This window comes from Streptomyces sp. NPDC004266 (assembly GCF_042874095.1).
Classification (GTDB): domain Bacteria; phylum Actinomycetota; class Actinomycetes; order Streptomycetales; family Streptomycetaceae; genus Streptomyces.
Window position 1 is genome coordinate 112,272 of record NZ_JBIAMM010000013.1, and the last position, 54,741, is coordinate 167,012.

The 54,741-nt window shown below is 74.2% G+C and carries 55 protein-coding genes and 1 pseudogene (2 of these 56 running past the window's edge); 32 read left to right on the forward strand and 24 right to left on the reverse strand.

Features of this window, described 5'->3' with window-relative positions; all coding sequences use genetic code 11:
* The 8 genes from ectA to ehuA form a co-directional block, all read left to right on the forward strand.
* Positions 1-261, forward strand: the 3' portion of a protein-coding gene (gene ectA, locus ACFYUZ_RS28250) for a diaminobutyrate acetyltransferase (protein ID WP_389313844.1). It extends 270 nt beyond the left edge of the window; only the last 261 of its 531 coding nucleotides appear in the window; the start codon falls outside the window, past its left edge; it ends in the stop codon at positions 259-261.
* A gap of 84 nt (positions 262-345) precedes the next feature.
* Positions 346-1,617, forward strand: coding sequence for a diaminobutyrate--2-oxoglutarate transaminase (ectB, locus tag ACFYUZ_RS28255; protein ID WP_389313846.1), 1,272 nt, complete (start codon positions 346-348; stop codon positions 1,615-1,617).
* A 36-nt stretch (positions 1,618-1,653) separates the two neighbouring features.
* Positions 1,654-2,070 (forward strand): ectoine synthase, encoded by a 417-nt coding sequence (locus ACFYUZ_RS28260; RefSeq protein WP_225800849.1) that lies wholly within the window; start codon positions 1,654-1,656, stop codon positions 2,068-2,070.
* A 52-nt stretch (positions 2,071-2,122) separates the two neighbouring features.
* Positions 2,123-3,019 carry an ectoine hydroxylase gene (gene thpD, locus ACFYUZ_RS28265; RefSeq protein WP_389313848.1) on the forward strand — a complete coding sequence of 299 codons (897 nt, stop codon included), beginning with the start codon at positions 2,123-2,125 and terminating at the stop codon, positions 3,017-3,019.
* Positions 3,016-3,933, forward strand: a complete 918-nt coding sequence (gene ehuB / locus ACFYUZ_RS28270; RefSeq protein ID WP_389313850.1) for an ectoine/hydroxyectoine ABC transporter substrate-binding protein EhuB — start codon at positions 3,016-3,018, stop codon at positions 3,931-3,933. Before thpD ends, ehuB begins: the two co-directional genes overlap by 4 nt.
* A gap of 12 nt (positions 3,934-3,945) precedes the next feature.
* Complete coding sequence (ehuC, locus tag ACFYUZ_RS28275) at positions 3,946-4,620, forward strand: ectoine/hydroxyectoine ABC transporter permease subunit EhuC (RefSeq protein ID WP_389313852.1); 675 nt, start codon at positions 3,946-3,948, stop codon at positions 4,618-4,620.
* The gene (ehuD, locus tag ACFYUZ_RS28280; RefSeq protein WP_030689062.1) at positions 4,620-5,255 is read left to right on the forward strand and encodes an ectoine/hydroxyectoine ABC transporter permease subunit EhuD; all 636 of its coding nucleotides are present in this window, start codon (positions 4,620-4,622) and stop codon (positions 5,253-5,255) included. Before ehuC ends, ehuD begins: the two co-directional genes overlap by 1 nt.
* Positions 5,245-6,096 (forward strand): ectoine/hydroxyectoine ABC transporter ATP-binding protein EhuA, encoded by an 852-nt coding sequence (gene ehuA, locus ACFYUZ_RS28285; protein WP_389313854.1) that lies wholly within the window; start codon positions 5,245-5,247, stop codon positions 6,094-6,096. The genes ehuD and ehuA overlap by 11 nt, the downstream gene beginning before the upstream one ends.
* 58 nt (positions 6,097-6,154) lie before the next feature.
* Here the strand turns inward: ehuA and ACFYUZ_RS28290 are convergent, their stop codons facing one another.
* The gene (locus ACFYUZ_RS28290; RefSeq protein ID WP_389313856.1) at positions 6,155-7,027 is read right to left on the reverse strand and encodes an RNA polymerase sigma factor SigF; all 873 of its coding nucleotides are present in this window, start codon (positions 7,025-7,027) and stop codon (positions 6,155-6,157) included.
* A gap of 182 nt (positions 7,028-7,209) precedes the next feature.
* Here ACFYUZ_RS28290 and ACFYUZ_RS28295 point away from each other — a divergent pair, with 182 nt between their 5' ends.
* On the forward strand, positions 7,210-7,638 hold the full coding sequence (locus ACFYUZ_RS28295) for an ATP-binding protein (protein ID WP_389313858.1): 429 nt from the start codon (positions 7,210-7,212) through the stop codon (positions 7,636-7,638).
* Between the two features lie 67 nt (positions 7,639-7,705).
* Here the strand turns inward: ACFYUZ_RS28295 and ACFYUZ_RS28300 are convergent, their stop codons facing one another.
* A complete protein-coding gene (locus ACFYUZ_RS28300) occupies positions 7,706-9,199 on the reverse strand; it encodes a SulP family inorganic anion transporter (RefSeq protein ID WP_389313860.1) in 1,494 nt (497 codons plus the stop codon).
* A gap of 261 nt (positions 9,200-9,460) precedes the next feature.
* A complete protein-coding gene (locus ACFYUZ_RS28305) occupies positions 9,461-10,024 on the reverse strand; it encodes an HPP family protein (RefSeq protein WP_389313862.1) in 564 nt (187 codons plus the stop codon).
* A 188-nt stretch (positions 10,025-10,212) separates the two neighbouring features.
* Between ACFYUZ_RS28305 and ACFYUZ_RS28310 the strand changes: the two genes are divergently transcribed.
* The 3 genes from ACFYUZ_RS28310 (at position 10,213) to ACFYUZ_RS28320 (ending at position 12,477) form a co-directional block, all read left to right on the forward strand.
* Positions 10,213-11,070 carry an N-formylglutamate amidohydrolase gene (locus ACFYUZ_RS28310; RefSeq protein ID WP_389313864.1) on the forward strand — a complete coding sequence of 286 codons (858 nt, stop codon included), beginning with the start codon at positions 10,213-10,215 and terminating at the stop codon, positions 11,068-11,070.
* A gap of 10 nt (positions 11,071-11,080) precedes the next feature.
* On the forward strand, positions 11,081-11,344 hold the full coding sequence (locus ACFYUZ_RS28315) for a DUF6296 family protein (RefSeq protein ID WP_389313865.1): 264 nt from the start codon (positions 11,081-11,083) through the stop codon (positions 11,342-11,344).
* Between the two features lie 401 nt (positions 11,345-11,745).
* Positions 11,746-12,477 (forward strand): flavodoxin family protein, encoded by a 732-nt coding sequence (locus ACFYUZ_RS28320; RefSeq protein WP_389313867.1) that lies wholly within the window; start codon positions 11,746-11,748, stop codon positions 12,475-12,477.
* A 429-nt stretch (positions 12,478-12,906) separates the two neighbouring features.
* On the opposite strand, the gene ACFYUZ_RS28325 is transcribed toward ACFYUZ_RS28320, so the two are convergent.
* Positions 12,907-13,377: a hypothetical protein gene (locus ACFYUZ_RS28325; protein WP_389313869.1), complete on the reverse strand. Its 471-nt coding sequence runs from the start codon at positions 13,375-13,377 to the stop codon at positions 12,907-12,909.
* The gene (locus ACFYUZ_RS28330) at positions 13,374-13,505 is read right to left on the reverse strand and encodes a hypothetical protein (RefSeq protein WP_389313871.1); all 132 of its coding nucleotides are present in this window, start codon (positions 13,503-13,505) and stop codon (positions 13,374-13,376) included. Before ACFYUZ_RS28330 ends, ACFYUZ_RS28325 begins: the two co-directional genes overlap by 4 nt.
* Positions 13,506-14,323: 818 nt before the next feature.
* Between ACFYUZ_RS28330 and ACFYUZ_RS28335 the strand changes: the two genes are divergently transcribed.
* The 5 genes from ACFYUZ_RS28335 to ACFYUZ_RS28355 all read left to right on the forward strand — a co-directional run bounded on the left by ACFYUZ_RS28335 (position 14,324) and on the right by ACFYUZ_RS28355 (position 19,367).
* Positions 14,324-14,950, forward strand: a complete 627-nt coding sequence (locus tag ACFYUZ_RS28335) for a hypothetical protein (protein ID WP_389313873.1) — start codon at positions 14,324-14,326, stop codon at positions 14,948-14,950.
* Between the two features lie 245 nt (positions 14,951-15,195).
* Positions 15,196-16,416 (forward strand): metallophosphoesterase, encoded by a 1,221-nt coding sequence (locus ACFYUZ_RS28340; protein ID WP_389313874.1) that lies wholly within the window; start codon positions 15,196-15,198, stop codon positions 16,414-16,416.
* A gap of 232 nt (positions 16,417-16,648) precedes the next feature.
* Positions 16,649-17,206, forward strand: a complete 558-nt coding sequence (locus ACFYUZ_RS28345) for a hypothetical protein (protein ID WP_389313876.1) — start codon at positions 16,649-16,651, stop codon at positions 17,204-17,206.
* A gap of 62 nt (positions 17,207-17,268) precedes the next feature.
* A complete protein-coding gene (locus ACFYUZ_RS28350; RefSeq protein ID WP_389313878.1) occupies positions 17,269-18,540 on the forward strand; it encodes a VWA domain-containing protein in 1,272 nt (423 codons plus the stop codon).
* Positions 18,540-19,367: a hypothetical protein gene (locus ACFYUZ_RS28355; protein ID WP_389313880.1), complete on the forward strand. Its 828-nt coding sequence runs from the start codon at positions 18,540-18,542 to the stop codon at positions 19,365-19,367. The genes ACFYUZ_RS28350 and ACFYUZ_RS28355 overlap by 1 nt, the downstream gene beginning before the upstream one ends.
* A 76-nt stretch (positions 19,368-19,443) precedes the next feature.
* Here the strand turns inward: ACFYUZ_RS28355 and ACFYUZ_RS28360 are convergent, their stop codons facing one another.
* Positions 19,444-20,670, reverse strand: coding sequence for an MFS transporter (locus ACFYUZ_RS28360; RefSeq protein WP_389313882.1), 1,227 nt, complete (start codon positions 20,668-20,670; stop codon positions 19,444-19,446).
* A gap of 62 nt (positions 20,671-20,732) precedes the next feature.
* Here ACFYUZ_RS28360 and ACFYUZ_RS28365 point away from each other — a divergent pair, with 62 nt between their 5' ends.
* Both ACFYUZ_RS28365 and ACFYUZ_RS28370 read left to right on the forward strand, forming a co-directional pair.
* Positions 20,733-21,113 (forward strand): MerR family transcriptional regulator, encoded by a 381-nt coding sequence (locus ACFYUZ_RS28365; protein WP_389313884.1) that lies wholly within the window; start codon positions 20,733-20,735, stop codon positions 21,111-21,113.
* Between the two features lie 162 nt (positions 21,114-21,275).
* The gene (locus ACFYUZ_RS28370; protein ID WP_389313886.1) at positions 21,276-21,437 is read left to right on the forward strand and encodes a hypothetical protein; all 162 of its coding nucleotides are present in this window, start codon (positions 21,276-21,278) and stop codon (positions 21,435-21,437) included.
* Positions 21,438-21,459: 22 nt separating this feature from the next.
* Here the strand turns inward: ACFYUZ_RS28370 and ACFYUZ_RS28375 are convergent, their stop codons facing one another.
* The 3 genes from ACFYUZ_RS28375 to ACFYUZ_RS28385 are packed head-to-tail and all read right to left on the reverse strand — an operon-like array spanning position 21,460 to position 24,824.
* On the reverse strand, positions 21,460-21,891 hold the full coding sequence (locus ACFYUZ_RS28375; protein ID WP_389314117.1) for a MarR family winged helix-turn-helix transcriptional regulator: 432 nt from the start codon (positions 21,889-21,891) through the stop codon (positions 21,460-21,462).
* Between the two features lie 57 nt (positions 21,892-21,948).
* Positions 21,949-22,428, reverse strand: coding sequence for a (2Fe-2S)-binding protein (locus ACFYUZ_RS28380; protein WP_093877632.1), 480 nt, complete (start codon positions 22,426-22,428; stop codon positions 21,949-21,951).
* Positions 22,429-22,442: 14 nt separating this feature from the next.
* Positions 22,443-24,824, reverse strand: coding sequence for a molybdopterin cofactor-binding domain-containing protein (locus tag ACFYUZ_RS28385; RefSeq protein ID WP_389313888.1), 2,382 nt, complete (start codon positions 24,822-24,824; stop codon positions 22,443-22,445).
* 218 nt (positions 24,825-25,042) lie between these two features.
* Between ACFYUZ_RS28385 and ACFYUZ_RS28390 the strand changes: the two genes are divergently transcribed.
* The 3 genes from ACFYUZ_RS28390 to ACFYUZ_RS28400 all read left to right on the forward strand — a co-directional run bounded on the left by ACFYUZ_RS28390 (position 25,043) and on the right by ACFYUZ_RS28400 (position 27,333).
* Complete coding sequence (locus tag ACFYUZ_RS28390) at positions 25,043-25,525, forward strand: class I SAM-dependent methyltransferase (protein ID WP_389314120.1); 483 nt, start codon at positions 25,043-25,045, stop codon at positions 25,523-25,525.
* 516 nt (positions 25,526-26,041) lie between these two features.
* Positions 26,042-26,830 carry a type 1 glutamine amidotransferase gene (locus ACFYUZ_RS28395; protein ID WP_389313890.1) on the forward strand — a complete coding sequence of 263 codons (789 nt, stop codon included), beginning with the start codon at positions 26,042-26,044 and terminating at the stop codon, positions 26,828-26,830.
* A gap of 65 nt (positions 26,831-26,895) precedes the next feature.
* Positions 26,896-27,333 (forward strand): OsmC family protein, encoded by a 438-nt coding sequence (locus ACFYUZ_RS28400; protein ID WP_086827777.1) that lies wholly within the window; start codon positions 26,896-26,898, stop codon positions 27,331-27,333.
* Between the two features lie 16 nt (positions 27,334-27,349).
* Here ACFYUZ_RS28400 and ACFYUZ_RS28405 read toward each other — a convergent pair whose 3' ends face one another.
* Both ACFYUZ_RS28405 and ACFYUZ_RS28410 read right to left on the reverse strand, forming a co-directional pair.
* Positions 27,350-28,042, reverse strand: coding sequence for an RraA family protein (locus tag ACFYUZ_RS28405; protein ID WP_389313892.1), 693 nt, complete (start codon positions 28,040-28,042; stop codon positions 27,350-27,352).
* 47 nt (positions 28,043-28,089) lie between these two features.
* Positions 28,090-28,251, reverse strand: a pseudogene (locus tag ACFYUZ_RS28410) (transcriptional regulator); the annotation flags it as partial.
* Between the two features lie 206 nt (positions 28,252-28,457).
* Here ACFYUZ_RS28410 and ACFYUZ_RS28415 point away from each other — a divergent pair.
* Positions 28,458-28,739 (forward strand): hypothetical protein, encoded by a 282-nt coding sequence (locus ACFYUZ_RS28415; protein ID WP_389313894.1) that lies wholly within the window; start codon positions 28,458-28,460, stop codon positions 28,737-28,739.
* A gap of 109 nt (positions 28,740-28,848) precedes the next feature.
* Here ACFYUZ_RS28415 and ACFYUZ_RS28420 read toward each other — a convergent pair whose 3' ends face one another.
* Positions 28,849-30,291, reverse strand: a complete 1,443-nt coding sequence (locus tag ACFYUZ_RS28420) for a carboxylesterase/lipase family protein (protein WP_389313896.1) — start codon at positions 30,289-30,291, stop codon at positions 28,849-28,851.
* Positions 30,292-30,481: 190 nt separating this feature from the next.
* On the opposite strand from ACFYUZ_RS28420, the gene ACFYUZ_RS28425 reads away from it, so the two are divergent.
* The gene (locus ACFYUZ_RS28425) at positions 30,482-30,847 is read left to right on the forward strand and encodes a hypothetical protein (RefSeq protein ID WP_389313898.1); all 366 of its coding nucleotides are present in this window, start codon (positions 30,482-30,484) and stop codon (positions 30,845-30,847) included.
* Between the two features lie 443 nt (positions 30,848-31,290).
* On the opposite strand, the gene ACFYUZ_RS28430 is transcribed toward ACFYUZ_RS28425, so the two are convergent.
* Entirely contained in the window at positions 31,291-31,662 is a 372-nt protein-coding gene (locus ACFYUZ_RS28430; RefSeq protein WP_389313899.1) for a cupin domain-containing protein, read from the reverse strand.
* 303 nt (positions 31,663-31,965) lie between these two features.
* On the opposite strand from ACFYUZ_RS28430, the gene ACFYUZ_RS28435 reads away from it, so the two are divergent.
* From ACFYUZ_RS28435 to ACFYUZ_RS28445, 3 genes are all read left to right on the forward strand, one after another.
* Positions 31,966-32,403: an SPW repeat protein gene (locus ACFYUZ_RS28435; protein WP_389313901.1), complete on the forward strand. Its 438-nt coding sequence runs from the start codon at positions 31,966-31,968 to the stop codon at positions 32,401-32,403.
* A gap of 214 nt (positions 32,404-32,617) precedes the next feature.
* Positions 32,618-32,974: a DUF805 domain-containing protein gene (locus ACFYUZ_RS28440; RefSeq protein WP_389313903.1), complete on the forward strand. Its 357-nt coding sequence runs from the start codon at positions 32,618-32,620 to the stop codon at positions 32,972-32,974.
* A 184-nt stretch (positions 32,975-33,158) separates the two neighbouring features.
* Positions 33,159-34,439, forward strand: a complete 1,281-nt coding sequence (locus tag ACFYUZ_RS28445) for an ATP-binding protein (RefSeq protein ID WP_389313905.1) — start codon at positions 33,159-33,161, stop codon at positions 34,437-34,439.
* Here the strand turns inward: ACFYUZ_RS28445 and ACFYUZ_RS28450 are convergent.
* Positions 34,417-35,346 carry a carbohydrate kinase gene (locus ACFYUZ_RS28450; protein ID WP_389313907.1) on the reverse strand — a complete coding sequence of 310 codons (930 nt, stop codon included), beginning with the start codon at positions 35,344-35,346 and terminating at the stop codon, positions 34,417-34,419. The genes ACFYUZ_RS28445 and ACFYUZ_RS28450 overlap by 23 nt on opposite strands.
* Positions 35,347-35,684: 338 nt before the next feature.
* Positions 35,685-36,200, reverse strand: a complete 516-nt coding sequence (locus ACFYUZ_RS28455; protein WP_389313909.1) for a GNAT family N-acetyltransferase — start codon at positions 36,198-36,200, stop codon at positions 35,685-35,687.
* Between the two features lie 229 nt (positions 36,201-36,429).
* Here ACFYUZ_RS28455 and ACFYUZ_RS28460 point away from each other — a divergent pair, with 229 nt between their 5' ends.
* Positions 36,430-37,659 (forward strand): chitosanase, encoded by a 1,230-nt coding sequence (locus tag ACFYUZ_RS28460; protein ID WP_389313912.1) that lies wholly within the window; start codon positions 36,430-36,432, stop codon positions 37,657-37,659.
* A gap of 136 nt (positions 37,660-37,795) precedes the next feature.
* On the opposite strand, the gene ACFYUZ_RS28465 is transcribed toward ACFYUZ_RS28460, so the two are convergent.
* The gene (locus tag ACFYUZ_RS28465) at positions 37,796-39,004 is read right to left on the reverse strand and encodes a pyridoxal-phosphate dependent enzyme (RefSeq protein ID WP_389313914.1); all 1,209 of its coding nucleotides are present in this window, start codon (positions 39,002-39,004) and stop codon (positions 37,796-37,798) included.
* Positions 39,005-39,153: 149 nt separating this feature from the next.
* Positions 39,154-40,404, reverse strand: a complete 1,251-nt coding sequence (locus ACFYUZ_RS28470; protein WP_389314122.1) for a hypothetical protein — start codon at positions 40,402-40,404, stop codon at positions 39,154-39,156.
* Positions 40,405-40,829: 425 nt separating this feature from the next.
* On the opposite strand from ACFYUZ_RS28470, the gene ACFYUZ_RS28475 reads away from it, so the two are divergent.
* On the forward strand, positions 40,830-42,314 hold the full coding sequence (locus ACFYUZ_RS28475; RefSeq protein ID WP_389313916.1) for a PP2C family protein-serine/threonine phosphatase: 1,485 nt from the start codon (positions 40,830-40,832) through the stop codon (positions 42,312-42,314).
* Positions 42,315-42,497: 183 nt separating this feature from the next.
* On the opposite strand, the gene ACFYUZ_RS28480 is transcribed toward ACFYUZ_RS28475, so the two are convergent.
* Complete coding sequence (locus tag ACFYUZ_RS28480) at positions 42,498-43,988, reverse strand: hypothetical protein (protein WP_389313918.1); 1,491 nt, start codon at positions 43,986-43,988, stop codon at positions 42,498-42,500.
* Between the two features lie 233 nt (positions 43,989-44,221).
* Between ACFYUZ_RS28480 and ACFYUZ_RS28485 the strand changes: the two genes are divergently transcribed.
* From ACFYUZ_RS28485 to ACFYUZ_RS28495, 3 genes are all read left to right on the forward strand, one after another.
* The gene (locus tag ACFYUZ_RS28485; protein ID WP_389313920.1) at positions 44,222-45,349 is read left to right on the forward strand and encodes an aminoglycoside phosphotransferase family protein; all 1,128 of its coding nucleotides are present in this window, start codon (positions 44,222-44,224) and stop codon (positions 45,347-45,349) included.
* Positions 45,350-45,725: 376 nt separating this feature from the next.
* Positions 45,726-47,645: an N-acetylmuramoyl-L-alanine amidase gene (locus ACFYUZ_RS28490; protein WP_389313922.1), complete on the forward strand. Its 1,920-nt coding sequence runs from the start codon at positions 45,726-45,728 to the stop codon at positions 47,643-47,645.
* Positions 47,646-47,805: 160 nt separating this feature from the next.
* Positions 47,806-50,004: a germacradienol/geosmin synthase gene (locus ACFYUZ_RS28495; protein ID WP_389313924.1), complete on the forward strand. Its 2,199-nt coding sequence runs from the start codon at positions 47,806-47,808 to the stop codon at positions 50,002-50,004.
* A 102-nt stretch (positions 50,005-50,106) separates the two neighbouring features.
* Here ACFYUZ_RS28495 and ACFYUZ_RS28500 read toward each other — a convergent pair whose 3' ends face one another.
* From ACFYUZ_RS28500 to ACFYUZ_RS28525, 6 genes are all read right to left on the reverse strand, one after another.
* Entirely contained in the window at positions 50,107-50,472 is a 366-nt protein-coding gene (locus ACFYUZ_RS28500) for an RNA-binding S4 domain-containing protein (RefSeq protein WP_030688986.1), read from the reverse strand.
* A 14-nt stretch (positions 50,473-50,486) separates the two neighbouring features.
* Positions 50,487-50,987 carry a hypothetical protein gene (locus ACFYUZ_RS28505; RefSeq protein ID WP_030688984.1) on the reverse strand — a complete coding sequence of 167 codons (501 nt, stop codon included), beginning with the start codon at positions 50,985-50,987 and terminating at the stop codon, positions 50,487-50,489.
* Between the two features lie 320 nt (positions 50,988-51,307).
* A complete protein-coding gene (locus tag ACFYUZ_RS28510; RefSeq protein WP_389313926.1) occupies positions 51,308-51,727 on the reverse strand; it encodes an ACT domain-containing protein in 420 nt (139 codons plus the stop codon).
* Positions 51,728-51,757: 30 nt separating this feature from the next.
* The gene (locus ACFYUZ_RS28515) at positions 51,758-52,927 is read right to left on the reverse strand and encodes a thiolase domain-containing protein (RefSeq protein WP_389313928.1); all 1,170 of its coding nucleotides are present in this window, start codon (positions 52,925-52,927) and stop codon (positions 51,758-51,760) included.
* The gene (locus ACFYUZ_RS28520) at positions 52,917-53,972 is read right to left on the reverse strand and encodes a thiolase domain-containing protein (RefSeq protein WP_389313930.1); all 1,056 of its coding nucleotides are present in this window, start codon (positions 53,970-53,972) and stop codon (positions 52,917-52,919) included. Before ACFYUZ_RS28520 ends, ACFYUZ_RS28515 begins: the two co-directional genes overlap by 11 nt.
* On the reverse strand, positions 53,969-54,741 hold the 3' portion of the coding sequence (locus tag ACFYUZ_RS28525; RefSeq protein WP_389313931.1) for a Zn-ribbon domain-containing OB-fold protein. The gene runs 190 nt beyond the window's last position; the window shows 773 of its 963 coding nt (coding positions 191-963); its start codon lies off the right edge, out of view; the stop codon is at positions 53,969-53,971. Before ACFYUZ_RS28525 ends, ACFYUZ_RS28520 begins: the two co-directional genes overlap by 4 nt.

Below are 54,741 nucleotides of genomic sequence, written 5' to 3' on the forward strand. Positions count from 1 at the left end.
TCGCACCGCGGAAGCGGGGTAGCCGGGACCCTGCTCGACGCTCTGTCCGCCCGAGTGGCGGCCGAGCACGGACTAGACCGGCTGGAGGCGACCGTCACCCCGGGAAACCTGGCGTCCGACCGGCTCTTCCGGTCCTACGCCCGCCGGCACGGGGCGGACCTGACCCGAGAGGTCCTCTTCCCGTCCGCCTCCTTCCCCGTGGCGGGGCACGAGGCCGAGGTGCTGTACCGCATCGGCCCCCTGGCACCCCCGGCGTCCTGAGCGCCCCGGCTCCCCGAGCCGCCCCGGCCTCCCGAGCCGGGCTCCGCACACTTCCCCCGCACCACACCCTGGAGAAGAGACTCCGTGACCCTGACCGACATCGCCGCCCCCTCCGTCTTCGAGACCGTCGAATCGGAGGTCCGCAGCTACTGCCGTGCCTGGCCCGTCGTCTTCGAACGCGCCAGCGGGAGCCGGCTGTACGACGAGGACGGCCGGCCGTACCTCGACTTCTTCGCCGGGGCGGGCTCGCTCAACTACGGCCACAACAACCCGGTGCTCAAGCGCGCCCTCCTCGACTACCTCGCCGACGACGGCATCACCCACGGCCTCGACATGTCGACGACCGCCAAACGCGCCTTCCTGGAGACCTTCCGCGCGACGGTCCTCGAACCCCGCGCCCTGCCCTACAAGGTGATGTTCCCCGGCCCCACCGGCACCAACGCCGTGGAGGCCGCCCTCAAACTCGCCCGCAAGGCCACGGGACGCCAGACGGTCGTCTCCTTCACCAACGCCTTCCACGGCATGTCGCTCGGCTCGCTGGCCGTCACCGGCAACGCCGCCAAGCGCGCCGGAGCGGGCGTCCCGCTGCACCACGCCGCCCGGATGCCCTTCGACGACTACCTCGACGGACAGGTCACCGACTTCCTCTGGTTCGAGCGGCTCCTGGACGACTCCGGCTCCGGCCTCGACCACCCGGCGGCCGTGATCGTCGAGACCGTCCAGGGCGAGGGCGGCATCAACGTCGCACGGGCCGAGTGGCTGCGCGCGCTGGCGGAGCTCTGCCGCCGGCACGAGATGCTCCTCATCGTCGACGACATCCAGATGGGCTGCGGGCGCACCGGCGACTTCTTCTCCTTCGAGGAGGCGGGCATCACGCCCGACATCGTCACCCTGTCCAAGTCCATCAGCGGCTACGGCCTGCCCATGTCCCTCTGCCTCTTCCGGCCGGAGCTCGACCTGTGGGAGCCCGGCGAGCACAACGGCACCTTCCGCGGCAACAACCCCGCCTTCGTCACCGCCACGGCCGCCCTCGACGCCTACTGGCGCGACGGCACCCTGCGCGAGCGGACCCTGAGCCGGGCCGACCGGATCGAGCGCGCCCTGCTCGACCTGTGCGGCGACGACGGCCGCGCCGGCCTGGCGGTGCGCGGACGCGGCCTCGTGTGGGGCCTGGAGTTCGCGGACGGGGAGCGCGCCGCGGCCGTGTGCCGGCGGGCCTTCGAGATCGGTCTGCTCCTGGAGACGTCGGGGCCGCGCGGCGAGGTGGTCAAGCTGCTGCCGCCGCTGACCGCGACGGACGACGAACTCGACGAGGGCCTCGGCATGCTGGCCCGCTCCGTACGCCACCGCGCCTGAGACCGCACCGACAGATCCACCCGAAAGGCACCACCCATGATCGTCCGCACCTTCGACGAGCTGGAGAACACCGAGCGGCACGTCCGGGCCGCGTCCGGGACCTGGGAGAGCAAGCGCATCGTGCTGGCCCGCGAACGGGTCGGCTTCTCCCTCCACGAGACCGTGCTGTACGCCGGCACCGAGACCTCCATGTGGTACGCCCACCACGTCGAGGCGGTCGTCTGCACCGCCGGCGAGGCCGAGCTCACCGACCACGAGTCCGGCCGCACCTACACGATCCTGCCCGGAACGATGTACCTGCTCGACGGGCACGAGCGCCACACCCTCAAGGTCAAGCGGGACTTCCGCTGCCTGTGCGTCTTCAACCCGCCCGTCACCGGGCGCGAGGACCACGACGAGAACGGCGTCTATCCGCTCCTCACCGAACCGGAGCCCGACCACGGCCAGGCCTGAGGCCGGCCCGTACCCCCGACGACCCCGTACGCGAAAGGAAGCACCCCGCCCCATGACCTCCGCACCCACCCGCCCCGTCGACCTCTACCCCACCCGCGGCTCCCGGGAGGAGCTCATCGGCCGCAAGGACCCCGTCGTGTGGTCCGAGCCCGGCACGCCCGGCCCCTTCTGGGCCCGTGAGCTGGAGGAGTACGACCGCGACGGCTTCGTCACGGTGGAGGAGCTCATCACCCCGGCCGAGGTCGACGAGCTCCGCGCCGAGCTGGACCGGCTCGTCGCCGACCCCGTCGTCCGGGCGGACGAGCGGGCCGTCGTCGAGCCCCGCTCCCAGGAGATCCGCTCCGTCTTCGAGGTGCACCGGATCAGCGAGGTCTTCGGCAGGCTGGCCGAGGACCCCCGGATCGTGGGGCGGGCCCGCCAGATCCTCGGCTCCGACGTGTACGTCCACCAGTCGCGGGTCAACGTCAAGCCCGGCTTCGGCGCCAGCGGCTTCTACTGGCACTCCGACTTCGAGACCTGGCACGCCGAGGACGGGCTGCCCCGGATGCGGACCGTCTCGGTCTCGATCGCGCTCACCCCGAACCACACCACCAACGGCAGCCTGATGATCATGCCGGGCTCGCACCGCACCTTCCTCGGCTGCGCGGGCGAGACGCCCAAGGACAACTACAAGCAGTCGCTGCGGATGCAGGACGCCGGGACGCCGTCCCACGAGGCGCTCACCACCTTCGCCGACGCCTGCGGCATCCGGCACTTCACGGGCCCGGCGGGATCGGCCACCTGGTTCGACTGCAACGCCCTGCACGGCTCGGGCGACAACATCACGCCGTACCCCCGGAGCAATGTGTTCCTCGTCTTCAACAGCGTCGAGAACGCGCCCGAGGCCCCCTTCGCCGCCCCGGTCCGGCGCCCCTCCTTCATCGCGGCCCGCCCGGAGGAGCTGGCGTGAGCGGCTCCGCGCCGCTCGACCGCCGCCGCTTCCTCACCAGAGCGTCGCTCCTCGGCGGCCTCGCCCTGACGGCCGGGCCGCTCACCGCGTGCACCCGCACCCAGGCGGGGACGGGAGCGCCCGCGGACGACGGGAAGCTCCTCGCGAAGCTGCGGGGACAGGGCTTCGTCCGGGTCGGGTTCGCCGGTGAGGCGCCGTACGGCTTCCAGGACGGCGACGAACTCGCCGGCGAGGCCCCGACGCTGCACCGCGAGATATTCGGGGCGCTCGGCGTACGCGAACTGCGGCCCACGCTCACGGAGTTCGGCGCGCTGATCCCCGGGCTGCTCGCCGGCCGGTTCGACGTGGTGAGCGCCGGCATGTCGATCACGCCGGAGCGCTGCGCCAAGGTGATCTTCTCCGAGCCGGAGTTCGTCTCCCCCACCGCGCTCATGGTCCGCAAGGGCAATCCGAAGGGGGTGAGCGACCTGAGGTCCTGCGCGGCGAAGGGCGCCACCGTCGGGGTGCTGACGGCGGCCGTGGAGGCGTCCTACGCGAAGGCGGCGGGCGTTCCGGACGGCTCGGTGAAGACGCTCGCCAAGCAGCAGGACGGGCTCGACGCGCTCCTGGCCGGCCGGATCGACGCCTTCGCGCTGACCGCCGTCTCCCTGCGCTGGCTCGCCCGGACGAACGCGGGCGCGCCGGTGGAGGTGGGCGAGGCGTTCGCCCCGGTGGTCGGCGGCGCCCGACAGCTCGGCGCGGGCGGGGCCGTCTTCCGGCCGGGGGCGACCGGGCTGCGGGACGCCTTCGACCGGGAGCTCCTGAAGATCACCGGATCCCCCGAGCGGTTCGTCGGACTCGTCGGGCGGTACGGCTTCACGGCCCGCGAGGTGCCGCCCCGCTCGCTGCGGACCGCCGGCCTGTGTGCCGGATGAGGGGCACCCGCCGTGACTGACTTCCTCCCCGAGCTCCGGCGAGCGCTGCCCCGGCTCGCCGAGGGGCTCCTGGTGACGGCGGAGGCCACGGTGCTCGGCGCCGCGCTCGCCCTGCTCCTCGCGTACGTCCTGGGCCTGCTGTCCCGGTCGGCGAGGCTGCCGGTGCGGGGCGCGGCGCGGCTCGTGGTGGAGTTCTTCCGGGGGACCTCGCTGTACGTGCAGCTGTTCTGGCTGTTCTTCGCGCTCCCCATGGTCGGCTTCCGGCTCGAACCGCTCGCCTGCGCCGTGCTCGCGCTCGGCCTCAACTACGGGGCGTACGGCGCCGAGGTGGTGCGGGGCGCGGTGGCGGCGGTCCCCCTCGCCCAGACCGAGGCGGGGATCGCCCTCGGCATGGGGGCGGGGCTGCGGCTGCGACGGGTCGTCCTGCCGCAGGCGCACGCCCTGATGGTGGCGCCGTTCAAGAACCTGCTCGTGCAGCTCCTCAAGGCGACGCCGCTGCTCTCCCTGGTGACGGTCCCCGATCTCACCTTCCAGATCGACCAGTTGCGCTCGGCGACGGGCGCGACGGCTGCCTCGTACCTGCTGCTCCTCGGGCTCTACTTCGCCATGGCCGTCGGCCTGGGCCTCCTCATGAACGCCCTGGAGCGGGCGGCGAAGGCCCGGCTCGGGCAGGAAGGCGGTGCCTGATGTGGGACGGGGAGGCGGCCCGGGCCGCGCTGCCCGCCGTACTGGAGGGGTTCGGCGTCACGGTCCTGGCGACCGTGCCGGCGTTCGCCGTCGCCATGGTCCTCGGGCTCGTGCTCGCCCTCGTCCAGCGGGCGGGCCCCCGGTGGCTCGCGCTCCCGGTGCGCGCGGCGGCCGCGTTCGTCCGCTCGACGCCGCTCCTGGTCCAGCTGTTCGCGGCCTGGGTCCTGGTGCCCGCCCTCGACGCGCCGGTGCTCGGCGTCCTGGTGCTGGGCGTGCACTACGCCACGTACCTCTCCGAGGTGTACCGGACGGGCATCGACGCCGTGCCGAAGGGCCAGTGGGAGGCGTGCACGGCCCTGTCGCTGCCGCGCCGGCGGGTGTGGCGGGCGGTGGTGCTGCCGCAGGCCGTCCGCAACGTGCTGCCGCCGCTGGGCAACTACGCGGTGTCCATGTTCAAGGAGACGCCCCTGCTCTCGGTGATCACCGTGCACGAGATGGTCCACGAGGCGAACACCTTCGGCAGTACGCACTTCGCCTATCTGGAGAGCTTCACCCTGGCCGCCGCGGTGTTCCTGCTCGCGAGCTGGCCGACGTCCGTGCTGGTACGACGACTGGAGACACGCCTTGCGCACTGAGAACCGGAAGGATCCGTCGCCCGCCGGGCACCGGAAGGAGCCGACGGCCCCCGAGCGGCGGAGGGATCCGGCGGCCCCCGCGGTCCGCTTCGACCGGGTCACCAAGCGGTACGGCGACCACACCGTGCTCGACGGCCTCGATCTGGAGGTCGGACGCGGGGAGCGCGTGACGCTGATCGGGCCGAGCGGCTCGGGGAAGACCACGATCCTCCGGCTGCTCATGACGCTGGAGCGGGTCACCGACGGCGTCATCCACGTGGACGGCCGGCCCTACTCCCACATGCCGGGAGGAGGGGGCGGGGGGCTGGTGCCGGCGGACGAGCGCCATCTGGCGGTGCTGCGGCGCAGGATCGGCATGGTCTTCCAGCAGTTCAACCTCTTCCCGCACATGAGCGTCCTGGAGAACGTCGTCGAGGCGCCCGTCCACGTGCTCGGCGAGAGCCGGGAGGAGGCGGACCGCAGGGCGCGGGACCTGCTGGACCTGGTGGGGCTCGGCGACAAGGCCGGGGCGCGGCCGACCCGGCTCTCCGGCGGCCAGCAGCAGCGCGTGGCCATCGCCCGCGCCCTCGCGATGCGTCCGGAGATCCTGCTCCTCGACGAGGTGACGTCCGCGCTCGATCCGGAGCTGGTCGCGGAGGTGCTCGACGTGCTGCGGGACATCGCCCGCGGCACCGACATCACGCTGCTGTGCGTGACGCACGAGATGGGCTTCGCCCGGGACGTCTCCGACCGGATCCTGATGTTCGATCGCGGCCGGATCGTGGAGTCGGGCCCGGCCGGGGAGCTCCTGGAGTCGCCCACGCACGCGCGCACGCGCGCGTTCCTCGGCTCGGTCCGGTGAGTCCGCCGGCCGGGTCCGGCCGGGGGCGCGCTCCGGTCCGCCGGGCGTGCCCTCCCGGTCAGCCGCAGGCCGGCGCCCCTGCCATGCCTTGCCGCAGCCGGCCCAGGCTCCGGGACAGGAGGCGCGAGACGTGCATCTGGGAGACGCCGAGGCGCTCGCCTATCTGCGTCTGGGTCAGCTCCTCGACGAAGCGCAGGTGCAGCAGCAGCCGGTCGCGCTCCCCGAGGGCCTCCACCAGCGGGGCGAGGGCGTGGAAGTCCTCGACGAGTCCGAGCGCCCGGTCCTCCTCGCCGAGGAGGTCGGCCAGGGCCGCGTCGTCGTTCTCGTCGTCGCCGCTGCCGATCGCCGCGTCCAGGGACGCCGACCGGTAGCCGTTGGCGGCCAGCTGGGCCTCGACCACCTCCTCCTCGGACAGCTCCATGAGGGGCGCCAGTTCCGCGACCCGGGGTGCGCGGCCGAGCCGCGAGCTCAGCTCGTCGGTCGCCTTCGCCAGCTCCACCCGCGCCTCCTGGAGCCGGCGCGGGACGTGGACCGCCCAGGTGGTGTCGCGGAAGAACCTCTTGATCTCGCCCACGATGTAGGGCAGGGCGAAGGTGGTGAACTCCACCTCGCGGGACAGGTCGAAGCGGTCGATCGCCTTGATCAGACCGATCATGCCGACCTGGACGATGTCCTCCCGCTCCTCGATCCGTGCGCGGAAGCGGCCCGCCGCGTAGCGCACGAGCGTCATGTTCATCTCGATCAGGGTGTTCCGGACGTACTGGTGCCCGGCCGTCCCCTCCTCCCGTTCCGCGAGTTCGCGGAAGAACACCCGCGACAGGGCGCGCGCGTCCCGGGGCGCCACCTCGCGGGGCACCTGGAGAACGGGAAGGTCCCCCCTCGTACCGCTCGTGTCGTACGTCGTCGTCGCCTCGGCCACCTCGGTCCGCACGGGGACGCCCTCCTCCTGCTCGCTGTCCGTTCGGCGGTCCCGGTTCGCGTACCCCCTCCTTCCGGACCCACTCCCCCCATCCATGCGATCCACCCCGGACCGGACAACCGAGCATCAGTCCGACATGTCCGGGCAGGCGTGTCCCATCACCCTTCGACACACCGGGAAGAGAGGGAGCCTCGATGAACAGCCGGAGTGGAACCCTGCCCCGTACGACCGCCGGGGTCTCTCCGGCCGCCGCCGGGAGGGCCGGACCGTCACCCCTCCTCACCCCGGCCCAGGCCCGGCGGCTGGTCCGCCGCACGCTCGCGGCCATCGGCCCGCTGCGGGACTCCCAGGTCGACGACCTGCTGCTCGTCACCTCGGAACTGGTCACGAACGCCCACCGCCACGGAGGCGGACTGACCTCGTTCGGGATCGCCGTCGGCGACGACCGGGTGACCGTCTCCGTGGCCGACGCCAGCGGTGAGCCGCCGCGCCACGAGCCCCGTGAGGGGCTGCGGCCCGGCGGCTTCGGCTGGCCGATCGTGCTGCGGCTGTGCCGCGAGGTGTCGGTGGACACGCGACCGGACGGCAAGACCGTCCACGCCGCGGTGACGGTCGACCGCTGAGTCCCGGGACCCGTCCTCCGGACCGTGCCGGGCTCGCGGGGCCCGGCCCGGAGGACGGACCCGCCGCTCAGGCGTCCGCGGGGCGGGCGGGGTGCCGCTCCGGCGGTCCGTGGAGACGGACGGAGGCGGGGCCGCCGGTGGTGCGGTGGCGGTCGGCCCAGGATTCGAGCGCGGCCCGGCAGGCGTGGTCGAGGTGGTGGATCCCGGAGAGGTCCAGGACGACCGGGCGGTCGCGCGGCAGCGCTTCGAGGGTGTCGAGGATCGTGGGCAGCCTCAGGAAGGTCACGGTGCCCGAGAAGCCGACGCGCACCGGTCCCTCGCCCTCGTCGGTGTGGTCGACGCGGAGGTGGGAGGCGTCCCAGGCCGCTTTGGCGACGGAGACGACGAGTCCGACGAGGACGCCTTCGAGCATGTTCACGGTGACGATCGCCAGGGCCGTCACGACGAGGACGAGCGCCTCTCCGCGGTGGCCGCGCCACAGGCCGAGGAGGCCCCTGAAGGGGATCAGCTTCCAGCCGGCGTGGACGAGGATCCCGGCGAGCGCCGCGAGCGGCACGTACTCCAGGGTGCCGGGCAGCAGGGCGGCGAAGACCAGCAGCCACAGGCCGTGGAGGACGCGGGAGGCCTTGGTCCTGGCGCCCGCCTGGACGTTGGCCGAACTGCGGACGATCACGGCGGTCAGGGGCAGCGCTCCGAGCAGCCCGCAGAGCGTGTTGCCGAAGCCCTGGGCGAGCAGCTCCTTGTCGTAGTCGGTGGGCGGTCCGTCGTGCAGCCGGTCCACGGCCGCCGCGCTGAAGAGGGATTCCGCCGAGGCGATCAGCGCGAAGGCGAGGACGGTGCCGAGCAGGGCGAGGTCGGTCAGGGCCGCGAGGCCGTCCGCTCCCGGCAGCCGCACCGCGTCCAGGACGCCGCTCACCCGTACCGTCGCGACCGGCAGGTCGAACAGGGCGGTCGCGAGCGCCGCGAGGAGGACGGCGACGAGCGCGCCGGGGACGGCCCGCACCCGGCGGGGCAGGTGCCGCCAGGCCACGATGACGAGGACGGTGGCCGCGGCGACGGCGAGCGGGACGAGGGCGGCGCCGGCGGTCACCGCGCGCCCCAGGGCGGCCGGCAGCCCGGCGAGCCGGGCCGGGCCGGAGGCGGGGGCGCTGAGTCCGGCCGCGGCGTAGAGCTGGCCGGCCACGATGACGAGGCCGATCCCGGCCAGCATGCCCTCGACGACGGAGAGGGAGATGGCCCGGAACCAGCGGCCCCAGCGCAGCAGGCCCATGAGGACCTGGAGCAGACCGGCGAGGAGCACGATGACGCCGAGCGCGGCCGGGCCGAGCGTCCGGACCGCGTCGAGGACGAGGACGGTGAGTCCGGCGGCGGGGCCGGAGACCTGGATGCTGCTGCCCCGCATGAGGCCGGTGACGGTGCCGCCGACGATGCCGGTGACGAGACCGAGCTCGGCGGGGACGCCCGAGGCGACGGCCACGCCGATGCAGAGCGGCAGCGCGACGAGGAAGACGACGAGGGAGGCGGCGAAGTCCTGCCGGAGGTACGGAAAGGAGGAGGCCATACAGGGGGTCATACGCCCTGCCGGGGCCCGTCCCGGGCGGCCCGGCGCCCGGCGGCGGTTTCCGACCGGAACAGGCCGGAACGTGACGCGATCGCCGCCGGGGAAGGCGCCCGGAGGTGCGGATCGCCGGGGCGCACCGGACCGCAGGCGCCCGCACACGCGGTCAGGCGGAGGGCGTACGGGCGCCATGCCGGGGGCGCAGGCGGGCGCCGCGCCGGGGGCGCAGGGCGGAATCGGCCCGTCCGGAGGCGGCCCCCGGGCTCACCACCAGTAGGCGGGGTATCGCGGTGCCGCGCGGCGGATGCGGGAGGCGGCGAAGGCGGTCAGCACGAGCAGGACGGTGGCGCCGAAGAGCAGGGGGACGAACCGGCCGGGCGCGGGGGCCTGGAGCACGATGACGACGGCGGTCGCGCAGGCCGGCGAGTGCGGGGTGCGGGCCAGTGTGGTCAGTGCCAGGGTGACTCCGGCGGCGAGGGCGGCGGCCCAGGCGCTCCCGTGCGCGGCGACGGCCGCCACGGCGTATCCGGCGGCGGCGCCGAGGAGGTGGCCGACGATCACGCTGCGGGGCTGGGCCAGGGGCAGGGCGGGGGCGCAGTGGACGAGCGCGGCGCTGGCGGCCAGCGGGGGTATCAGCACGGGCTCGTGGATGAGGGCGCCGATGGCGACGAGGCCGAGGAGGGCCGCGGTCGCGGCGCTGACGTTGTGGAAGGCGGCGCCGGGGGCGGGCCGGGCCGGGGCCCGGCCGGCGATCCACGGCAGGCGCGGTTCCCTGGGGGCGGCGGAGGTCGGGGCGGTGTCGGGACGCGGAGCGGCGTCGGTGCTCATGGGATGCGAGGTTTCCGGGGCAGGCGGCCGTGGCCGGGCGGTCGGGGACGGGTGGGGCGGTCGTACGGGTCCCTGTGGTCGACAGTCGGCCCGGTCTCACGCCCTGCCTGGTGCGGCGGCGTGGCCTCGCACCACTCTAACCAGCGGTTTCGCCACGGCGCGGGCGGGGTCGGGGGCAGGATCTCCTCATGACCGACACCTCCTCCGCCGCGCCCCGCGCCGTGCCCGCCTCCGCCCCGCCCTCCTTCCGCCTTCTTCCCGGGGCCGCGGACTCCCCCGTCCTCCTCCATGTGCCGCACTCCTCCCGCGAGGTGCCCGCGGAGGTGCGCGCCGGGATCCTCCTCGGCGACGAGGAGCTGGACCGCGAGCTGGACCACATCACGGACTCCCACACGGCCGAGATCGCCGCCGTGGCGGCGGCGGCGGCCGGCGTGGCGCCCTGGCGGTTCGTCAACGGGCTCTCGCGGCTCGTCGTGGACCCGGAGCGCTTCCCGGACGAGCGCGAGGAGATGCTGGCCGTCGGGATGGGGGCGGTCTACACCCGGACCAGCCACCGCGCGCCGCTGCGGCCGACCGGGTTCGACGCGGCGCCGCTGCTCGACCGGTACTTCGCCCCGTACGCCCGGGCCATGACGGAGGCCGTGGCGGAGCGCCTGGTCGTGGCGGGACGGGTGGTGATCGTCGACGTCCACTCGTACCCGACCGAGCGGCTGCCGTACGAGCTGCACGGCGACGGCCCGCGCCCGCCGGTCTGCCTCGGGACGGACGCCTTCCACACGCCGCCCGCGCTGCTCGACGCGGCGCGGGAGGCGTTCGGCGGGTTCGGCGGCGTCGGGACGGACAGCCCGTTCGCCGGGACGTACGTGCCGCTGGAGCACTACGGCCGGGATCCGCGGGTGAGCGCCCTGATGGTCGAGATCCGCCGCGACCTGTACATGAGCGAGCCGGGCGGGCCCGCGGGTCCGGGCGTCGAGGCCCTCGGGGCGGCCCTGGCCGCCCTGGTCGACGCGGTGGCCCCGGCGGGTGAGCGTGCCCGAGGAGCGTAAAATCGGACAGATGAGCCCACTCCGATACGAGCTGGTCTTCTCTGACGACACGGGGGCGACCGAGGACGTCGTGGTCGTGGAGCGCACGCTCCTCACGGGGTCCGGCGGGCATCCCGTCTACGCCGACCCCACCGGCATCATCCGGGCCGAGATCAGCGACCGGGACGAGGTGCGCATCCTCGCGACCGGGGCGCATCAGGAGATCTCCCGGCAGGTCCGGGCCCGTGCGCTGCCCGATCCCGAGCCGGAGGATCCGTCCGCTTCGGCGGCCTGAGGTCACGCGCCCGGCGGAGGCAGGTGTCGAACGTACGGCCGGGTGGGAGCGCGGCCCGTCGGCCGGCGGCTCGCACCCGGGCGGCGTGACCGGGGATGACCGCGCACGGCCTTCTTCGACGGCCGGGCCGGAATCGGGCCTGTCCCCGCCGTGGAGGCCCTGTCCACGGGCCTCGGAGTCGTGGTGTCCGGATGCCCGCCTCCTCCCCCGCGCTCGCCGTATCACCGAGCCCGTCCCGCGTCCGGGACCGGCCTTGCCGGGGTGCTCGGCCCGACGCGTGCCGGTGGACCGGAGGACGGGCTGTCAGGCGACCGGCCCAGTTCCACGAGCGCCCGGGGCGAAGGCCTGGTGAGCTGTACCGGGAGATCTCGGGTGCCCTCACATCCGAAACCCCGGAGCGTATGGAGGAGGATTCCGTGCCGGACCCGACGACGTCGTACGCCGACCTGCGCGCCCTGGTGATCAACTGCACCTTGAAACGTTCCCCGGAGCGCAGCCACACCCAGGGGCTGATCGACATCAGCACCGGGATCATGGAGCGCCAGGGCGTGCAGGTCGAGGTGCTCAGGGCGGTGGACATCGACATCGCGACCGGTGTCTGGCCGGACATGACGGAGCACGGGTGGGAGACGGACGAGTGGCCGGTGATCTACTCGCAGGTGATGGCCGCCGACATCCTGACCCTGGCGGGGCCCGTGTGGCTGGGAGACAACTCCTCGGTCATGAAGAAGGTGATCGAGCGTCTGTACGCCTGCTCGTCGATCCTCAACGAGCTTGGCCAGTACGCCTACTACGGCCGTGTGGGCGGCTGCCTGATCACCGGCAACGAGGACGGCGCCAAGCACTGCGCGATGAACGTCCTCTACAGCCTCCAGCACCTCGGATACGTGATCCCGCCGCAGGCCGACGCGGGCTGGGTCGGCCCAGCCGGCCCGGGACCGTCCTACCTCGACCCCGGCTCGGGCGGTCCGGAGAACGACTTCACCAACCGCAACACCACCTTCATGACCTGGAACCAGCTCCACCTCGCCCGGATGCTCAAGGACGCCGGCGGCATCCCGGCGCACGGAAACCAGCGCTCCGAGTGGGACGCCGGCTGCCGGTTCGACTTCGAGAACCCCGAGCACCGTTAGGGGCGGGCCGGGCGCCGTGGAGCAGCCGGGGGCAAGCGGCGGACACCGAGTGCGGGGGACATGTGAGGGCTGCCTGAACCGTGAAGATCCGCTGACCGCTCCCCGGTCCGTGGCGGCAGGCCCGGAACCCGATTCCGTCGCACACCGGGCCCGCACCGTTGCCGTGAGGGCAAGGCCAGATCGGTCCGCACGAAGTCAGGCCCGCTCCCACGGTGGGGGATCTGGGCGGCGAAGCCACCACCACCAGCCGACCGAGGTCGGTTCAGACGCCCCGATCAGCCCCCTGCGAACGCTTCCTGACGGGTTTTCAGCTGTTGCCGCCGCATCCGACCGCCTGATGACTCGCTCCCCTACGAGCAGGTCGTCCCCGGCGGACCAGACGGGGCCGCCCCTGTCGGAGCAAGGGTCAAGAGGTGTGGATGAGCTGATTCAGCTCTCGCCGCGGTGGCTGAGGGTGGCCTTCGCGGCGTTGCGGATCCGCTTGGTGCGACCGGCTTCGGCGAGGATCCCGATGGCCTCCGTGTTCGTCCCGGCGGCCGCCATGAGCTGGAGCCGGTCGGACGACGCGAGCAGGTCGTCCGGCTGCCAGGGCAGCTCGAGCGTGACGGCGCGGAACAGTGACCACTCCCGCAGGCGCTGAGCCGGGAAGGGGTGGCCGGTCGTGGCCCGGGTCATCGCCTGCGCCCACCCCTCGTAGGCGGGACCGGGGTAGAGGACGGCGGCTCGACGGTCCAGGTGCCGCAGCACCGCGGACCGGGCCATCGTCGGGTCCGGATCGGTGAGCACGCGGCGGACGAGGTCGGCCTCGTCCGCATCGGCGACCTGCCGCAGCTCGTCGAGGTAGGCCGCGAAGCGGACGTGCTCGTCCGGGTTCTGCAGGATGTCGTCGACGTTCTTCATGCGGACCGCTCCTCGCGCTCGACCAGGACGCCGTTCTCGAATCGGGCGCCCGCCCGGACCGGGGACACCAGGTGGGCTCCGGTGATCGCTCGCCGGCGGGCCGGGACGGACTCGACCGGCTTGGACACCCTCGCGAGTGCCGCCGGGCTGCCGGCGTCGGTCGCGGCCCAGGTCGACCCGGACGGCCGTGTCCTCGTCCTCTGCCGTGATGCGCGCCGAGGCAGACGCCGTGGACGCCGCGTCCCACGGAGTGCGGCTGCCGAACCCGCCGGGCGATCCCGTCCCTACCTCTCGGCAACGCTGCCACCGGGATTCTCGGCAGCCGCGGCCAGCAGCCCCGGCTCGTCCGGTATGACCTTACGTCGGTTTCGCGCACCGAAGAGCCCCACGTTCCACCCCCACCGATCACCGTCTCGTCGGCTCCGATTGTGCCGCAACGGTCAGGACCGCCGACAGCAGTCCGTCGGCGGCCTCCGACACCCTCTTCGCCGTGAGGCGGCCACAGTTCACCGGCCGCCCTCCCGAACGCGAGGAGTGGCCCCGCACACCGACGAGTTCCGCGGCATCGTCATCGAAGGCCGCCAGACGATGCGGCTGGACGCCCGGAGGTGCAGCGCGGCGAGCTGCGGAGGATCCCGCTCGACTCGCTCCCGACCGGCACGGTCGGGTGGGGGCACAAGGCCGGCGGCACGTCGTTCGTCGACACCCACCTGTACGACGCCGACACCCGGCACACCGCCGCGGCGAAGGTGGTCGGAGGCGGGTCGACGGTCGCGCGGGAGTCCGGCGGATGGGCACCCGAGCTCACCGCGCTGATCACGGACACCGACACCGCACCGCTCCTGCGCCCCCACTACGCCCTCTCGATCCGCGAGGCGTACCCCCCACCGCCCCCGTCGACAGCAACGGCTCCGTCGCGGACACCGCTCGAACTAGTCTTCGCACCATGGCTTTGCGACCTGACGAGTTCTACGACCACGCGCTCGCGTCCTCGGACGCCGAGCGCCGGCTTCCGCTGGCGCGGATGACCGGCTGGGACATCAGCCCGTTCGAGGAGGACGGACTGCGCGTCTCGCCCTTGCGGCCTCCCGTCCTGCCCGAGCCGGCGCGGCACGGCGAGGATCCGTCCGATTGCGATGCCTGCCGCCGGCGCGCTGAGGGGATCTGGTTCAACGACAACTGGCGGCTGACGCGGATCACGGGCGTCGGGGTGCCGCTGGTGCTCATGCTGCATCCGCTCGACCACCATGACATGGCCGACCTGCCCGACGAGCTGGCGGCCGAGCTGGGCGTACTGACCACGCACATCGTCCGTCACGTGCAGGCTCTGGAGCACGTCTCGCGCGCTCACGTCTACCGGATCGGGGACGGCGGGGCGCACCTGCACATCTGGTTCTTCGCCCGACCCGCGGGGCAGGCCCAGCTGTACGGTTCGTGGCTGCCGGTGTGGGACGACCTGTTGCCGGAGTATCCGGCGGATGTCGCGGAGGCGGACGCGGCGGTCGTCGCGGACGCGCTGGTCGCCTCCGCGGGAGGGCGCCGTCGGGCCGCCGCGGAGACGTCCGGCGGCTGATCCCCGCGGCCGGCCTCCTCCTGCTGCTCGGTGATTGCCTTCCACCCCGTCGATCACGGGCCGCCAGGCATCGGCCGGCGCACCGGCCCTGCGCGAGGGGAACGCGCATGTGCGTGTGGGCGGTCGTGCGTGGCGGCACGTGTCGAGGCCGGACGGGGAGGGCCGGCGCGACGATCGGGCCGCTGACGGCACCCGGGTCCGCTGCTCGTACGATCCGTCCGCCGGACAGAACCCCTGGAGGACGCATGGCTGACACCAGCAACACCCGATCCGCCGCCGGGGAGGAGCCTGGGGCGTCACGGAGCGGATTGCAGCGCCTGATGCGCTACCTCCCCTTGATCGCGCCCCTCCTGCTGTGGGCCGTGCCCTGCTGGGTCCTCCTGTACGCGGGACAGCACTGGCCGCTGCCCGTCACGCTGAGCGGCACCGCCCTGTTCGCCCTCGGCCTGACCGGGATGCCGCTCGCGATGGTGCGCGGTCACGGGCGGCGTCAGCGGGACCGGGCGGCGATCGTCGGCGACACGCTGCTGGGCGGCAGCTGGGTGCTGTTCACCTGGTCGGTGCTGCTCGGCGTCCTGTTGCGGCTCGTGCTGACCGTGGCCGGTGTCGGTGACGGACAGGACCGGGCGCGCATCGTCACCTGGGCGGTCCTCGGCCTGACCGCCGTGCTGCTCGGGTGGGGGTACTTCGAGGCCCGGCGCGTGCCGCGCGTGCGCCGGCTCGAGGTGCCGCTCGCGCGTCTGGGAGCCGGACTGGACGGCACCCGCGTCGTCCTGATCACCGACACCCACTACGGTCCGCTCGACCGCGCCCGCTGGTCGGCCCGGGTCTGCGAGACGGTCAACGGCCTGGAAGCCGATCTGGTGTGCCACACCGGCGACATCGCGGACGGCACGGCCGAACGCCGCCGCGCCCAGGCCGCCCCGCTGGGAACCGTGCGGGCGACGCGGGCCCGGGTCTACGTCACCGGCAACCACGAGTACTACAGCGAGGCCCAGGGCTGGGTCGACCTGATGGACGAGCTGGGCTGGGAGCCGCTGCGCAACCGCCATCTGCTGCTCGAACGCGGGGGTTCCACCCTCGTGGTGGCGGGCGTGGACGACGTCACGGCCGAGTCCTCCGGACTGGCGGGGCACCGCGCCCACCTCGCCGGAGCCCTCCAGGGCGCCGATCCCGACCTGCCCGTCCTCCTGCTCGCGCACCAGCCCAGGTTCGTCGACCGGGCGGCGGCCCACGGCATCGACCTCCAGCTCTCCGGCCACACCCACGGAGGGCAGATCTGGCCCTTCCACCACCTGGTCCGCCTCGACCAGCCCGCCGTCGCCGGTCTCAGCCACCACGGCGCTCGCACCCTCCTCTACACCAGCCGCGGCACCGGCTTCTGGGGCCCGCCCTTCCGCGTCTTCGCCCCCAGCGAGATCACGCTGCTCGTGCTCCGCTCCCCGCAGCGGTCCACCTCGCCCTGAAGGCCGTCCCGCGATGGCCTGGAGGCACCGGTCAGGGGTCGAAGGCAACCAGCGCCCGGTCCGGGACGCCGGGTGCGCACCGGGCTCCGCCCCGCCGGAGCGCCGCCGAGGGCCCTTCCGAGGGCCCTTCCGAGGGCTGGGACGTACGCCACACCGGCTTGACGTGCACACAGGAGGCACTTAGCTTCGCCTTACCTTAGTTATGCCGTCCTTACGTCCGGAAGATCAACGCATGTCCAGAACCGCGCAGGAGCTCAGACCCGCGCAGGAGCTCACCCCTTCCTGGCTCCTCACCGTCCTCGGGCTCGTCGCCACCGCCGCCATCGCGGCGGCCTGCTGGACCGCCGGACACGTCCACGCGGACGCCTCCCTGCTGACGGTGGCCCGCTTCTTCCACGTCGCCTTCCTCGTCGTCGGGCTCGGTTCGGTGCTCGCCGTCGACTGGCTCGCCGCGCTCTGGCTGGCCGGGAAGCGGCCGCTGACCGCCGTCCTCGACACCGCCGTCGCCCTCCAGACGCCCATCTGGGCCGGGCTCGGCGGGCTCGTCGTCTCCGGCCTCTTCCTCCGCCCCGACCTCCACTCCCCGCTGACCCTGGTCAAACTGGGCCTCGTCCTGGCCGTCACCCTCAACGGACTGTGGGCGCACCGGCTCGGCCAGCTCCTGGAGGGCCACCGCACCGGCACCGTCCCGCGCCGGCTGCTCGTCCGCTCCGCCCTCGCCGCGACCGTCAGCCAGACCGGCTGGTGGGGCGCCTGCCTCATCGGCTTCCTCAACAGCCAGGGGGCGTGAGCCGGGGTCACGAGCCCCACCCCGGTTTTGGTTTGTCGGACGATCATCAATACGATCCGGCGATGATCACGAGAAAACGGCTGGCGACCGGCGCCGCGCTGCTCGCCGCCCTGAGCGCCGTGCTCCTGCCGACGAGCGCGGCCGCCGACGAGCCGGCGGCGAAGGAATCCCCCAAGGTCGAGCTGGTCCTCGACGTCAGTGGCTCCATGCGGGCCAAGGACATCGACGGCAAGTCCCGCATGGCCGCGGCGAAGCAGGCCTTCAACGAGGTCCTCGACGCGGTGCCCGAGGAGGTGCGGCTCGGCATCCGCACGCTCGGCGCCGACTATCCGGGGCAGGACCGCAAGCGGGGCTGCAAGGACACCCGACAGCTCTACCCGGTGGGCCCGCTCGACCGCACCGAGGCCAAGACCGCGGTGGCCACCCTGGCCCCGACCGGCTGGACCCCGATCGGTCCGGCGCTGCTCGGCGCGGCCGACGACCTCGGCGAGGACGGGGCGACCAAGCGGATCGTGCTCATCACGGACGGCGAGGACACGTGTGCCCCGCTCGACCCGTGCCAGGTGGCGCGGGAGATCGCGGCGAAGGGCATCCACCTCGTCATCGACACCCTGGGCCTGGTGCCGGACGCCAAGACCCGGCAGCAGCTCACCTGCATCGCGGAGGCGACCGGCGGCACGTACACCTCGGTCCACCGCACCGAGGAACTCTCCCGCCGCGTCAAGCAGCTGGTCGACCGCGCGGCCGACCCGGTCGTCACCCCGGTGGCCACCCAGGGCGCGGCGCGGTGCGAGAAGGCACCGCAGCTGAAGCCCGGCCTCTACACGGACCGCGAGTCCTTCGGCGAGCACCGCTGGTACCGGGTGGACCTGCTGCCCGGCCAGGAACTGCGCGCCTCCGTCAGCGTGTCGGCCGACCGGGCCGTCAACAACGACTACGGGGTGCTGCTGCGCGCCGTCACGCTCCACGGCCGGGAGATCGTCCGCGGCTCCGAGGCGGGCGACGGGCGCACGGACGTGATCTCGACGGGGCTGCGCTACCCGAAGCCGGAGGCCGACGACGAGCCCGGTGACGCCAAGCCGGCGGCCGAGACGGTCTGCCTCCAGGTCAGCAACTCCTTCTCCGCTCCCCCGTCGGTCAAGACGACGCCGGGCATGCCGGTCGAACTGACGGTGGACGTCGTCGACGGCCCGTCGTCCGCGTCGGACGTCGCCTCGTTCGGTCTCGGCCGCGGCTGGTGGCTGCTCGGCGTGCTGGTCCTCGCCGGCTTCCTGGCCGGTCTGCTCTGGGGCTGGCTGTCCCGCTGGCGCGTCGCTGTCTGGAGGACCAACTGATGCGTACCGTACGCATGCTCGCCACGGCCGCGCTCGCGGGCGCCGCCCTGCTCGGCCTCGCGGCCCCGGCCGCCCTGGCCGACTCGCCGAGCCCCTCGGCGTCCTCCTCCGAGGAGGCCGGCCCCACGGAGGCCGGCACCACCTTCCGCACCGCCGCCCGGTTCCTCCCGGGGCAGCAGGCCACGGCGCAGGCCGCCACGGGTGACTACCTGTACTGGGTGTTCCCCGCGGACACCGGGGAGCGGCCGACCGTGCGGGCCACGGTCACGCTGCCCGACGCGGGGCTGCGGCACGGGCCCGCCACCTGGCGGGTCGACGTGTACGACGGGCTGCGGCGGCGTCAGCCGTGCATGTACGGGATGCAGTCCCGTACGGCGGCGAAGGAGGCCACGACCGTGGAGCTGGCCTGTGTGCTGCGCCCGGTCCGGGCCTCGGCCGACGCCTGGGCGAACGACCCGCTGCCCGGCAGCTACTACGTCCGGCTGACCGTCGCCGGCGGCCCGGAGGAGGACCTCGGCCAGCCGTTCACCGCGCGCCTCGGCGCCGACGTCCTCGACAAGGGCGGCGCCTACGCGACCGACGGCTCGCTCGCCGCGCCGCTGGTCCCGGGGGCGACCACCGCCGACCAGGCGAAGGCGGACGAGGACGCCGGCCGGAAGACGGCCGTCGAGGCGGCGGCCCCGGAGGACGGCTGGTCCTCCGGCTGGTGGTCCGACCGCTGGATCTGGACCCTCGCGGGCGGCGTCCTGGCCGCCCTCGCGGGCATCGGCGGCTACGTCCTGACGCGCGGCACGGGTCGCCCGTCCCGGGTGCCGCCGGCCGTCTGACCCGGCCCCAGACGCACGGAGGCCCCTCACCGCGACCGGTGGGGGGCCTCCGTGCGCGCGGCGGGACAGTGGCCGGTCATCCGCGGGCCGGGAAGCCGTGGGCGCGGGCGCCCGCCACCACGGCGACCACCGGGACGAGCAGCACGAGGACGCTCCACGGCAGGGCGCCGGGGCCGAGCCCGTCGAGGAGGAGGCCGCCCGCGACGCCGCCCGCCGCCATGGCCGCGTTCCAGAGGCTGACCAGCATGGTCTGCGCGGTGTCGGCGTCGTCACCGCCCGCCTCCGCGACGGCCGTCTGCAGGAGCGTGGGAGCCCCGCCCCAGCCGAAGCCCCAGAGCGCGGCGGCCACCAGGACCAGGGCGGTGCTCGCCGCGGGGACGGCGAAGGCGGCCGCGGCGACGGCGAAGAGGATCGTTCCGGCAAGCGTCAGGGCCCGGAGCCTGCGGTCGATGTGACGGCCCGTGAACCAGATCCCGGCGAGCGAGGCGGCGCCGAAGACCAGCAGGACGAGGCCGGTGGATCCGGCGAGGCCGAGGTGGTCGAGATAGGCCGCGACGTAGGTGTAGAGGACGGTGTGGGCCAGGACGAGGGTGAAGGTGACGGCGAGGACGGGGAGCACGCCGGGGACCCTCAGGGTGCGGGCGACCGGGGCGCGCCCGCCGCGCGGTTCGCCCGGCAGGTCGGGCACGGCGAGGGCGATCCAGCCGAGGAGCACGACGGCGATCACGGTCATGGCGGTGAAGGCGGCCCGCCAGCCGACGGCCTCGCCGAGGAAGGTGCCGGCCGGGACGCCGAGGGAGAGCGCGAGCGGGATGCCGGTCATCGCGACGGCGACCGCGCGGCCCTGGAGGTGCGCCGGGGCGAGGCGGCGGGCATAGCCGGCGAGCAGGGCCCAGGCGACGCCCGCGGCGACCCCGGCGAGGAACCGGGCGCCCATGGTGAGGGCGTACGAGGAGGAGACCGCCGTGACCGTGTTGGCGGCGGCGAAGCCGGCCATCGAGGTGAGCAGCAGGCGCTTGCGGCGCCAGCCGGCGGTGCGGGCGGCCAGGGGGACGGCGGTGAGGGCCGTGCCGAGGGCGTAGCCGGTGACCGACTGGCCCATGGCCGCCTCGCCGACGCCGAGGTCGGCGCTCATGCCGGGCAGGACCCCGGCCGGGAGGGTCTCGGTGAGGCTGGTGACGAAGACGGCGGTGGCGAGGGCGAGCAGCGCCGGGAGGGGCAACCGGCCGGAGGCGGGGCGGGGTTCGGGATGCGCGGGGGCGGAGGCGGCGGGACCGGCCGCCACTGTCGTGTCGTGGGTCATGTCCGTATGCTCGGACCCTCACATTGATGTGAAGGTCAAGCGATTCCCTGGAGGGGCTTCCCATGCGGATCGGCGAGCTGTCCGAGCGCACCGGAACACCGCGCAGACTGCTGCGGTACTACGAGGAGCAGGGTCTCATCGTCGCGGACCGGCTGCCGAACGGCTACCGGGTCTACGACGAGTCGAACGTGGACCGGGTGATGCAGATCCGGGGCCTGCTCGACGCCGGTCTGCCGACCCGGATCATCAAGCAGATCCTCCCGTGCCTGGACAAGCCGAGGGTCATCCACTTCCCCGACGCGACGCCGGAGATGCTGGCGACCCTGGAGAACGAACGGGACCGGATGGACGACCGCATCCGCTGCCTGACCAGGAACCGGGACGCGGTGGCGGAGTACCTCTCCGTGGTGCGGGAGAAGCTGACGTCGGACTCGTCGGCGTAACCCGCGCCCTCCCGGCCCAGGCCCGCAGCATCCCGACTCCCGGCACGGCCCGTGAGCGTGACGTCGCCCGGGAAGGGGTTTCCCTCGCGGACGAGGGGACGGCTTCGGCGTGGAGGACGGGCGGCTCCGCCGGGTACGGGTGCGGGGGCTTCGTCACGTCGCGTGCGCCCGGTTCACGGCGGAGAGGACGGGCTGCACGGAGGCGGCGAGGACGCCCACGGCGACGTGGTCCGGGCGGTGGAGGCGGCCGCCCCGGAGAAGGCCGCGCACCTGACGCGGAAGGAGCCGGAGTCCGCCCTCGCCCCGCCCCAGTCGACGCCCTGAGCGCCGGGGCCCGCCTTTCGGATCAGGCCGGGTCGACGAAGACGACCGGGACCTCGTTGTCCTGGACGACCCGGCCGAGCAGTCGGGCCAGCCGCTCGCGCTCGGGGGCCTCCAGCCCGGCGGGCAGCTCCTCGACGCGCCGGCAGGTCTCCGTGTAGAAGTCCTCGGCGACGCGTGCGCCGTCCTCGGTGAGCGTGACCCGCACGGCCCGCCGGTCCTCGGGGTCGGGCTCGCGGCGGACGAGGCCGAGGCGGGAGGTGCGGTCGACGAGCCCGGTCAGGCTGGACTTGGCGAGCCCCAGCTTGGCGCCGAGCTCGCCCATCCCGGACGGGCCCGGCATCAGGACGCAGAGCAGCTGGCCCTGCTGCGGCGTCAGCCCGTACTCCCTGCCCGCCTCCGCGTAGACCGCGTTCACGAGGAACGCGCCGCGCACCAGCGCGGTGACCACGCTCATCTTCCCGCCGTCGTCTCTCGCCATGCGGCAAGAATACCTTCGCGGTACGAACCGATCTCACTCCATCCGGCGGGCGCCCTCCAGGACGGCCTGCCGGATGCGGTGGTAGGTGCCGCACCGGCAGATGTTGCGGATGGTGTCGAGGTCGGCCTCGGTGACCTCGCGGCCCGCCTCGCGCGCCCGGCGGACGGTGGCCACCGCGGCCATGATCTGGCCCGGCTGGCAGAAGCCGCACTGGGCGACGTCGAGGTCGAGCCAGGCCTCCTGCATGGGGTGGAGTTCGGCGCCGACGGTGTCCGGGAGGCCCTCGATGGTGGTGATCTCGTCGGTGGGGGCCACGTCGTCGACGCGCACGGCGCAGGGGGTGAACGCCTTGCCGTTGAGGTGGCTCGTGCAGGCCCGGCAGACGCCGACCCCGCAGCCGTACTTGGGGCCGGTGACGCCGAGGACGTCCCGGAGGACCCAGAGGAGCCGGACGTCGCCCTCGACGTCGGCGGTGACGGCCTTGCCGTTCAGGATGAAGGTGTGCTGCGGCACGGGGGCTCCAGGTCTCAGATGGTGCGGTCGCGGCCGTCGGTGGGCGAGGCCGGGACGGGCGGGACGGTCGGCAGGGGCGTGAAGGCGAGCGGCTCGGCGTGGTTGACGGGGAAGACCGTCGGCATCGTGCCGGTGGCCCGGCCGTAGGCGCAGGCGACGGCGGCCATGGCGCCGGCGACCGCCAGCTCCCCCGCGCCGCCGGGCTTGTCGCCGCTCGGCGGCATCACGACGATCTCCAGCTCGGGCGGGGTGTTCCACTGCCGGGTGTAGAAGTACTGGTCCCAGCTGCCTTCGAGGAAGTGCCCGTCGCGCAGGTGGAGTCCGGACGTCAGGGTGATGGCGATGCCGTCGGCGATGCCTCCCATCATCTGGGCCTCCAGGCCGCGCGGGTTGACCGCGAGGCCGACGTCGACGGCGCAGACGACCTTGGTCACGCGGGGGCCGGTGTACGCGCCCGGGATCTTCCGCCCGGCGGTCTCGGGCCGGCAGTCGATCTCGGCGAGGATCGCGACGGCGGAGTGGTACTCGGTGTGGACGGCGATGCCCTGGCCCGTGCCGGCCGGCATGCTCCGGCCCCACTTCCCCACCTCGGCGACCTTGTCGAGGACCGCGCGGGCCCGCCCGTCCTTCAGCAGCCGGCGCCGCATCGCGTACCCGTCCTGGCCCGTCCGCTTCGCCAGTTCGTCCAGGACGAGTTCCTGGGCGCAGCGGACGTTGGGCGAGTAGATGTTCCGCATGGAGCCGGTGTTGAAGCCCTTGTCGGTCTCGGCGAGGAGCTGGGTGGTGACGCCGAGGTGGTAGGGGCTGATCTGGGTGAGCTGGAACATCGTCTCGGAGAAGGTGGCGTCGGCGACGGGCAGCCGGGCCGCCTCCGCCGTGAGGACCTCACCGACGCCGTGCCCGAAGTCGGTGGCCACGGAGGTGTGGCGCTGCTCGTACGTGAGGACCTCGCCGAGCGAGTACGTGGCCCGGACCCGGGAGGTGGACATCGGGTGCGTACGGCCCTGGCGGAAGTCGTCGGTGCGGTGCCACATCAGCTTCACCGGCTTGCCGAGGGCCTTGGAGATCTCGGCGGCCTCGTGGGCGGCGTCGGAGAACAGCTTGCGGCCGAAGGAGCCGCCGCCCTCGGTGACGTGGACGCGGACGGCGGTGGGCGGCAGGCCGAGCTTGAGGGCGATCTGCTCCTGGGCGACGATCGGCGCCTTGAGCGAGGCCCAGATCTCGGCGGAGTCCTTCCGCACGTCCGCGATCGCGCAGTTGGTCTCCAGCGCGGCGTTGCTGGCGAAGTGGAAGGTGAAGCGGGCGTCGACCGCCTTGGTGAGGAGCGGCAGCGGCGGGACGACCAGCGGGAGTTCGGCCCGGCGGAGCTTCTCCAGGATCGTGGCGTCGGAGGCGCCCTCTGCGGTGCCCGGCCCCCAGTCGACCCGGAGGGCGCGGACGGCGTCGACGCACTGGCCGAAGGTGCGGCCGCGGACGGCGACGCCGGTGGAGACGGTGACGACGTCGGTGATGCCGGGCATGGCGCGGACCTCGGCGAGGTTGGCCACGGAGCGGACCGTGCCGTTGATGGTCGGCGGCCGGCAGACCATGGTGGGCAGCGCGTCCGGGACCTGGAGGTCCATGGCGAACTTCTTGCGTCCGGTGACCGCTTCGAGGGCGTCCACCCGGCGCTGCCCGGTGCCGATGACGCGGAAGCGGTCCGGGTCCTTGAGCGTGACCTCCACCGCCGCGTCGGTGAGGGCGGCGGCCCTGACGGCCAGTTCGCCGTAGCCGAGGAGCGTGCCGGCCGGGGAGAGGACGGCTCCGGCCTTGGTGGTGAGGGTCTCGACGGCTTCGCCGAGGACGAGGGAGGCGGCGTGGAGGAGCCGGCCGCGGGCGAGGGCGGCGGCGACCCGGATGGGGGTGTAGGTGGAGTAGGTGGTGTTGGAGCCGCCGGTGAGCTGGTTGAAGAGCAGCTCGGGGCGGGCGTCGGCCAGGGTGACCTTCACCTTGTCCAGGGGCAGGTCGAGTTCCTCCGCGACGATCATGGCGCTGGAGGTGGTGACGCCCTGGCCGACCTCGGCGCGGGGCAGGGCGAAGTGGGCGGTGCCGTCGGTGTCGACGCGGATGGTGATGAGGTTGCTTGTGGGCAGGGCCGCGAGCGTGAGGAGCTCGTTGAGGTCGAGGAGTTCGGCCGGTCCCGGCAGCGAGGGGATGAGGGCCGGTGTCGCCGCGGCGGCCGGGCGCGGGGCGAGGGCCTCGGCGCCGAGCTGGGCGGCGACGGTCAGGGTGGGGGCCGCCAGGACGTACCCGAGGAACCGGCGCCGTCCGATGCCGGGTTCGTCCCGGCCGGCCGGGCGCGCGTCCCCGGCGCCGCTCGTGTGGTCGTCGTCCCGCGCGGGGTGCCGCCTCGCCATTCGGTGTGCCTTTCGCCGTGAACCCGGCGAGCTACTGCCGGGTATCCTCAGAGGCGACGATCATCGCTCATGTGCGGGACCTCCGGGAGCCGTTCGGAAGTGGACGTCTTGCGGAGACGTCTCGCGAGGGGCGTCGTGCGGGGAGACCGGGCCGCGGTCGGCGTCGCGGCGCCGTCGTAGGGTCCCCTCCGTGACCGAGGCCGCGCACGATCGGCGACCTGGGGTGCGGGACGGGCCGGGTGACCTCCCACCTGCGGGACGCCGGAGCCGACGTCTTCGGCGTGGACCCGTCGCCCGGGATGATCGCGGTCGCCCGGGACACCCACCCGGGGCTGCGCTTCGAGGTGGGGTCCATGACCGGACTCGACCTGCCCGACGCGTCGCTCGGCGGGGTCCTCTCCTGGTACTCGACGGTGCACATGCCCGAGGACGAACTCGCCTCCTCCTTCGCCGAGTTCCACCGGGTCCTCGCGCCGGGCGGGTACGCGCTCGTCGCCTTCGAGGTGGGCGACGAGCGGGTGCGGCTGGAGCGGGCGTACGGGCACGAGGTCGCCCTCGACGTGTACCGCTGGTCACCCGACCGTCTGGCGGCCCTGCTGGGCACGGCGGGCCTGGTCGAGTCGGCCCGTCTTGTGCGGGAGCCGGACGCCGGGGAGAAGACGCCGCAGGCCTTCCTCCTGGCGCGCAGGCCGCACGTCTGAGCCGGATCGCGCGACGGAGCGGGGCCGCGGGCCCGGGCCGCGGCGCACGCCCCGCTCCTTCCGCGCGGCCGGGCCGGATCCCGGAAGGAGCCCCCGGCTCCGCGGGCGGGCCCGGGGCCGGAGCCGGGCTCCCGAGCGGAGCTGGGCGCGGGAGATCCGGGCGCGCTGGCCGCCGCCCGCGATCAGGGCGTTGACGGAGACCATCGGGTCCCCGCCGACCGACTTGGCGAACAGCGCGCCGACGACCAGCGGGCCGAGGGCCACCGCGAGGGCCGTGCCGGTGGCGGTGACGTGCTGGAGGCGGCGGCTGCGCCGGGCGTCGAAGGTCATGGCCCCAGTCCATCAGCGGACGCGGGCCCGCCGTATCGGTCGGCGTACTCAGACGCCCGTACCGCGCTACTCAGACGTGCTCACGCGCGGGTCCCCGGGGGCTCCCGCGCCGGTGCTTCTTCGGCGATCCTCGGGGGAGCGGACGCGCCCGGGCGTTCCGGGGCAGGACGGGGAGGCGGGGCGGCCGTGACGGCGGAGACGGGAAGGGCCGGTGGGTCCGGAGCGGGAGCGGCGGAGCGCGGCGGCCCGGCCGTGCTCGTCGTGCAGCACGAGGAGGACGCCGGCCCCGGCCTGGTCGGCGAGCGTCTCGTACGGGCCGGGATCCGCCTGGACCCGATACGCGCCTGGCGGGGCGAGGCCCTTCCGGAGACCCTGGGCGGCCACGCGGGGCTGATCGTCCTCGGCGGGTCCGTCGGCTGCGAGGACGACGGGGCCGCGCCCTGGCTGCCCGGGGTCCGTGCGCTCGTCCGCGAGGCCGTGGCCGGGGAGGTGCCGCTGCTGGGGATCTGCCTGGGCGGCCAGATCGTCGCCCACGCCCTGGGCGGTTCGGTGTCGCGGCGGCCCCGGGGACCCGAGGTGGGTGCCGTACCGCTGCGCAGGCTGCCGGCCGCCGGGGGCGACCCGGTGCTCGGCGGGGTGCCGGAGGGCGCTCCGGCGGTCCAGTGGCACGGGGACGAGGTGGACCGCCTGCCGGCCGGCGCCGTGCCGCTGCTGACGGGTGACGACTGTCCGTACCAGGCGTTCCGCGTGGGCGACGCGGCCTGGGCGGTGCAGTTCCATCCCGAGGTGGGCGCGGAGACGGTCGCGCTGTGGGCGGCGGCCGACGGGGAGCGGCTGCGCTCGGCGGGCGTCGACCCGGGGACGGCGGTGGCGGCGGTGCGGGAGGCGGAGCTGGAACTCCGGGCGGTCTGGGGTGCGGTGTCGGAGGCGTGGGGCGCGGTCGTCCGCGCCCGCGCGGACGCGCGGGGCGTCTGAGGTTCCCGCCTCCCCCGGCGCGTACCGTACGGGAACACGCACGTGAACGAAGGAGCCCCACCGCCATGGCCGACTACCGGATCGAGACCGTCCGCACCGGGTACCGGAACTGGACCGCCCGCAACGACCGGGGCGCGGAGGTCCGGATGGCCGCCGCCGACGACGCGGACGCCCAGCCCTCCTTCACGCCCGTCGAGTTGCTGCTCGCGGCGATGGGGGGCTGCGGCGGTCTCGTCGTCGACCGGACGGCCCGGGCGGTGGACCACGACGACCTGCGGATCGTGGTGGAGTCGGTGTCGGGGCCGGAGGACGACGGCAGGCTGGGCCGGATCCGGGTGAGCTACGAGTTCGACCTGCCGGACAACAACCCGAAGGCGGCCGAGGTGTTCGCCCGCGGGGTGCGCCTGACGCACGAGAAGTTCTGCACGGTGAGCAGGACCGTCGAGCACGGGGCGCGCGTGGAGGCGATCCTCCCGGACGGCACGGTCGGCTTCGAGGGCTGAGCAGCGGGCGGCGCGGTCACTCCTCGATCGCGCCGCCGATCCGGCGCAGGTGGCGGCGGAAGGTGTACGAGGGGTCCTCGGCTCGGCCGGCGAGGTACTCGTCGAAGCGGGTCTGGGCGCGCAGGGTCTCCCCCGCCCGGATCCGGCGGGCCTGTTCGCGCTCGGTGCGGAAGAGGGCCCGGGCGGTCTCCAGGACGGCGTCCAGGCGGTCGGCCGCCACGAAGAGCACGCCGTCGTCGTCGCCGAGGACCACGTCGGCGGCGGTGACCTCGTGGTCGCCGAACCGCGCGGTGGTCAGCGCGTCCGGCTCCTGGTCGTCGAGCCGGACGGGGCCGGGCGCGTGGCGTCCGTACGAGAAGACGGGCAGTCCGATCTCGATCAGGTCCGGGGTGTCCCGGTGCAGGCCCCAGACGACCACCCCGGCGACGCCCGCCGCCTCCGCCTCCAGGACGGCGAGGTCGCCGATGCAGGCCTCGTCGCGGCGGCCCGCGTTGTCGATGACGAGGACGTCCCCGGGCGCGGCGTGCGTGAGGGCCTCCAGGAAGACGTCGACGCTTCCGTAGTGACGGGCGGGCAGCACCCGGCCGGCGACGCGCTGCCCGGCGACGACGGGCAGGATCCCGGCGGGCGCGGCCCGCAGCGGCTCCCCGAGGCGTACGCAGGCGTCGGCGATCAGCGGGGTGGAGAGGTCGGCGAGGTCCTCGTTCATCTGGCGTTCCGATCCGTCCGTGGCGGGTGCGATGGGCCGGGCGCGTCCTACGCGGCCGGGGGTGTGCGGCGGGCTCCGTTCAGCACGGAGTCCAGCAGACCGGGGAACAGCGCGTCCAGGTCGTCGCGGCGGAGCCGCACCAGCCGGGACCGGCCCTTGACGGTGGTCCAGGTGACGCCCGCCTCGCGCAGCACACGGTAGTGGGACGAGTCGCTCCTGACCCTGGTCCCGCCGGCCTGGGGCGTCGGGACACCGGCCGGGAACCTCGCGGCGGGCCGCCTGGTCGACCGCCTCGACGCCGCACCCGTCCTCACCCGCGCCCTCGCCCCCGCGGCGCTCGCCCTGGCCCTGCCCCCTGGCGACCCGCGCCCGCGCCCTGATCCGGGCCGTCGCCTGGGGCGTGGCGGTCGGTGTCGTGGTCCCCCAGCAGCACCGGCTCATCGCGCCCGGCCCCACCGCCGCGCCGGTCCTGCTCGGCCTCGACTCCTCCGCGCTCCACATCGGCGTCGCCCTCGGCGGCGGCCTCGGAGGGCCGGCACAGCGGTGGTTCGGGCTCGCCCCGGCCGCGCTGGGGCCGGTGGCCGCCGGCCTCCTCGTCCTCGCCCTCCTCTGGCGCCTGGGGACGGCGCGCACCCCCGCCGCGCCCACCACCACGGCGGCGCCCGCCCCGGCCGGTCCGGAGAGGTCCGGGGCGTGACCCGGCCCGCCTCCCCCGTGCGCGCCGGGGCCTCTCGGCCCCCGGCGCGCGCCGCTCCGCACCTCCGCGGCCTCGACGGTCGACGCGGGCCCGGAAGGGCCGCCCCCGGTCAGTCGAGCCAGAGTTCGCGGACCCGCCGGAGGGGGTCCACGGCGATCCCGGGCTCCGCGTCCCAGATCTTCGTGGCGCGCTCCGCGGCGGTGTAGCGCGGCCAGTCGGCGCCCGGGTCCTGGTCGGTGACGAACGCGACCCACGCCCGGTGCAGGGCGTCGGCGAGCGCGCGCGGCGGCTCGCCCCCGGCGGCGGCCGCGACGCCTTCGGCGTCGAGGAGGTCGAAGGCGAAGGGCAGGTCCAGGCAGTGGAAGGCGAGGCCGACGGCCGGCGAGCGCCAGCGGAACTCGTAGAACCAGGTGGGGCGTTCACGGGCGGCACGGGCGTCCGCGACGGCGAGGTTCGGGGCGCGGAAGAGCGTGTCCGTCAGCGCCCGGCCGAAGTACCGCTCCTCGCCGCCCGCCGCGTACGCCTCGGCGAAGGCGCCGGCCCGGGCGGGCTCCAGGCCGAGGCCGCCGAGGAGGACGGGCAGCGGCGGGGCGCCGGGGCCGGGCGGCGGAATCATCGTGAACTCGTCCTCGGTGAAGCCGAGCATCAGCGGCACGTCCGCGCCGGCCCCGCCCGTCGTCAGGGCGTCCAGGACGGGTACGGGGAGCAGCTCGCCGTCGGCGAAGGGGGCGAGGGCCAGCATCGGCGGCAGGCCCTCGCGGTCCGGTCCCGGTGCGGACATCCGGTCCTGGAGGTCGAGGAGTTCGTCGTCGGTCAGGTCCCGCAGGGCGGCGACGGTCGCCGGGACGCCGGTGCGGGACGTGAACAGCCGGGCCGCGGCGCGGGCGACCTCGGGGCCGTCGGGCCGCATGACCGCGCCCGAGACGGAGAGCGCGCCCCGGAACAGGCCCTGCGCCGACGGGACCGCGAGCAGCGTCTGCACGGCGCCGCCGCCCGCCGACTGACCGGCGATCGTGACCTTCGCGGGGTCGCCGCCGAAGGCCGTGATGTTGTCCCGCACCCACTCCAGGGCCGCGATCCAGTCCCGTACGCCCCGGTTGTCCGGCGCGCCCTCCAGGCGCAGGAACCCCTCGATCCCGAGGCGGTAGCCGACCGAGACGAGCACGACGCCGTCCCGGTTGAACGCGGCCCCGTCGTACCAGGGGCTCGCCGCCGAACCCGCCACGTACCCGCCGCCGTGGATCCAGACCAGCACCGGCAGGCCGGCCTCCGGGTCCGCGGCCGGCGTGAAGACGTTCAGGTTCAGCACCCCGGCGCCCGGGATCGACGGCTCCGGGATCGTCGTGACCTCCGCGAACGGCCGGCGCTGGGCCGTCGGCCCGTACGCCGTCGCGTCCAGCGGCTCCGGCCAGGGCTCGGGCGGCACGGGGGCCGCGAAGCGGAGATCGCCGACGGGCGGCTGCGCGTACGGGACGCCGAGGAAGCGCAGGCTGCCGTCCGCACGGCGCTCGCCGCGCACGGGTCCTCGGGCGGTGGTGACGGTGGTGCTCATGGGGCGCTGCTCCTTCTGCGCGGGCACATGGGGCCGGAGAAGGAGCGTGTCACCGTGCACTTACACGTGTCAATTCCCTGCTTCCCCGCAGCGGACACCCGGGCGCCGCGTCGGGCGCGACGCGCGGGCGGCGCCCTAGACTCGGAGGCTCGGCAGCGGCCCTCGGGCCCGGGGGAAAGGCGACGGGGCGATGAAGTGGGACGCCGGAGCCGTGGGGTGGGCGCTCTTGTTCCTGTCCGGGGCCGGCGTCATGGCCGCGGGCGTGGTCCGGAAGGGGCGGGCCGTGCGGCCGTTCGCCGCCTCCCGGGCGCGGTCCGTCGCCCGGCGGGAGTACGACCGGGACCTCCGGCGAGCGGCCGACCACGTGATCGCGGAGGCCCGCCGGTCCGCCGGTGAGGGCGAGCCGGCGATCGTCGCCGTCGGGGCGGTGGTGCGGACGGCCGAGGAGCGGTACGGCCGCACGGAGGTGGAGCGGTGGCACGCGGCGGCGGTGCTCCGCCAGAGGTTCGAGCACTGGCGCTGCGCCGCCGACTGCGTCACCGACGCCTACGAATAGGACTCCGCGGGCGCTTCGGGGGCCGCCTCGGGTGCGGTTCGGGGCGAGGCCGGGGAGGGCGACGGTCAGGACCCGGTCGGTGACGACCACGTCGGTGTCGGTGAAGCGCGCCGATCCGGGACGGTCCCGGACGAGGCAGCGCAGCTGCGGGTGCCGGGCGTCGGGGTCGGGGCGGAGGACCACCGGCGGTTGGAGGTCTCCGAGGCGCCCCGCAGGTGGACCTGCGGGGGCAGGTGGACCTGCGGGGGCAGGTGGACCTGCGGGGGCAGGTGGACCTGCGGGGCAGGGCGACGGCCGCGGGCGGAGGGGCCGACGGGCCGAGGGCGCTGCCGCCGGGCGCGAGGAGGGCGCCGCACCTCGCCGTCCGGCCGCTCCCGGTGGGCACCGTCCCGCCCGGCCGCGCCCCGGAAGGCCTTCCGGGGCGCGGCCGGGCGGGGAGGCCGTCAGGAGGGCGGAGGCATGGCGTAGTCGGTGAAGCCCGCCCAGTCGAGGACCACGCAGGGCTCGTCGCCGAGGACCCAGGCGTCGTGTCCGGGCATGACCTCCATGTAGTCGCCCGCACCGAACTCCGTCGTCTCGCCGTCGTCCATGACGACCTTCATCCGGCCGCTGACCACGTATCCGACGTGCGAGGCCTGACAGCTGTCGGTGCCGGCGATGGGCTTGATGTGCTTGGTCCACTGCCAGCCCGGCTCGAAGACGGCCCGGCCCACCGAACCACCGTCACCGTTGAGCAGGTCGAGCCTGCCCTTGCCGTCCTCGAAGGGACGCGTCTCGTCCGCTGAGTCGAAGCTCTTCCGTACGATACCGGCCATCGCGCACTCCCGGCGGTGGGAAAGATCCGGTCCCCGAGTCCGTTTCCAGGCTACGCCGGGGCGGCTCGGTCCACCGGGCGGGAGCGACTCCCCCGCCGACACGGGGAACGGTTCGGCCGTGCGTTGAATTTTTGTTGAACAGAAATGCCCTTGGTGGGTTCCTTCATGTCGATCATCCCTTTTCTGTGCACATCCCTTATCGGGCAGATCTACACATAAAGTCCAGATAAGCGCACAATGAAGCAGCGGCGCGATTGCCGCAGCGCGGCCGGACATGCACCACGCCAAAAGGAGGCGAGTCACATGGCCGACGTCTCTCACCGTCACGGTGACATCGCGGGACACCCCGACGCGTCGGAAATGCGGGACCGTTACGCCCGCATGCTCCAGACCAGAGGTGTCGCGGCCGTCGAGGAGCTCGTGATCCTCGCCGGCGTGTACGCCGCGATCTCCGCGTGGACGGTCCACTTCTCCGCCGCCCGACCGGAACTCGCCATCAGCAACCTGATCGTCGGCATCTCCCTCGCGGTGCTCGGCCTGTGCATGTCGATGGCCCCCGAGCGCTCGCAGGACCTGAACTTCGTCGTTCTGCTCATGGGCGTGTGGCTGATCGTCTCCCCGTGGGTGGTCTCGCGGAACCCCGACACGGGCGCGGTCCTCAGCAACGTGATCACCGGCGCGTGCGTCTGCCTGTTCGCCCTCGTGGCCGGCGGCCTGCTCATGTCCAAGAGAAGGACGTGACGCCCTGATCCCCCACCCCTGACCCTCGTCGATCCTCTCCCGGAACGGCGGCATCTCCTCTCCCGGAGATGCCGCCGTTCACCGCGTTCCGTACGTGAACGGCAACTGCCAAGTAACGAATTGACCCACATGGTTTCAGCCACATAAGTTCTGCGTAAAGCTTGCTCCACAGGGACAGGCTCCCGCTCGCACACCCAGTCCTTGGGGGGACAAAGTGAACTGGTACCTCGACGTTTTCAAGAAGTACGCGGTGTTCAGCGGCCGGGCGCGCCGCAAGGAATTCTGGATGTTCTACCTCTTCAACGTGATCGCGATCTTCGTCCTCGCGCTCATCGACTCGGCGCTCGGCATCTACCCGGCGCTGACGGGCATCTACGTCCTGGCCATGCTCCTGCCGTACCTGGGCGTGACCGTCCGCCGCCTGCACGACACCGGCCGCTCCGGCTGGTCGATCCTCTTCGGCCTGATTCCGCTGGTCGGCGGCATCATCCTGATCGTCTTCCTCGCCGGCGAGGGCGAGCAGCACCAGAACGCGCACGGCCCGAACCCGAAGCTGGCCCCGGCCTACTGACGGTCCCTTCGCCGAGACCCCCGGGAAGCTCCGCTTCCCGGGGGTCTCGCGCTTTCCGGAAGCACGTGCATAGAGCCGGTACGGAGTGATGGACCGCGCCGCCTTGTGCACGGTGGCGCAGGCCCCGGCCCCGCCGCCCCGCCTAGCCTCGCCGCAACAGCACGAACGAGGGGCGGTACCACCGGTGAACTGGCACATCCACGACTACCGCGAGAGTGATCTCGCCGCCGTCGTCCATCTGATCGACACCACCGCCGAGCTCGGGCAGGAGTCCGTCTTCTCGCTCGCCGAGTGCATCGGCGCCCTCACCTCCCGTCAGCCGGCCGTGGTCGCCGTGCACCAGGGCGCCCCCATCGGGGCGGCGCTCGCCTGCGTCTCCGGCGAGCGGGCCTGGGTCATGCGGATCGCGATCTCCTCGGCCTGGCGCGGCCGCGGCCTCGCCAGCGCCCTCCTCGTGGAGCTGGAGCGACGGCTCGTCGCGGCGCGCGTCGGACGCATCGCGTACGTCCTGCCGGAGGAGGAGCTCCTCGGCGAGGGCCTGCTGAACGCCGGGTACACGCGCCAGCCCGCCGTCGCGTACTTCGAGAAGGTGGAGCCGCTGCACGGTCCCGCCGCCGGACTCCTCGACGACCTGGGCGGCCGGCTGCTCCCGGGCGACCTGTGGGCGAAGGTCGCCGGCATGGAGCGGGAGAAGGACCTGATCGAGCGCCGGGTGGTGCTCCCGCTCGCCGAGCCGGAGCGGGCCACCCGGCACGGGGTGCGGCCGCCGCGCGCGGTCTGTCTGTTCGGCCCGCCCGGCACCGGCAAGACCACGTTCGCGCGGGGCGTCGCCTCCCGGCTCGGCTGGCCCTTCGTGGAGATCCTGCCGTCCCGCCTCGCCGACGAGGGGAACCTCGCCGCCGCCCTGCGGTCCGCGTTCGCGCGGATCGCCGAGCTGGAGCGGGTCCTGGTCTTCATCGACGAGGTCGAGGAGATCGCCCCGGTCCGCTCGGAGCCGGCCCAGCCCGGCGGCATGCACGGCGTGACCAACGAACTCCTGAAGCTGATACCGGGCTTCCGGGAGCGCGACGAGCGGCTGCTGGTCTGCGCGACCAACTCGATCCGCTCCCTCGACCCGGCGTTCCTGCGACCCGGCCGCTTCGACTACCTCATCCCGATCGGCACGCCGGACAAGGCGGCGCGGGCGGCGATCTGGTCCCGCTACACCGACGGGCGGCCGGACGTCGACATCGACGAACTGGTGCTCGCGAGCGAGCTGTTCACCCCCGCCGACATCGAGCACGCGGCGCGGATCGCCGCCCAGGCCTCCTTCGAGCGGGACCTGGTCGCGGTCGGCGGGGACGACCCGGCGCCCGGCGCGAGCACCGCGGACTACCTGGAGGCCATCGCCGAGTGCCGGCCGACGGTCACGCCGGAGATGGTCGAGCAGTTCGCCTCGGACATCACGACGCACGCCCGCACCTGACGGTGAACCGCTCCCCGGCCGCGTCCAGTTCGGCCCGGTCGGGCGGCCGGGCGCCGGCCCGGGAGACGGTGACGGCCGCCGCGGTGGTCGCCCTCCGCAGCAGCCTCGTGAGGTGCTCGGCGCCCAGCCCCGCGAGGACCTCCCGCTCCGCCCCGGCGAGGGTGTCGAGGACGGCCGACATGAACGAGTCGCCCGCGCCGACCGTGTCGACGACGGCGACCGCGGGCGCCTCGGCGAAGACCGACTCCCGCCGGGTGAGGGCGAGCGACCCGGCGGCGCCCCGGGTGACCAGGACGACGGCGGGCCCGAGGCCGAGCCAGCGGGCGGCGACCTCGCGCGGGTCCTCGCCGGGGTACAGCCAGTCCAGGTCCTCGTCGCTCGCCTTCACCAGGTCGCTCAGCGCGACGCAGCGCTCGACGCGCGCGAGGGCCCCGGCGTGGTCCCCCATCAACGCGGGCCGCACGTTGGGGTCGTAGCTGACCGTGGCGGCGCCCCGGAACCGTTCGGCCTCGGCGAGGACCGCGTCCGCGCCGGGAGCGGTGACGGCGGCGATCGACCCGATGTGGACATGGGCGGGCCGCTCCACGAGGAGCCCGCCCGTCTCCAGGGTCCAGGTGATGTCGAAGCCGTACGTGGCCTGCCCGCGCGCGTCGAGCGCGACGACCGCCGACGGGGTGCGGGCGGGGACGCCGCCGACCTCGATCCGTACGCCCGCGCCCTTCAGATGGTCCGCGATCAGCCGCCCGGCGGGATCGTCGGCGAGCTGCGTGAGGAGGGTGACGTCCCGGCCGAGGCGGCCGAGGCCGTGGGCGACGTTGGCGGGGCTGCCGCCCGGGTGGATCCGTTCGGTGCCGTCGGCGCCGCGCACGATGTCGGCGACGCACTCGCCGATCACCAGGAAGGACATGGTCGGAGCTCCTTGGCGTAGGCGTCCTGGTGGACGATCCGCAGATCGTACGCGGCGTCGACGCCGCCTCGCCCGGCGCGGAGGAGATCCTCGACGGCCCCCTCGCCCACGGCTGGACCGCCGGCCGGCGCGAGGCGCGCGACGAGCGGAGCCGCCTGCGGAAGGTCACCCCGCGCGGCCCCGCAGCCTCTGGTCCCGGGTCGATGTGCGCCAGGTCGCGGCGCCGGCCGCCGCGGGACGGATGCGGGAGCCGGGCCCCGCCGCGGTGCGGGCGGCGCGGCTCGAACGCGCGGTGGCCGCACTCGCGGCGGGACGGCGGCCGGCGGAGGACGGGAAGGTCATCGGCGCCGTCGGTACAGCACCTGGTGGGCGTCCCACTCCACGAAGGACTCGGCGTGCTCCAGGCCGACGGCCTCCAGGAGCCGGCGGGACCGGCGGTTCGCCTCCTGGGTGACCGCGACGACGCTCGGCGCGCTCTCCAGCGCCCGCTCCACGGCCGCGCCGACCGCCTCGCGCGCGTATCCCCGGCCCCAGTGCTCGGGCAGGAACTGGTACGAGACCTCCGTCTCGCCGTCCCGGCCGCCGTCCTCCACGGTGACGAGCCCGAGCAGGACACCGTCCCCGGCCCGGACCACCGCATGGAAGCCGGGCGCCCCGACGATCCTCCGCTGCCGGATCCGGATGACCGAGTCGATCACGGGGCCGCCGAGGTGGCGCCGTACCTCCGGGTCGGTCCACAGCCTGGTCACGGCCGGCACGTCGGCGCTCCGGACGGGCCGCAGCGTCAGGCGCTCGGTGACGAGCGGGCGGGCGGCAGGCGCCGGGGTCGAGGCGGCGTGCGGGGAGACGGTCACACCTCCGATCATCCCAGGCCGGGGCGGAACCGGGGGCGGTCCGGCCGCCCGGGGACGCACCCGCACCGGCCGGTTCCGTGCCGGCGCACTCAACTCCCTTGCCGTCCGGGGCTCTTGCGCCCCGGCAACGCGCCCTCTAGCCTCACCCCCACCAAACAATAGGAAGCTTTCCTATCAGTCTGGCGCTCCACCGTTCCAGAGTCCCCGCGATTCCCACCCCTGGAGTGACATGCCCCCCACGATCAACGCGCCGCGCGGCCGCCGCCTGGCGGCCCTCGTCGTCGCCTCGGCCACCGGCGTCCTGCTCCCCGTGCTGTCCGGCCTCACGCCGGCCACCGCGGCGGCCGTCAACCTGGCCGCGAACCGCCCCGTCACCACCTCCTCCACCGAGTCGAGCTCGTTCGGCGGCGCCAAGGCCGTCGACGGCTCCGCCTCCACCCGGTGGGCCAGCGCCGAAGGCGTCGACAACCAGTGGATCCGCATAGACCTCGGCTCGTCGACGACCCTCGACCGGGTCGTGCTGAAGTGGGAGGCGGCCTACGCCAAGGCGTACCGCGTCGAGCTGTCGGACGACGGCTCGACCTGGCGCCAGATCCACGCCACCACCTCCGGCGACGGCGGCACCGACGACCTGAACGTCAACGGAAGCGGCCGCTACCTCCGCGTGTTCGGCACGCAGCGCGGCACGCCGTACGGCTACTCGCTCTACGAGGTCGAGGCGTACGGCTCGGGCTCGACGACCCCGCCCCCGTCCTCCGGCACCGGCCTCGACGACCCGCGGAAGAAGGAGGTCGCCATGAAGCTGGTGTCGTCCTTCGAGAACTCCTCCCTCGACTGGCGGGCCCAGTTCGCGTACATCGAGGACATCGACGACGGGCGCGGCTACACCGCCGGCATCATCGGCTTCTGCTCGGGCACGGGCGACATGCTGGAACTGGTCGAGCGCTACACGGCGAAGAAGCCGGGCAACCCGCTCGCCCGCTACCTCGGCGCCCTGCGCGCGGTGGACGGCACCGACTCCCACGAGGGCCTGGACCCGGGCTTCACGAACGCCTGGCGCCAGGCGGCGCAGGACACCGTGTTCCAGCAGACCCAGGAGGAGGAGCGCGACCGCGTCTACTTCGGTCCCGCGGTCTCCCAGGCCAAACAGGACGGCCTGCGCGCGCTGGGGCAGTTCGCCTACTACGACGCCGCCGTCATGCACGGCGAGGACGGCTTCCGCGGCATCCGCTCGGTCGCCCTCTCCCGCGCCCTGCCGCCGTCCAGGGGCGGGGACGAGAAGGCCTATCTGAAGGCCTTCCTCGACGCCCGTGAGGAGGAGATGCGCAAGGAGGAGGCGCACAGCGACACCACCCGGGTCAGCACGGCCCAGCGCCGCTTCCTGAACGAGGGCAACCTCGACCTGAACGTCCCGCTCCACTGGAGCGTCTACGGCGAGGCCTTCTCGATCACCGGCTGACCCACGGGGGTACGGGGCCGCCCACCGGCCCCGTACCCCCACGCGACCGGGGCCCCGGCGCTCGCGGGCGAGGTCCTGCTCGACGAGGACGCGGAGGCCGAGAACGCGGAGGCCGAGAACGCGGTGCGCGGTCTCCTCAGCGCCCCCCGGCCTCACGGGTCGTCAGAGCGGCCCTGATCGGCTCCCAGTCCGGGGCCGTCGGCGCGAAGGACTCCTTCGCCGTCGCGATGTCCTTGTAGCCGCTGGAGGTGACCACGCACACCACCGGGCCGTCGGCCCCGCGCGCACCGCGGGCGCGGAGGGCGGCGAGCCCGGCGGCGGAGGACGTCTCGCACCAGATGCCCTGTGCCGCCAACTCCGCCCGCGCGTCCGCCATCTGGCCGTCGGTCACCGTCCGGGCCGCTCCCCCGGTGGTCCGTACGGCGAGGACGCCCCGGTAGCTGTTGACCTCGCAGTCGATGGCGTACGCGGCGGTCGGCCCGACGGGGACGCGGGCGACGGGCCGGCCTGTGCGCAGGGCCTCGGTGAGGGCGCCGGCCGCGGCGGGCTCGGCCGCGTACACCCGGGGGACGGAGTCGGTGACGCCGAGCCGCGCGAGCTCCTGGAAGCCCTTGGCCACGCCGAAGAGCAACTCGCCGTAGCCCGTGGGGAGGTACACCTCCGCCGGCGCGCGCCCGAGGTCGAGCGCGAGCTCGTACGCGAGGGTCTTGTAGCCCTCGGGCCCGAAGGGGTGCCCGGTGTGCGCGGTGTCCGTGACGCTGCTGACGCTCTGGAAGCCGAGCTCGTCGACGATGCGGCGCATCAGGGGGCGCACGGACCCGCTCGGGACGGTCAGCACGGTCGCCCCGTAGGCGCGGAGGTGGGAGGCGACGGCGGGCGGGGCGGACGGGGAGGTGAAGACGGCGCACGGGAGCCCGGCCCGGGCGGCGTAGGCGGCGGCCGCCGCGCCGTGGTTTCCGGACGAGGAGACGACGACGCCCCGTGCCCCCGAGGCGACGGCGGCGCTGACGGCGACCCGGTTGAGCCGGTCCTTGTGGCTCCAGGTGGGATTGCGGGACTCGTCCTTGATCCAGACGCCGTCGGGGAGCTCGACCAGGGGCGTGTTGCCCTCGCCCAGGCCGGGCGCGGCGAGGGGCGGCAGCAGCGGCGCCCACCGTTCGAGTCCGTGGGCGGCCGGGCGGGTGAACAGGTCGTCGGGGACCCGGTCGTAGGCGTAGTCGATGTCGAGGGGGTACGCGACGTCCTCGGTCGAGGTGACGGGGCAGCCCCGGGTGAGCGGCGGCCACAGGGGGTGGCGGACGGACGGGTCGGCGAGCGAGCGCTGGGCGGTGGCGAGCGAGGTCACGGGTCGGGCCTTTCGGGGACGGGGATCTCGGACGGTCGTACGGGCGTGCGCGAGGGGCCGGCGGCGCCGTACGGCGGCCCGTACGTCTCCTTCGCGTCGTGCGGGCGTGCGCGAGGGGCCGGCCGCCGCTCGTTCCCCGTGCGGTCCCGTCAGCCCATGCGGCGGGTGAGGGCGGCCAGCGCACCGGGCCGACGGCCCGGGACCCGCCGGCGGAGGCCCAGCAGGGTGGGGCCGAGGGCGCGGGCCCGGTCGGGGTCGCCGATCTGCTCCCACTGGTGGTGGGCCCGGTCGACGGCCCCTTCGACGTCGGGGTCGTCCGTCCGCTGGCCCAGTCCGAGCCGGGACTCGGCGGCGGCGAGCCAGAGTTCGCAGCTGCGGGCCGGTTCCCCGGCGAGGCGGGCGAGGTCGGCCCGCACCTCCGTCCAGTGCACGGCCTCCATCGACCGGGGTCCGTGGCGGCGCAGGGCCTCGTGCTCCCAGGCGGCCGCCACCGCCGCCGCCTCCCCGTGCCGTCCGGCCCTGGCGGCGGCGAGGATCGCGGGGTGCGGGTCCTCCGCGGCCACCGGCCCGCCCGCACCGGCGGGCACGGGCGCGGGAGGCGTCACGGGCAGGGGGGCGGGGCGGGTCACGGGGACGGGCGCGGGCGCGGGGCGGGGTGCCACCGGGGGTGCCGGGTGCGCGGCGGGAACGGGTCCCGGGCGCATGGCGGGAACGGACCCCGGCTGCGCGGCGGGCACGGGTGCCGGTGGAGGGGCGAGTCCGGGCGTGAGGAAGACCGGTTCCGGCGCGGGTGTCACCGTCACCGCCCGGGCGGCGGCCTCCGCGTGTGCCGCGGCCGGCGTCAACCGGGCTCCCGAACGCCAGAGTTCGGCGCGGGCGCGCAGGTACTCGGGGGTCGTGGGCTCGCCCCTGCGCGGGGCGGGCACCACGCGCCCGTAGAGGAGGGGGCCGGGACCCAGGTGCAGCAGTCCGGGCGCGGCGGTGAGGCGCTGCCAGACGTCCGGGTCGGCCGCGAGGTCCGCGACGACGGTCGTGGTGCCGGGGGGACGTACGCCGAGTTCGCCGGCGAGCCAGTGCCAGGGCAGCGCGGTGTAGCGGAGGGTCGCCGGCGTGGTGCGGGCGAGGGCGAGGTGGGGCAGCTGCTGGCGGCGGTCGAGGTGGAGCTGGCCGGCGAGGCAGACGACCAGGGGGCCGGGGCTCGCGGCCGCCGCGCGGAGGCGGGTGAGGACGGTCTGCGGGTCGAGCGGATCGGCGAGTTCGACGACCGTGGCGGCCGTGGTGCCGGTGAGGACCCCGGGCGGTACGGCGGCGAGCACCGGCAGCACCGAGGCGGCGTCCATCGCGCGGCCCCGGCCGGCGGGCGCGGCCGCGAGCAGGACGGCGGTGCCGACCGCGCCCATGGCCTCCGCGCCCGCTTCCGCACGCGCGCCGGGACCGCCCGCCACCGCCCCCGGACCGCCCGCCACCGCGCCGGCGCCCGGACCGCTCGTCACGGCGTGGGCGCCGGCGCCCGACGCACGAGCGCCGGGGGCAAGGCCGTTCGACATCCCCGCCCCCGCCTCCGTACGCGCGTCCGAACCGCCCGCCACCGCCCCGCCCGTGACCGTCGTCCCCGCGCCCACCGTGCCGTTTCCGTCGTCGTTCACCACCCCAGCACCGTAACGGGTCGCGCCCTGTCCGATAATCGCCGGGCCTTCGGCATATGCCAGAAGCACCACCGGATCGAGTGTTGCCAAATCCCTTACAGGCCGTCCCGGGCTGTGCGACAGTCGTCCACGGGCCTCCTTCCACACCTGGCCGCGCCGCGCCTGTATCGGAGTACGACATGCCGTCCCATCTGTTCGCGGACCGCCCCGCCCAGCCGCCGGAGCCGGGCGCGGTGGACGCGCTGATCTCACAGACCCGCCGCCTGCGCGGCGAGGTGGATGCCGTCCGCCGGGACGCCGTGGCGGACGAGGACGATCCCCAGCAGCGGTGGCAGCGGGCCCTGTGCGACCTGGCGGTGCACCAACTCGACGATCTGGGCGCCCACTTGGGCCAGCTCCGGGCCGGGGTCCCGGCGAGCGCGGTCCCGGAGGACGGGATCGGGGGCGACGACGCCGTCGCCGACACCGCGCTCGCGACCGCCCCCGGCACGGCGTACGGCGTGGCCGCCCCGCCCCGGACCGGCTCGCTGCTCTCCCGGGTCGGCAGCGCCGAGTGGAACCTGCTCACCGACGAGGTCAGCTGGTCCGAGGAGCTGTTCCAGATCTTCGGGCGGCCCCCCGAGAGCGGCCCGATGTCGCTCGACGAGATGCCCACGATGGTCTTCGCCGAGGACCAGCCCGTCCTGCAGAGCATGGTGACGGACTGCCTGATCGACGGGAAGCCGATCGACGGCGAGTTCCGGATCGTACGGACCGACGGCCGGGTGCGCACGGTGCACATGACCGGCGAACCCGTGCTCGACGCCGACGGCTGCACCGCCTCCATGTGGGCCGTCCTGCGCGACGTCAGCGAACTGCGGCGCAGCGAGCGGGCCGTCCGCGAGAGCCGGGACAGCCTGGAACGCAGCCGCCACATCGAGCTCACCGAGCGGCGGGTCGCCGTCGAGCTGCAGGAGGCGGTCCTCCCGCCCTGGCGCGGCTCGCTCCGCTTCGCCCACGACGGGCCCGCCCCGCTCGACGTGGCCGCGCACTACCTGCCGGCCGCCAGCACCGGTCTGATCGGCGGCGACTGGTACGACGCGCTCGCCCTGCCCGACGGGGACGCGCTGCTGACCGTCGGCGACCTGACGGGCCACGGGGTCGCCGCGACCTCCTCCATGGCCATGCTCCTCGGCGCGCTGCGCGGCATGGCCGTCGCCGGCATCCGGCCCGCCGCGCTGATGGGCCACCTCAACCAGCTCCTGGAGACCTCCGTACAGCCCGCGCTCGGCAGCGCGATGTGCTGCCGCTACGACCCGGTGGCCCAGACCCTGACCTGGGCGCAGGCGGGCCACCCCGCCCCGCTGCTCTTCCGCGACGGGACGGGGCACGCGCTCCGGCGGCCCGAGGGCGTGCTGCTCGGGGCGACGACCGGCGCCGTGTACGGCGAGGCCGAGACCCGGCTGCTCCCGGGCGACCTGCTGGTCCTGCACACCGACGGGCTGACCCGGGGCGGTGATCCGGACGACGACACGGGCACGCGACGACTGCTCGCCCTCGGCCCCCGGCTCGCGGAGGCACGGGACGCGCAGGACGGCGTGCGCGCGGTGGTGGAGGAGTTCGGCGAGGAGCCGCGCGAGGACGACGCCTGCGTGATGGTGGTCCGGGTCACCCACCGGGGCTGAGACCACCCGCGCCGGAGCCGGGGGGCCACCCGCCGACCGGCGCTTCCGGTCTCCTGTCCCACCCGCTGACAGGCCCTTCCGTGCCGCCCGCCCCATCCGCTGACGGCGCGCTCCTTCCCGAGCCCTCCGTCCCGGCCCGTGACGAGCTCTCCCGGGCCTCTCCGCCCCTCGGGACGGGGAGGCTCAGGCCTGCCCGACCCTGGGGCGGTTGACGGGCGACCTGGGGAGGGCCAGTTCGATCTCCTCGCGCAGGGTCTCGATGCTGGAGTAGCCGGCGTACTGGCCGGTGAGCCGGTACATCTCCCGCAGCCGGTCCCAGGTCCGGTGGGACGAGGTGTCCCCCATGGACATGAGGGCGAGCCGGGCGTACCGGTCGGCCTGCTCCGGGTCGTCGGCGATGAAGCAGGCCGAGGCGAGCGAGATGTGGTCGAAGAGCTTCGAGCGCTCGTGCCCGCCGTGCCGCAGTTCGAGGGCCAGCTTGGCGTGGCGCTGCGCGGGGATCGCCGCGGCCGGATCGTGCTCGGCGAGGGTGCGGTAGGCGAGGGCCTGCATGCCGTGCATGTCGGCCTCGTCGAAGTTCTGCATCCAGTCCGGCTTCTCCTCGCCCGTGTCGGAGACGAAGAGGTCCTCGGCCTCGCCGAGGGTCCGCCGCATGGCCTGGCCCCGCCCCATGGAGGCCTGCGCCCACGCCTCGATGGTGTGGAACATGGCCTGGGTGCGGGGCAGCACCCGCTCGCCCGAGCCCACCTTGGCGAGCTTCATCAGGTCGAGGGCGTCGTCGGGCCGGCCCAGGTGCACCATCTGGCGGGCGGCCCGGGACAGCGCCTCGCCGGCCCGGGGCCGGTCGCCGCCCTCGCGGGCCGCGTGGGCGGCGATGACGAAGTACTTCTGCGCCGTCGGTTCGAGGCCGACGTCGTGGGACATCCAGCCGGCGAGGACGGCGAGGTTGGCGGCGACGCCCCACAGGCGCCGCTGGAGGTGGTCGGCGTGGCGGTAGGCGAGCATGCCGCCCACCTCGTTGAGCTGGCCCACGACCGCCTTGCGCTGGAGACCGCCGCCCCGGGAGGCGTCCCAGGCGCGGAACACCACCACGGAGTGCTCCAGGGCCTCGATCTCCTCCGACCCGATGGGGGCGGCCTCGTAACGGTCGAACCCGGCGGGGTCGGCGTGGAGGGGATCGGTGGCCCGCTGGGCGACGCCCTTGCGTGCGGGGTCGGTCTGCAGCCAGTCGTGCATGGCGTTGCTGAGTACGGAGCCGGCGGCAAGCGCGGCACCCGCGCCCACCAGGCCGCGTCGGTTGAGCATGAGGTCCATTCCCGTGAATTCGGTGAGGACCGCCGCCGCACGATCGGGGGGCCAGGGCAGCCCGTCAGGGTTCTCCGTCTTCCTGACGTCCTGCCTCTTTCCGGCACGCCCGTGTCGTACGAACCCGAGGTCCTCGATGGTCACGACACGGCCGAGTCGCTCGGTGAACAGTGCTGCCAGCACCCGGGGGACGGGATCTCGCGGGGTCTCGCCCCGGTCGATCCACCGCCGCACCCGCGAGGTGTCGGTCGCCAGCTGGGGGTGGCCCATGGCCGCCGCCTGCCGGTTGACGAGCCTCGCGAGTTCGCCCTTGGACCAGCCGGCCAGGCCGAACAGGTCTGCCAGGCGGGTGTTGGTTTGTCCGGTCACGTCTAAGCCCCCAGGTTCTCGGCTGAGTTGACAGTAGCCCCCTGTCATAGGCCTGGCGACAATTCGCCAGGCTTCGCCAGGGTGCGCGAGATGTTCCGCCACCCGCACGCGGGTGTCAGGTAGGAACGCGCCACCCCGCTCCGCCGACCGGCCCTCATTCCCCAGGGTGCGGGCCGGGGGCGGGCGGGGCGACGCACGCAATTCGTCGGCGCACGAAGGGATCTGTCACCTCCATGTACACAGCATCGTCCTCCGTGTCCGCCCCGCCCCGGCCGCAGCACCGCATCGTCCCGGCAGGCGCCGGCCCGTACCTCGCCCCCGCCCCCCAGGCCGTCCGGCCGAGGCGCTGGGCGGGCGGCACCGGTACCCAGCCGGTCAGCGGGAGAATCGATCTGTCCGGCCCCCAGGGGGCGCAGCTGAAGATGGCGATCGCGTCGGTCCACCGGATCTGCCCGGAGTTCAACCCGGTGCAGGTGCTGCGGCGCAGCGGCCGTTCCGTACTGATCGTCGGGACGACCGGGCGGACGACGGCGGTCGCGAAGTGTTTACTGGACCACTCCCCCGCCTGGGTCGAGCGGTTCCGGCACGAGATAGCTTCCTACCGCTCCTTCGTCCGTCACCGTCCCCCGGTGCGGGCGCCGCGGCTGATCGCCGCGGATCCGGAGAACTGCACGCTGGTGATCGAGCGGATGCCCGGGCGCGCGGCGGCGCTCTCGCGCCACCCCGTCGAGGCTCCGCCCCGGGCCGACGTACGGGCGGCGCTCGGTGCGATCGCCCGGCTCAACGCCTGGCGGCCGCCGGCCGGGACCTTCGACGCCCCGCTGGACTACGGGGCCCGGATCGCGCGCTACCACGAGCTCGGTCTCTTCACCGACCGGGACCGGGACGACCTGCAGAAGCTGCTGCACGGTCTGGCGCACGCGGGCGGCCGTCAGGGGATGGGCCAGTTCTGTCACGGTGACGCCCTGCTCTCCAACATCCTGCTCTCCCCCGCCGGGCCCGTGCTCGTCGACTGGGAGCACGCGGGCTGGTACCTGCCCGGGTACGACCTGGCGACCCTGTGGGCGGTGCTCGGTGACGCGCCGCTGGCCCGGCGCCAGATCAGCCAGCTCGCCCAGCAGGCGGGCCCGGCCTCCCGGGACGCCTTCCTGGTGAACCTGATGATCGTGCTGACGCGGGAGATCCGCACCTACGAGACGGCGGTGCAGCGCACCATGAAGGAGGCTCCGCCGGCCGGCTCGGTGCCGGTGCCCTCGGGGGCGCTGGCGCCCGGCGAGGAACAGCGGCTGCTGCTGAGGCGGCTGCACGACGACTGCGCGCTGGCACGGCGGGCCGTGCGCGCGGCGGTCGGGACGCGCTGAAGGGGCGGGTCCGGCCGACCACACGGGGGCGGTGCGCCGTGCGCCCGGTGCCGACACACCGGGACGCGGCGCATCGGCTTGTCCGCGCCCCTCCACGAGGGCCCTCCATTGGTCACGAGGACCCTACATTGGTCCACTCCAGTGACGCGTCCCAGGCCCGGGACCCGTCTCGGCGAAACTCCGCCGCATGGCCTCCATTCCCGCTCTGACGTGGGAACTTCCTTTCGTGCGAGTGTGATTGACGGAACGTCCGGGAGCCGATACCCCTGTACGGGTTCGGTCCCGCACGCCCCCGTGTCACCCCCTGCCTCTGGAGGCTGCCTTGCTCCGTTCCGCGTCGCGCAGACGTCCCTCGCCGATCCGTGTGCCGGGAGCGGTGGGCGCCCTGGCGTCCGCCGCCCTGCTGTTTCCCCTGCTGTCCGCCGCCCCGCCCGCCGGAGCCGACGTGCCCGAGGCGGGTGTCCTGCAGGGGCAGTTCGCGCGGGCGGCCGAGCGGCACGGCGTGCCCGAGAGCGTGCTGCTCGCCGTCTCGTACCTGCAGTCGCGGTGGGACGCCCACGGCGGTGCGCCCAGCGTGACCGGCGGCTACGGGCCGATGCACCTGACGGACGCGGTGACGGCACTGGCCCGGACCGCCCCGCACCACTCGGAGGGCGGGGAGGACGCCCGGGGCGACTCCTCCCGCCCCGCCCGCGCCACCGGGGACGTCCCGGTGCCCGCGCCCGAGGAGCTGCCCGAGCGGCTGCGGACCCTGGAGCGGGCGTCCGCGCTGTCCGGGATCCCGGCCGAGGAGCTGCGCACCGTGCCGGCCGCGAACATCGAGGGCGGGGCGGCGCTGCTCGCGGCGGCGCAGCGCGAGGCCGGCCTTCCGGCGAGCGCGGACCCGGCCGACTGGTACGGGGCGGTGGCGCGGTACTCCGGTGCGGACGACTCGGCGACGGCGGCGACGTACGCGAACGACGTGTTCGACGTGATCCGGACCGGACAGACGCGGACGACGGACAGCGGGCAGGTGGTGACGCTGCCGGCCGACCCGGCGGTGGCGCCCGCCACCGGTCAGGTGTCGGCGCTGGGCCTGCGGCGGCCGGCCGCCGGGCCCGTGGAGTGCCCGGCCTCGGTGGCCTGCGAGTGGGTCCCCGCGCCGTACGAGGAGTTCGGCGACGGCGACTACGGCAACCACGACAAGGCGGACCGGCCCGCCTCCCAGTCGATCGACTACATCGTGATCCACGACACCGAGGCGGACTGGAAGACCACCCTGAAGCTGGTGCAGGACCCGACGTACGTGTCCTGGCAGTACTCGCTGCGCTCCTCCGACGGGCACATCGCCCAGCACGTGCCGCTGAAGGACGTGGCCTGGCACGCGGGGAACTGGTTCGTGAACGCCAAGTCGGTGGGTCTGGAGCACGAGGGCTTCCTGACCTCTCCGGACTCCTGGTACACGGAGGCGATGTACCGGTCGTCGGCGCGCCTGGTGCGGTACGTCGCCGCGCGGTACGGCATCCCGCTGGACCGGCAGCACGTCCTCGGTCACGACAACGTGCCGGGCACGGTGACCTCCACGATCAAGGGCATGCACACGGACCCGGGCCCGTACTGGGACTGGGCGCACTACTTCCGGCTGCTCGGCCGTCCGGTCACGCCGAGCGCCGGTCCGCACGCGGGCGTGGTGACGATCCGGCCCGACTACGAGTCCCACCGGCCGGTCTACACGGGCTGTGTGACGGCGGCGGAGGCGTGTGCGCCGCACGGCAGCGGGGCGGTGCGCCTGCACACCGCGCCGAGCGCCGACGCGCCCCTGGTGAAGGACATCGGTCTGCGGCCGGGTGGGCAGGCCTCCACCACGGGCGTCAACGACACGGGGGCGCGGGCCTCGACCGGGCAGAGCTTCGCGGTGGCGGAGCGGCGGGGGGACTGGACGGCGGTCTGGTACCTCGGACAGAAGGCGTGGTTCTCGAACCCGGTGGAGGAGCCGACGGCGGTGAACGCGCGGGGCCTGGTCCTGACGCCCCGGGAGGGGCTGGCGGAGGTTCCGGTGTACGGGCGGGCGTATCCGGAGGCCTCGGCGTATCCGGCGGGCGTGCCGGTGCAGTCGGTGTCGCCGCTGCCGTACAGGCTGCTCGCGGGGCAGCGGTACGTGGTCGGGGGCAGCACCCCGGGCGAGTACTACTTCGCGCCGGTGTTCGATCCGAGCGGGCACACCGTGGTCCGGGGGCAGGAGGAGTACTACCAGATCCAGTTCGGCCATCGAGTGGCCTTTGTGAAGGCCGCTGACGTGCGGGTTTCCCAGGGCTGACGGAGGTCTGGCCGAAAGGTGCGGGGTGGTGCCGGCAGTGGGGTCCGGCACCACCTCTCCGGCGCTCATACGACTATTCGGGAGATCGCGTGTGCCGTCCGGGCGACGGGTAAGGCTGGGCCGGTCGACTGCCCCAGCTCACCGGAAGGCCACCCAGGAAATGCCTCAGCCCTTCGTTATGCCGGATTTCTATGTTCCGTATCCGGCACGGCTCAATCCCCATGTGGAGGCCGCCCGCACCCACACGCGTGACTGGGCGCGGAAGACGGGGATGCTGGAGGGCTCGGGGGTCTGGGAGGAGCACGACCTCGAATCCCACGACTACGCGCTGCTCTGCTCGTACACCCATCCCGACTGCGACGAGGAGGCGCTGAACCTCGTCACCGACTGGTACACCTGGGTCTTCTTCTTCGACGACCACTTCCTGGAGGTCTTCAAACGCACCCAGGACCGGGCCGGCAGCAAGGCGTACCTCGACCGGCTCCCGCTGTTCATGCCGGCGGACCCGGCGACCGGCGTGCCCGAGCCCACCAACCCCGTCGAGGCGGGTCTCGCCGACCTCTGGCGGCGGACGGTCCCGTCGATGTCCGAGGGCTGGCGGGTGCGGTTCGCGGAGGCGACGGAGCACCTGCTCTACGAGTCCCTGTGGGAGCTCGACAACATCAACGACGGGCGGGTCGCCAACCCCCTGGAGTACATCGAGATGCGCCGCAAGGTGGGCGGCGCGCCCTGGTCGGCCGGTCTCGTGGAGTACGCGGCGGGGGCCGAGGTCCCCGCCCAGGTGGCGTACTCCCGGCCGCTGCGGGTGCTCAGGGACGCCTTCTCGGACGCCGTGCACCTGCGCAACGACCTCTTCTCGTACCAGCGCGAGGTGGAGGAGGAGGGCGAGAACAGCAACGGCGTCCTCGTCCTGGAGCGGTTCCTCGGCTGCACGACCCAGGAGGCGGCGAACGCCGTCAACGACCTGCTGACCTCGCGGGTCCAGCAGTTCGAGAACACCGCGCTCACCGAAGTGCCGCTGCTCGCCGCCGAGAAGGGGCTGAGTCCCCAGGAGTGCGCGGCGGTCGCGGCGTACGCGAAGGGGCTCCAGGACTGGCAGTCCGGCGGTCACGAGTGGCACATGCGCTCCAGCCGCTACATGAACGAGGGCATGGTCGGCGGGCCCTCTCACCTGGACGGGATCATCGGCACCTCCGCGCTCGACGTCCGGACCCTGTTCGGGCGTCCGGCGGCGGCCCGGCACCGGGCGTTCACCCATGCGCCGCACCAGCACGTGGGCCCCTCGCTGCTGCCCGAGTTCGACCTGCCGTACCCGCTCGCGATCAACCCCCACCACCGGCGGGCCGCGCGGCACACGGTGGACTGGGCCGAGCGGACGGGCCTCCTCGACGACCTCTGGGACCGGTCGACGGCGGAGGGCTTCGACCTCGCGCTGTGCGCGGCGGGCCTCGATCCGGACGCGTCCCCGGAAGACCTGGAGCTCAGCGCCGACTGGCTGACCTGGGGCACCTACGCGGACGACTACTACCCGGCCGTCTTCGGACGGACGGGCGGCCTGGCCGGCGCGAAGGAGCAGACCGACCGGCTCAAGGCGTGCATGCCGCTCGACGAGCCCGCAGCGGGAGCGGCGCACGCGGTGAACCCCCTGGAGCGTTCGCTCGCCGACCTCTGGGAGCGGACCGCCGGCACGATGGCGCCCCCGGCGCTGGCACAGCTGCGGGTCTCGCTCGACGTGATGCTCGACAGCTGGATGTGGGAGATGCACAACGTGGTGCAGCACCGGGTGCCCGACCCGGTCGACTACATCGAGATGCGCCGCAGCACCTTCGGCTCCGAGCTGACCATGCTGCTGTGCCGGCTGCGGCAGGACACGGCGCTGCCGGCGGAGCTGTTCCGGTCGGGGACGGTGCGCAGCCTGGAGAACTCGGTCATGGACTACGGGACGCTCGTCAACGACCTCTTCTCGTACCAGAAGGAGATCGAGGTCGAGGGCGAGGTGCACAACGGCGTTCTGGTGCTCCAGAAGTTCTTCGACTGCGACTACCCGACCGCGGTGTCGATGGTCGACGACCTGATGCGGGGGCGGCTGCGCCAGTACGAGAACCTGAAGCAGCGTGAGGTCCCGCTGCTGTACGAGGAGTTCGGGCTCGACGCGGCGGGGCGGGAGGCCTTCGAGGCGTATCTGCGGGAGCTGGAGGACTGGCTCGCGGGCATCCTCAACTGGCACCGGAAGGTGCGGCGTTACGGCGCGGAGGACGTGCGCGCGGGCAGCGGCAGCGCTCTGCTGCGGCGCGGGCCGACGGGTCTCGGCACCTCGGCGGCGCGGATCTCGGAGCTGCTCGGCGCAGGCTCCCGCTGACGTACGCCGAAGGCCTCCGGGAGGGTTCCCGGAGGCCTTCGGACCGTCGGATCAGGGGCGCGCTCGGCGGGGCGGCGCGGGGACGCCCGTCGCCGGCGCGCCTCAGGGGCGCCGGCCGCGCAGTTCGTCGAGCTCGCGGCGCTCGCGCTTGGTGGGGCGTCCCGCGCCCCGGTCGCGCACGGCGGCGACGGCGACGTGCTCGCGCGGCGGCGGGGGCGGGCTGTTGTCCACGTACGCCTCGACGGCGACCGGCGGGCCGACCCGCTTGGTGTGGAGCTCCTTGATCTCGACGATCCGCTCCCGGCCGCCGTGGAAGATCCGGACCTCGTCGCCGGGCTTCACGGCCTGGGCGGGCTTGACCCGCTCGCCGTTGACCTTGACGTGTCCGGCACGGCAGGCGGCCGCGGCCTGGGAGCGGGTCTTGGTGAGGCGGACCGCCCAGATCCAGGCGTCGACGCGCGCGCTCATCGGCCCGGCTCCCGTCAGCCCTGCTGGAACAGCTCGGCGGGCAGCGGCTTGAGCAGCGCGTACAGGTCGTCGGTGATCGGCCGGTCCCAACTGGCGATCGTCACGAGGACGTTGTCGCTGCGGTCGAACTGGACGCAGGAGATGCGGCTCTCGGAGAGCTTGAGGCGGCGCACGATGAGGAGGTTGTCGCCCTGCATGACGGGCATGTCCTCGGTGTCGAGGACCTCGACCGGCTCGTCGTTCTCCAGGGCGGCGAGGAGCTGCGCCACCTCGAAGGGGATCTGGCCGTCGGCGAGCTCGCGCGCCGGGGAGCCCTCGGGCAGGTTACCGATGATCATCGCGGGTCCGCGGCCGCCGAACAGGTCGTAGCGGAGGAACACGCCCTGACAGGAACCGTCGGGCGCGGGCAGCAGACCGGCGCCGAGATTGCCGGGCCAGTCCCCCGGATCCATGGCCAGGACGTCGAAGTCCGGGCCCGCGGGTGTGGCGGCGCTGCGGCGGCGGAGGAAGGACATACGGCCATGGTACGTGCCCCGGCGCGCCGCGCGACGCGCCGGGCGGCCGCCCCTGGGCGGCGGCGCTCGCCGGGGCCGCCGGCCCGGGCCGGACCCGGTGGCGCGGCCCGGCCCGTGCGCCGTCGCCGACCGGCCGGGCCGGTCGGCGACGGCCTCCGGAAGCTTCACACGTACGGCGGTCCGAGGACCCGGCGGTCACGTGGGGTGTCGCCCCCGTCACGGAGGGGTCGCGACACGGGCGGCCGACGGGGGAAGCGCTCCCGGCGGGGCGGCCGGACGCATGGCCTCCGTGCGGGGGGGGGCGGGGCCGCCCGCCTTCCTCATCTCCCCCGTTCGGCCGAGTCGTCCGAGCGCCGCGAGAGGCCGTTCAGGAGGTCCAACGCCCTTTCCGCGCGGTCGTGTTCGACGAAGAGGTGGTCGTGGTGGAAACCGGCCACCACGTTGCAGCTCAGGCCCGCGGCGGCGAGCTCGCCCGCGACGGCCGCCGTGAGTCCGACGCCGTCGAGCGCGGAGTGCACCCGGAGCGTGATCCGTCCGGCCACGTAGTCGTACGGGAGGCCGGCGGCGTCCGCCTCCTCCTGCCACACGACGAGGGTGAGGCCCTCGGGTTCGGTGACGGTGACGACGGGGGCGACCCCGGCCGGGGTGGGGCCGTCCACCGTGGTGAAGACGTAGCGGCCGGGGTCGAGTTCCGGGCGCATCCCGGCGAGGAGCCGGGTGAGGTCGCGTTCCGCGTTCACGCGGGCCAGGGTAGTCCTTCTCGCGGGTGCTCAGCCGGTGGGCGGGGTGTCCCCCATCAGCCACATGGAGAAGAACTGGGCGCCGCCTCCGTAGGCGTGGCCGAGGGCCCGGCGGGCGCCCTCGACCTGGTGCTCTCCGGCCTCCCCCCGCACCTGGAGCGCGGCCTCGGCGAAGCGGATCATCCCGGAGGCTCCGATGGGGTTGGTGGAGAGGACCCCGCCCGAGGGGTTCACGGGCAGGTCGCCGTCGAGCTCGGTCACCCCGGCCTCGGTGAGCTTCCAGCCCTCGCCCTCCTCGGCGAAGCCCAGGTTCTCCAGCCACATGGGTTCGTACCAGGAGAACGGCACGTACATCTCGACGGCGTCGATCTCCCGCCGGGGGTCGGTGACGCCGGCCTGCCGGTAGACGTCGGCGGCGCAGTCCCGGCCGGCCCGCGGGGAGACGAAGTCCTTGCCCGCGAAGAGGGTGGGTTCGCTGCGCATCGCCCCGCCGTGCACCCAGGCGGGCGGCCGTGGCGCGCGGTCGGCCCCGGCCCGGTCGGTGAGGACCATGGCGCAGGCGCCGTCCGATGAGGGGCAGGTCTCGGAGTAGCGGATGGGGTCCCAGAGCATCGGGGAGGCCTGGACCTTCTCCAGGGTGAGGCCGTGCTCGTGGAGGTGGGCGTACGGGTTCTTGAGGGCGTTGCGCCGGTCCTTGTACGCGACGAGGGAGCCGATCGTGTCGGGGGCGCCGGTGCGGCGCATGTACGCGCGCACGTGCGGGGCGAAGAAGCCTCCGGCGCCGGCGAGCAGGGGCTGCTGGAAGGGGACGGGCAGGGAGAGGCCCCACATGGCGTTGGACTCGGACTGCTTCTCGAAGGCGAGGGTGAGGACGGTCCGGTGCACGCGCGCGGAGACCAGGTTGGCGGCGACGAGGGCGGTGGAGCCGCCGACCGATCCGGCCGTGTGGACCCGGAGCATGGGCTTGCCGACCGCGCCGAGGGCGTCGGCGAGGTACAGCTCCGGCATCATGACGCCCTCGAAGAAGTCGGGGGCCTTGCCGATGACGACGGCGTCGATGTCCGCCCAGGTCAGCTCGGCGTCCTCCAGGGCGCGGACGGCGGCCTCGCGGACCAGTCCGGCGATGGAGACGTCCCCGCGGGCGGCGACGTGCTTGGTCTGGCCGACGCCGACGACGGCGACGGGCTCTTTACCGGGCATGGGTCTCCCCTTCCAGGACGGCGACGAGGTTCTGCTGGAGGCAGGGGCCGGAAGTCGCGTGGGCGAGGGCGCGGTCGGACTCGCCGCGGTGGACGCGGGCGGCGGCCTCGCCGAGCCGGATCAGTCCCGCGGCCATGACGGGGTTGGCGGCGAGGGCGCCGCCGGAGGGGTTGATCCGCACGCTGTCGTCGAGGCGGAGGGCCTTCCTGAGGACGACCTCCTGGGAGGTGAAGGGGGCGTGGAGTTCGGCGGTGTCGGCGGGCCGTTCGAAGGCTCCGGCACGCTCGGCGGCGAGGCGGGTGGAGGGCGAGTCGGTGAGGTCGCGGACGCCGAGGGAGTGGGCCTCGATCCGGTGGTCCATGCCCCGGATCCAGGCGGGGCGCTCGCACAGCTCGCGGGCCCGGTCGCCGGCGGCCAGGATCACGGCGGCGGCGCCGTCGCCGATGGGCGGGCAGTCGCCCGTGCGGAGGGGCTGGACGGCGTATCCGCCCTGGGGGCGGGCGCCGGGCAGCTGGGCGTGGGGGTTGGTCCTCGCGTCCTCGCGGCTGCGGGCGGCGATCGCGGCGAGGGCCGGTTCGTCGGTGTCCCCGGCGTCGACGAGGGCCTGGGCCTGGAGGGCGGCGAGGGCGACGGAGTCGGGCCAGAGCGGGGCGAGGTAGTACGGGTCGAGCTGACGGGTGAGGACGTCGCGGACGGAGCCGGGCGAGGACTTGCCGTAGGAGTAGACGAGGGCCGTGTCGGCCTCGCCGGTGAGGAGCTTCACCCAGGCCTCGTAGAGCGCCCAGGCGCCGTCCGTCTCGACGTGGGACTCGGAGATCGGCGGCCAGGCGCCGACGCCGTCGAGGGCCATGGTGAAGGAGAAGGCGCGCCCGGCGAGGTAGTCGGAGGAGCCGGAGCAGGTGAAGCCGATGTCGGCGGCCTTCAGACCGGTCCGCCGCTGCACCTCGTGCAGCACGGGCATCACCATCTCGACCTCGGAGAGGTCGTCGGTGTGCCGTCGGTGGTCGCTCTGGGCGAAGGCGACGATCGCCACGTCCCGGCTCATAGCAGCTCCTTGTACGTGTCGTAGTCGGCGTCGGGCTCGCCGGTGGGCCGGTAGTGGTCCGGGTAGCGGCCGTCCTCGCTCCACACGGGTTCCACGCGCAGGCCCATGCGGACCTCGTCGTACGGGATGCCGGCGATGCGCCCGTGGAGGGCGAGCCCGGCGCCGTCGAGGGCGATGTGGGCGTAGACGTACGGCACCTCGATGTCGAGGTTCTTCGCCTTGATGTTGACGATGCAGAAGGTGGTGACGGTGCCGCGGGGGCCGACCTCGACCCGGTCGGTGGTGGCGACGCCGCAGGTGGGGCAGGCGCCGCGGGGAGGCACGTACACCTTGGCGCAGGAGGGGCAGCGCTCGCCGACCGTGCGGCGCTCGGCGAGCCCGTGCAGGTAGCGGGTCTGGGCGCGGCCGGGACTGTACGTGTAGTCGAGGCGGGCGGGGGCGACGATGCCGGTCACGGGGTCCTCGAACCGTCCGTCGTGCGGGGCGGGTCGGTGCTCCTCGGTGCTCTCGTACGGTTCGAAGCAGGCGATGTCCGTGATCGCGCCGGAGCGTTCGGCGGCCCAGCGGATCCGCACCCGTAGGCCGGTGCGGACGGCTTCGGGGCCGGGGGCGTCGAGGGCGTGGAGGAGGGCGGTGTCGGCGCCGTCGAGACGCACGAGGACCCAGGCGAAGGGGGTCGCGAGGGGCTGTCCGCGGCGGGGCTCGGGGTTCCAGGCCCAGGTGGTGACGGTGCCGGTGGGGGCGACCTCGACGAGGTCGCGGAGTTCGG

Bases quoted from the DNA above. Each gene is read 5' to 3' on its own strand.
- ACFYUZ_RS28515 (WP_389313928.1), bottom strand. From the start codon at position 52,927: ATGCCCGGTAAAGAGCCCGTCGCCGTCGTCGGCGTCGGCCAGACCAAG.
- ACFYUZ_RS28505 (WP_030688984.1), bottom strand. From the start codon at position 50,987: ATGTCCTTCCTCCGCCGCCGCAGCGCCGCCACACCCGCGGGCCCGGAC.
- ACFYUZ_RS28345 (WP_389313876.1), top strand. From the start codon at position 16,649: ATGTCCAGAACCGCGCAGGAGCTCAGACCCGCGCAGGAGCTCACCCCT.
- ACFYUZ_RS28420 (WP_389313896.1), bottom strand. From the start codon at position 30,291: ATGAGCACCACCGTCACCACCGCCCGAGGACCCGTGCGCGGCGAGCGC.
- ACFYUZ_RS28385 (WP_389313888.1), bottom strand. From the start codon at position 24,824: ATGGCGAGGCGGCACCCCGCGCGGGACGACGACCACACGAGCGGCGCC.
- ACFYUZ_RS28260 (WP_225800849.1), top strand. From the start codon at position 1,654: ATGATCGTCCGCACCTTCGACGAGCTGGAGAACACCGAGCGGCACGTC.
- ACFYUZ_RS28475 (WP_389313916.1), top strand. From the start codon at position 40,830: ATGCCGTCCCATCTGTTCGCGGACCGCCCCGCCCAGCCGCCGGAGCCG.
- ACFYUZ_RS28305 (WP_389313862.1), bottom strand. From the start codon at position 10,024: ATGAGCACCGACGCCGCTCCGCGTCCCGACACCGCCCCGACCTCCGCC.
- ACFYUZ_RS28375 (WP_389314117.1), bottom strand. From the start codon at position 21,891: ATGAGCGTGGTCACCGCGCTGGTGCGCGGCGCGTTCCTCGTGAACGCG.
- ACFYUZ_RS28310 (WP_389313864.1), top strand. From the start codon at position 10,213: ATGACCGACACCTCCTCCGCCGCGCCCCGCGCCGTGCCCGCCTCCGCC.
- ACFYUZ_RS28365 (WP_389313884.1), top strand. From the start codon at position 20,733: ATGCGGATCGGCGAGCTGTCCGAGCGCACCGGAACACCGCGCAGACTG.
- ACFYUZ_RS28405 (WP_389313892.1), bottom strand. From the start codon at position 28,042: ATGAACGAGGACCTCGCCGACCTCTCCACCCCGCTGATCGCCGACGCC.
- ACFYUZ_RS28430 (WP_389313899.1), bottom strand. From the start codon at position 31,662: ATGGCCGGTATCGTACGGAAGAGCTTCGACTCAGCGGACGAGACGCGT.
- ACFYUZ_RS28350 (WP_389313878.1), top strand. From the start codon at position 17,269: ATGATCACGAGAAAACGGCTGGCGACCGGCGCCGCGCTGCTCGCCGCC.
- ACFYUZ_RS28435 (WP_389313901.1), top strand. From the start codon at position 31,966: ATGGCCGACGTCTCTCACCGTCACGGTGACATCGCGGGACACCCCGAC.
- ACFYUZ_RS28320 (WP_389313867.1), top strand. From the start codon at position 11,746: ATGGAGGAGGATTCCGTGCCGGACCCGACGACGTCGTACGCCGACCTG.
- ACFYUZ_RS28485 (WP_389313920.1), top strand. From the start codon at position 44,222: ATGTACACAGCATCGTCCTCCGTGTCCGCCCCGCCCCGGCCGCAGCAC.
- ACFYUZ_RS28520 (WP_389313930.1), bottom strand. From the start codon at position 53,972: ATGAGCCGGGACGTGGCGATCGTCGCCTTCGCCCAGAGCGACCACCGA.
- ehuD (WP_030689062.1), top strand. From the start codon at position 4,620: ATGTGGGACGGGGAGGCGGCCCGGGCCGCGCTGCCCGCCGTACTGGAG.
- ACFYUZ_RS28315 (WP_389313865.1), top strand. From the start codon at position 11,081: ATGAGCCCACTCCGATACGAGCTGGTCTTCTCTGACGACACGGGGGCG.
- ACFYUZ_RS28325 (WP_389313869.1), bottom strand. From the start codon at position 13,377: ATGAAGAACGTCGACGACATCCTGCAGAACCCGGACGAGCACGTCCGC.
- ACFYUZ_RS28500 (WP_030688986.1), bottom strand. From the start codon at position 50,472: ATGAGCGCGCGCGTCGACGCCTGGATCTGGGCGGTCCGCCTCACCAAG.
- ACFYUZ_RS28300 (WP_389313860.1), bottom strand. From the start codon at position 9,199: ATGGCCTCCTCCTTTCCGTACCTCCGGCAGGACTTCGCCGCCTCCCTC.
- ACFYUZ_RS28360 (WP_389313882.1), bottom strand. From the start codon at position 20,670: ATGACCCACGACACGACAGTGGCGGCCGGTCCCGCCGCCTCCGCCCCC.
- ACFYUZ_RS28460 (WP_389313912.1), top strand. From the start codon at position 36,430: ATGCCCCCCACGATCAACGCGCCGCGCGGCCGCCGCCTGGCGGCCCTC.
- ACFYUZ_RS28295 (WP_389313858.1), top strand. From the start codon at position 7,210: ATGAACAGCCGGAGTGGAACCCTGCCCCGTACGACCGCCGGGGTCTCT.
- ACFYUZ_RS28495 (WP_389313924.1), top strand. From the start codon at position 47,806: ATGCCTCAGCCCTTCGTTATGCCGGATTTCTATGTTCCGTATCCGGCA.
- ACFYUZ_RS28340 (WP_389313874.1), top strand. From the start codon at position 15,196: ATGGCTGACACCAGCAACACCCGATCCGCCGCCGGGGAGGAGCCTGGG.
- ACFYUZ_RS28400 (WP_086827777.1), top strand. From the start codon at position 26,896: ATGGCCGACTACCGGATCGAGACCGTCCGCACCGGGTACCGGAACTGG.
- ACFYUZ_RS28335 (WP_389313873.1), top strand. From the start codon at position 14,324: ATGGCTTTGCGACCTGACGAGTTCTACGACCACGCGCTCGCGTCCTCG.
- thpD (WP_389313848.1), top strand. From the start codon at position 2,123: ATGACCTCCGCACCCACCCGCCCCGTCGACCTCTACCCCACCCGCGGC.
- ACFYUZ_RS28425 (WP_389313898.1), top strand. From the start codon at position 30,482: ATGAAGTGGGACGCCGGAGCCGTGGGGTGGGCGCTCTTGTTCCTGTCC.
- ACFYUZ_RS28450 (WP_389313907.1), bottom strand. From the start codon at position 35,346: ATGTCCTTCCTGGTGATCGGCGAGTGCGTCGCCGACATCGTGCGCGGC.
- ACFYUZ_RS28355 (WP_389313880.1), top strand. From the start codon at position 18,540: ATGCGTACCGTACGCATGCTCGCCACGGCCGCGCTCGCGGGCGCCGCC.
- ACFYUZ_RS28470 (WP_389314122.1), bottom strand. From the start codon at position 40,404: ATGGGCGCGGTCGGCACCGCCGTCCTGCTCGCGGCCGCGCCCGCCGGC.